Below are 55,854 nucleotides of genomic sequence, written 5' to 3' on the forward strand. Positions count from 1 at the left end.
TTGCGGTCGAGCACTTGTTCCTCCTGATTGCCGTTGAATCAGGCCTTAGGGTACTCAAGCGTTCGCCAGTCATCCACGGAATTCAGCGATGAACCAAAAAAATACCGCCGGAAGGCGGTATGAAGGGGAAGAGGGGGGCTTTTTCCGTCAAGCCATCAGAAGTGCCGTGCGTAGCGCAGCTGCACAAAGTTCTCGCCAGGGTTGGGGCGCTTGATCGAGGCGTTGGAGACATGCTCCAGGCGCACGGACCATTCGTTCTCGCGGCGCATGCCGGTGAAGTAGCCCACGCCGATATGGGTGCCAAAGTTGAAGGCGGTCGAGAAGCGCTTGTCGCGGCTTTCGTAGAGCTTGCTGGAGACATAGCCGCCAAGACCTGCTTCTACAAACCAGGGGTACTGGCTCTTGCTGTGAAAGCGCAGGGTGGGCACCAGGCCGACGACGGCAATGGTGCGGCTACCTTCTTGGCCCATGCGGTCCGAGTTCCAGCCGGATACGCTCAAGTCCCAATGAGCGGTCACGGGATGGCCCCACCAGAAAGTCTTCCAGTCCATTGGGATGGTCGAGCCAACGGTGAGCGTTCGCGCATCGCGCTCGGCAACACCGGCTTGCAGGTACAAAGTGGGGCTGTTGCGCTTGTCGGCAAACTGCGCGTGGGCAGATGCGGTCCAGACGGTCAGCGCGCACAGGCTGAGAGCGGAGAGGAGGGGGCGGTGTTGCATTAAATAATGTTACACCTGCACGACAGGCGCTTTTGTCAGCAAAAGCTGGATGTTGCCTGTATGCAACCGCTTACGACTTGCGGGGCATAAAAAAGCGCAGCTTTTGAGGGCTGCGCAGGAGGGGATTGAGAGAGAGATCCGAGGCGGGAGGAGGGCTCCTGCCTTATTTGCTGTCCATTGGCGGAACAGACTGTTTCGGATTGGGGCCTTGATGGCGCGGGCCATGTGAGCCCTTGCCGTCCGGGCCGTGTCCACGGCGTTCATGCATCTTCAAGGTTTCCGCATCAAAGGTCTTTTGCTGCTCTGGCGTCAAGGTGGCATAGAAGGCCTTGGTCGCCTGGTTGCGCTGGTCCATTGCGGCCTGGTGCTTGGCATGCATGGCTTGCATCGCGTCAATGCGTTCCGGCGTGGTCATCTTGGCAAAGTCGGGGCGTTCAGGGCGCTCACCCGGCGCTGGGCGCTGGGGTTTGACCGCTGCCATGTAGCTGGTCCAGCCGGCTTCCTGGCTGGCATTGAGCTTGAGCGAGGCCTTGAATGCCTGCATGCGTTTGGCCATGCGGGCCTCGCGTGCTTCAGGGCCATGGGCCTTCTTGGCAGGGGCGGGGGCGCTTTGGGCGGTGGGGGCTGCTGCAGGCGTGCTGGGGGTTTGGGCGAAGCTGGAAACCGACAGGCTGGCCAGCATGGCGGTCACAATGGCGCTGCGTTGCAAGAGAGACATGGTGTTTCCTTTCCGGGTTGTGATGTCTTATGCGATGTCTGCAGTGTCCGCCTGCCATGTAAGAGCCCCGTCACTGGCCGGTATGGCTGTGTAAAGAATTACCAATTTTGGTTGTTTGGCTTTGGGGCTGTGTGCGCTGCTGGCAGCCGGTCAACAAGTCCAAACCCCGGCTTTTTTGCCCGGCCCATCGCTCTGGGGCGGGCCGGATTCGCGGCACAATGGACAGCAGATCAGTGCGGCACACCAGGGCCGCTTGTGTTTTTTAAAGGGCTGACGCAGCAAGCCGGCAGCCTCCCAAAACAAAGGAATGGCATGTTCAAGAACATGATTTTTTACCGCATCTCCGAAGCCTGGCAGCCGGATTTGGTGGCGTTGGACACGGCCTTGGCCAAGCAGCAGTTTGAGCAGTGCGGTGCCACCCAGGAAAAATCCACCGGTTGGGTGCCTCCGCGCGGCGAAGAGCATGGCGCCATGGTCGAATCGGTGGGCGGCCACTGGATTCTGCGGCTGATGAGCGAGAGCAAGATGCTGCCCGCCAGCGTGCTCAACCGCAAGGTCGATGAGAAGCTTGCCCATATCGAAGCCCAGGAAGGCCGCAAGCCTGGCAAGAAGGAAAAGCAGGAGCTCAAGGACGAGTGCAAGCTGGATCTGCTGCCGATGGCCTTCACCAAGCAGGGCGGGCTCTGGATCTGGATCGATCCGCAGGCGCGCCTCTTGGTGCTGGACACCAGCAGCCAGGGCCGTGCCGACGAAGTGATCACCATGCTGGTCGAGGCATCGCCCGGTTTTGCCGTGGCGCTGATCGACACCCAGAACAGCCCCCAGGGCGCCATGTCCGCCTGGTTGCACAGCTACGATGCGCCGGCCGGCTTCAGCATTGACCAGGAATGCGAACTCAAGAGTGCCGACGAATCCAAGGCCGTGGTGCGCTATGCCCGCCACCCGCTGGGCATTGATGAGATCCGCGAGCATATCGACCAGGGCAAGCTGCCCACCAAGCTGGCGCTGACCTGGGACGACCGGGTCAGCTTTGTGCTGACCGAGGGCCTGCAGCTCAAGAAGGTGGCCTTGCTGGATGTGGTGATGGAAGGCGCCAGTGAAGATGGCGGCTTTGACGCCGATGTGGCCATTGCCACCGGTGAGTTCAGCCAGCTGATTCCCGACCTGATCCAGGCACTGGGCGGTGAAGGCCGCACCGAGCTGGGCCAGCTGCCCGACCGGGGCGACAAACCCGCCGCAGCGGCCCGGGAAGGGGCTGCAGCGGCCGTCAAGCCGATTAGCCTGGGCACAGGGGTGGGCAAGCCTTTCGATGCGTCCGGCAAGCCTGGAGGCATGCAGACCGGCCCCAAGTCGGCGCCGGTGGACCAGGATCCGGATTCCAGCCCCTTCTGATTGCGTCCCCGCTCAGAAACAACAACGCAACGCGCTCCCAGGAGCGCGTTTTTTATGGCGAAGGCGGTGGTCTGTCCAGGCCTTCAATGCTTGCAGCAGCTGGCTGCATCGGGATCAGCGTTGGGGTCGGACAGGCTGTCGAGAATAGGGCAGTCCGGGCGCTGGTCGCCATGGCAGCTGTGGACCAGCGCCTGCAGCGAGCGTTCCATGTCCTTCATCGCGGCGATGCGCTCGCGCAAGGTCTCAATATGCTTTTGCGCAATCTCCTTGACCGAGCTACTCGCGCGCTGCTTGTCGTGCCAGAGATTGAGCAGGTTCTCGATCTCCTCCATCGAGAAGCCCAGATCGCGGCTGCGGCGGATGAAGGACAGGGTATGCACATCGGACTGGGTATACAGGCGGTAGCCGCTGTCGGTGCGGTTGACATGGGGCAGCAGGTTCAGCGACTCGTAATGGCGCGCCATGCGCGCAGAGATACCCGCCAGCTGGGCCGCTTTGCTGATGGACACCGGCCAGGCGATGGACCGCTCAGCCGCAGGCTTGCGTGACGGGCTGGCCATGCTTACTGGACCTGGTAGCCTTCGGCCGCGATGGCCGCTGCGATCTTGTCTGCCGGCTGGCTGGACTCGACCACGACCTTGCCTTGGGCGCGGTCAATCGCTACCTTGGCCTGGGCGTCGAGCTGCTGCACAGCCTGGGTGACGGCACGCTCGCAGTGGCCGCAGGTCATGCCTTGGACTTGGAAGGTGTTTTGCATCAGAGTTTCCTTTTCCTTTGGTTGATGGCCTGATCTTGAAAGCTGACACGGTGTGAAGGTCAAGAGCAGGGTCTTTCACCAGGAACAAGCGATCAGAGCTGCATCGGCCCGGATGTGTTTCACGTGAAACAGCATCCCTGGGCCGAGGCTGCGCTTACTGCTTTTCGTCCGCGATGGCCTTTTGCACCGATGGACGGGCGCCCACGCGTTGCAGGAAACCAGCCAGGTTTTGCAGGCCGCTGATATCAACGCCGACAAACTTGCTCCAGCCGCTGACGGTGAACAGGTAGGCATCGGCCACGGTGAAATCCGTGCCCATCAGGAATTCCTTGCCGGCCAGCTGCGAATCCACCCAGGTCAGGCGCTTGAGCACTTGCACGCGGGCCATGTCCTTGACGGTGTCGGGCATGTTGGGGTTGAACAGTGGCGAGAAGCCCTTGTGGATCTCGGTGCCGATAAAGCCCAGCCACTCTTGCAGCTGGTAGCGCTCGAAGGTGCCGTTGGCGGGTGCCAGCTTGGAGGCGGGCGCCTGGTCGGCGATGTACTGCACGATGGCCGGGCCTTCACGCAGGCGCTGGCCATTGTCCAGCTCCAGCACGGGCACATAGCCCAGCGGGTTGATGGTGTAGAAGTCGGTGCCGTCCTTGAGCTGGTGGGTCTTGGTGCTGGCCATCTCCAGGGTGAAGGGCAGGCCGGCTTCCAGCAGAGCGATATGGGGCGACAGCGAACAGGCGCCGGGAGAGAAATACAGCTTCATCAACAAATCTCCAGTCAGGGTTAAAGAACATCGGGCAACGGACATAAGCCATACCATGTTCTGGGCCAAACCATGCTATCGCTTTTGACAAAGCTTTGCAGCGCAGGTGGCTGCGGCGCAATAACAGCGCTGACCGCCTGTAAACCCCCAAGTCATTAAAATAGCGGGCAAAACCGACTATTCGCCACTTTTGCCCAAGGGCTGCAGAAGGGCTGACTGACTGCAAGGCGCCTGCCTTGCGAGCCCTGGAATGAGGCCGTATGAGCCAAACCCCCTATACCTATCCGCAAGAATTTGATGTCATCGTTGTGGGTGGCGGCCATGCCGGCACCGAAGCAGCGCTGGCCGCTGCACGCATGGGCAGCAAGACGCTGCTGCTGACCCACAATATCGAAACCCTGGGCCAGATGAGCTGCAACCCCAGCATTGGCGGCATTGGCAAAGGCCATCTCGTCAAGGAAGTGGACGCGCTGGGCGGCGCCATGGCGCTGGCCACCGACAAGGGTGGTATCCAGTTCCGCATCCTCAACAGCTCCAAGGGCCCGGCCGTGCGTGCCACCCGCGCCCAGGCCGACCGCATCCTGTACAAGGCAGCAATCCGCGAGACGCTGGAGAACCAGCCCAACCTCTGGCTGTTCCAGCAAGCGGTCGATGACCTGATGGTGGAGGGCGACCGCGTGGTGGGCGCCGTGACCCAGGTGGGCATCCGTTTTCGCAGCCGCACCGTGGTGCTGACGGCCGGTACTTTCCTGGACGGTAAGATCCATGTGGGCCTGAACCACTATGCCGCTGGCCGTGCCGGCGATCCGCCAGCGGTCAGCCTGTCCGCGCGCCTGAAGGAATTGAAGCTGCCCCAGGGGCGCCTGAAGACCGGTACCCCGCCGCGCATCGATGGCCGCTCGATCGACTTCAGCCAATGCGAAACCCAGCCTGGTGATGGCATGCCCGGTGGCGTGAACGAAGGCCAGCTGCCGGTGTTCAGCTTCATGGGCAATGCGGAGATGCACCCGGCGCAGATGCCTTGCTACATCACCCACACCAATGCGCGCACGCACGAGATCATCCGCAGCGGCTTTGACCGCAGCCCGATGTTCACCGGCAAGATCGAAGGGGTAGGGCCGCGCTACTGCCCCAGCGTGGAAGACAAGATCAACCGCTTTGCCGACAAGGAAAGCCACCAGATCTTTCTGGAGCCCGAAGGCCTGACCACCCACGAGTACTACCCCAACGGCATCTCGACCAGCCTGCCGTTCGATGTGCAGTACGAATTGGTGCGCAGCATGAAGGGCCTGGAGAACGCGCACATCCTGCGCCCGGGCTATGCGATCGAGTACGACTACTTTGACCCGCGCTCCCTGAAGAACAGCTTTGAGACCAAGCAGATCCAGGGCCTGTTTTTTGCTGGCCAGATCAATGGCACTACCGGTTATGAAGAGGCGGCAGCCCAAGGCCTGTTTGCCGGCCTGAACGCGGCACTGCAATGCCGGGGGGAAGGCCCCTGGACGCCGCGCCGCGATGAAGCCTACCTGGGTGTGCTGGTCGACGACCTGATCACCAAGGGTGTGACCGAGCCCTACCGCATGTTTACCAGCCGGGCAGAGTTCCGCCTGCAGCTGCGTGAAGACAATGCCGACATGCGCCTGACGGAAGAGGGCCGCAAGATGGGCCTGGTCGACGATGCGCGCTGGGATGCCTTCAGCCGCAAGCGTGATGCTGTTTCACGTGAAACAGAACGCCTCAAGGCCACCTGGGTGAACCCACGCATCGTCGCTGCGCAAGAAGCCGAACGTGTGTTGGGCAAGGCGATGGAGCGGGAGTACAACCTGTTCGATCTGCTGCGCCGCCCTGGTGTGGACTACGCCACCTTGATGAGTATGAACGAAGGCGCTTACCAGACCAGCGACGTTTCACGTGAAACACTGGGCGGTTTGAGCGAGTCCGTGGTCGAGCAGGTGGAGATCGGTGCCAAGTACTCCGGCTATATCGATCGCCAAAAGGACGAGGTGGAACGCGCTGCCCATTATGAGAAGCTGCGCCTGCCCGCCGAGCTGGACTATATGCAGGTGACGGCCCTGTCGTTTGAAGTGCGCCAGAAGCTGCAAACCCACCGCCCCGAAACCCTGGGCCAGGCATCGCGTATTTCCGGTGTCACGCCCGCTGCCATTTCCCTGCTGATGGTGCACCTGAAAAAAGGTGGCTTCAAAGGCTTCAGCACTGCACAAGAGGTAACGACTGCATGAGCGCACTTTTGGAAGTTCCACTGCGTGACGGCGTACAACAACTGGGCCTGTCGCTGAGCGATGAGCAAATTGCGCAGTTGATGGCTTTTCTGGATCTGCTGCAGAAGTGGAACAAGGTCTACAACCTGACCTCGGTGCGCGACCCGCAAGAGATGCTGACCCACCATCTGCTCGACAGCCTGGCGGCGGTGACGCCGCTGGTGCGGCATCTGGAGGGCACGGGCCTGCCAGCCCCTAAGCTGCTCGACGTCGGATCGGGCGGCGGACTGCCCGCCGTGGTGTTTGCCATCTGCCTGCCCCAGCTGGATGTGAGCTGCGTGGACACCGTGGGCAAGAAGGTCGCCTTTATCCAGCAAGCCGCTGCCGCGCTGCGCCTGCGCAACCTGCATGGCATCCAGTCGCGGGTAGAGCAGCTGAGCCAGCAGTACGACGTGGTCAGCTGCCGTGCTTTTGCCGCCTTGCAGGATTTCACCGCCTGGTCGGCCCAGACCCTGAAGGCCGATGGCATCTGGCTGGCGATGAAGGCCAAGCGCCCGGACGATGAGCTGGCCTTGTTGCCCGCTACGGTGCAGGTGCTGAGCATCGAGCCCTTGCAAGTTCCCGGCCTGGATGCCGAGCGCTGCATTGTCTGGATGCGCCACCAGACCTCCTGATCGACGCTTGCAGCAGCTCCACAGCTGCTGCCATTTGAATCCATTCAGAGCCCCGATTTTTCGGGGCTTTTTGCTGACGCTTGGGCCGGTAACAACGCGCTTTTGCTGGCTTGCAAGCGGGGGCGTCGTTTACACTCAAAGCTTTACCGCAGCAGGCAGCATATGTTTGGCATTTCTGACTATGGTGCATTTGTCTTCGCCATACTCCTTTTCCTGATGATTCCCGGGCCAGGCAATCTGGCGCTGATCACCTCGACCGGAAAGGGCGGCATACGGGCCGGATTGGCCGTCTGCGCCGGCTGCATGGCGGCTGACCAGGTGTTGATGTGGCTGGCGGTGGCTGGTGTGGCGGCGGTGCTCACGGCCTACCCAGCAGCCTTCCATGCGGTGCAATGGATCGGCGCAATTTACCTGGGCTGGATCGGCTACAAGCTGATCACCGCCAAGCCAGGGGACCAGCCAGTCATCCAGATTGCACCGCGGCATTATTTCAAGCAGGGCTTTCTCATCACCTTGATGAACCCCAAGGCCATTGTTTTCTACATGGCGTTCTTCCCGCTGTTTGTCGATCCAGCTACCCACCGGGGCATCCCCACCTTCGCCGTGATGGCGGCCACGGTGGCAGTGATCAGCCTGGCCTACTGCACGGTGGTGGTGCTGATCACCAAGACCCTGGCCGAGCGCCTGCGCGCCAACCCGGCCCTGGTCAAGTGGATGGAAAAGACAGCGGGTGTGTTTTTGATTGGTTTTGGCCTCAAGCTGGCCCTGACCAAATAAGTTAGTGGACGAAGCGAGTTCTCATGGCAAAAATCTTCTGTATCGCCAACCAAAAAGGCGGCGTCGGCAAGACCACCACGGCAGTCAATCTGGCTGCGGGTCTGGCCAAGATCAAGCAGCGTGTGCTGCTGGTCGACCTGGATCCGCAAGGCAATGCCACCATGGGCTCGGGCATCGACAAGCGCGCGCTGGAGACCTCGGTCTACGATGTGCTGCTCGAATCGAACACCATCAAGGAGGCGGCCGTCCATTCCGAGCGCTGCGGCTACTGGGTGCTGGGCGCCAACCGCGAGCTCTCCGGTGCCGAGGTTGAGCTGGTCGAGCTGGAGCGCCGTGAAAAGCGGCTCAAGGCCGCGCTGGAGGCGAGCGACGCCGACTTTGACTTCGTGCTCATCGACTGCCCGCCAAGCCTGTCCATGCTCACCCTGAACGGCCTGTGCTCGGCCCATGGCGTGATCGTGCCGATGCAGTGCGAGTACTTTGCGCTTGAAGGCCTGACCGACCTGGTCAACACCATCAAGCAGGTGCATGCCAACCTGAACCGCGACCTCGAAATCATCGGCCTGCTGCGCGTGATGTTCGACCCGCGCATCACCTTGCAGCAGCAGGTGAGCGACCAGCTGCGCGAGCATTTTGGCGACAAGGTGTTCGACACGGTGATCCCCCGCAACGTGCGCCTGGCCGAGGCGCCCAGCTATGGCCTGCCGGGCGTGGTGTTCGACCCGGCCGCCAAGGGCAGCAAGGCCTTTGTCGAGTTTGCCAAAGAGATGGTCAAGCGCATCAAACGCATGAAGTGACAGCCGGCCTTGGCCGCTGCCCGACAGACCTCCGGTGCCTGGCATGCGGAGGTCTTTTTCATGGCCGCTGCGATGCCGCTGGCGCCCGCATTGCGTGTGAGAGACATTCGGGCACAATAAGGGTTTGCATTTCTTTGAAACAGCGCAGTACGGTGGCGCTTTTTTGCTATTAAAAAATGAGCATTGAATCCTCGTCCATCAAGCTGCTGCCGGGATGGCAAAACAGCGGACCGGGCCATTGGCAAACGGTATGGGAACAGCAACTGGGCTATGAGCGCGTGCAGCAGCACGACTGGATGCACCCCAAACGTGGTGACTGGACGGCACGTCTGCAGGATGTGGTGCTGGATGCGCCGCAGCCGGTGGTGCTGGTCGCCCATAGCCTGGGCTGCATCCTGACGGCCTGGTGGGCCGCCCATTCGCCCCAGGCAGCCTGCAAGGTGCGTGGCGCGCTGCTGGTGGCACCGGGCGATGTGGAGCGCCCCGACCTGGCCGAACACATCCCTGGCTGGTCACCGATTGCGCTGCAGAAACTGCCCTTTCCCGCCATTCTGGTGGGCAGCCAAAACGACCCCTATTGCAGCGCCGAGCGCGCGCAGTGGCTGGCCAGCAACTGGGGTGCCCGCTGGGTGGACCAGGGCGCCTGCGGCCATATCAATGCCGAATCCGGGCTGGGCGATTGGCCACTGGGCCAGGCGCTGCTGGCCGAGTTGATGGCCGAACCAACAAAGGTGAACTGAAAACCATGGCAACCAAAAAACCCAAGGGCCTGGGACGCGGCCTTGAAGCACTGCTGGGCCCCAAGGTCGAAGACGCGGCGCCTGCCAGCGATGACAAGGGCCAGCTGCCGCACCAGTTGCTGCTCGATGACATGGTGCCCGGTGTCTACCAGCCGCGCACGCGCATGGACGAGGGCGCGCTGTATGAACTGGCCGAAAGCATCAAGGCCCAGGGCATCATGCAGCCCATCCTGGTGCGCAAGCTGGCCGCGGGCGACAACGCCGGCAAGTACGAAATCATCGCCGGTGAGCGGCGCTTCCGCGCTGCGCGCATCGCCGGCCTGGCCGAGGTGCCGGTGCTGGTGCGCGATGTGCCGGACGAGTCCGCCGCCGCGATGGCGCTGATCGAAAACATCCAGCGCGAAGACCTCAACCCGCTGGAAGAGGCCCAGGGCCTGTCGCGCCTGGTGGGCGAGTTCCAGATGACGCATGAACAGGCTGCGCAGGCCGTGGGCCGTTCGCGCTCGGCCGCCTCCAACCTGCTGCGCCTGCTGAACCTGGCCGAGCCGGTGCAAACCATGCTGATGGCAGGGGATCTGGACATGGGCCACGCCCGCGCCTTGCTGGCGCTGGACCGTGCTGCGCAGATCACCGCCGCCAACCAGATCAATGCCCGCAAACTGAGCGTGCGCGAGGCCGAGAGCCTGGTCAAAAAGGTCAGCGCCGAGTTCTCCGGCGAAACCCCGGTCAAGGCCAAAGCGGCGAAATCACGCGATTTGAAGCGGGTGGAAGAAGAGCTCTCGGACCTGTTGATGGCCGAGGTCGAAGTGCGCGTGAAAAAGCGCGTCAAGCGCGCTGGCAAACTCGAAGAGATGGGTGAATTGGTAATCCAGTTTGGTTCTCTGGATGCCCTGAATGGATTGATTGATAAATTACGTGGATAATGCACCGGCCATGTGCTGCACGTCGTGATTCTGGTGACATTTACTAACAACTTCGCTTAAGAGCGGACAACGCTCCGCCGAGGTTCCTGGAAGCAGATGGTTTCCGTGTCAGCAGCGCAAAGCAAAAATTCGAAATCGAAGTAATCGAGCCTGGAAGGAATTCCGGGCTCGCTTTGAATGAACAACTGATTTACTTGCGGGAGAAGAGCGACATGAAAAAAGCAGCATTGGTGGCGGCAATGGCCGTCTTGGCATTGGCAGGCTGCGAAAGCACCGGTATGAAGCTGGGCGGCGGCACCAACAACATGGTGACCGGCGGTGCAGCAGGTGGCAGCAGCCAAGGTGAAAACAGCCAACTCGAAAAGTGCGATTCGCCCGTAGGTACCGTGTCCCTGGTCGAGAACCAGCAAGCCGGTTGGTACACCATTCTGCGCAACGAATACCGCCTGCCTCCGACCGCCAATCTGCTGCGCGTGCTGATCCAGCAATCGAACTGCTTCGTGGTGGTGGAACGCAGCGCTGCCGGCATGAACGCGATGAACCGCGAGCGCGCGATGATGGACAACGGTGAAATGCGCAAGGGCAGCAACTTCGGCAAGGGCCAGGTGGTCGCATCGGACTACGGCCTGACGCCTGAAGTGACCTTCAGCGAAGACAATGCCGGTGGCTTTGGTGCTGCCTTGGGCGGCATCCTGGGCGGCCGTGGCGGCGGCGCGCTGGCCGGTGTGGCTGCCAACAGCAAGACCCGTGAAGCCTCGGCCATGCTGACCCTGGTGGACAACCGCTCGGGCGTGCAAGTGTCCTCGTCGACCGGTAACGCCAGCAACACCGACTGGGGCGGCTTTGGCACCCTGTTCGGTGGTGCGGCAGGTGCCAGCATGGGTGGCTACTCCAACACCTCGCAAGGCAAGGTCGTGTCGGCCGCTTTCGTCGATGCCTACAACCAGATGGTGCAGGCACTGCGCAACTACAGCGCGCAATCCGTCAAGGGCCAAGGCCTGGGCGGTGGCGGTCGCCTGGGTGTGGATGGCGCCGCAGCGCCTAGCCAGACCTCGGCACCGGGCGCCAAGAGCGCCAATGTGCGCATGACCATGAAGCAAGCGCAGCAGCGCCTCAACGAACTGGGCTACGACGTGGGCACGCCCGATGGCGCCTCCGGCCCCCGCACCCAGAACGCACTGCGCTCCTTCCAGCAAGACCAGGGCCTGACGGTCAGTGGTCGTCTGGACCAGGCCACGATGCGCCAGTTGTCGGAATAAGCTTTCCGCACAGCGCTCAGCCTTGCAGCTCGCCGCTTACCCCGGCGGGTTTTTTCATGCCCTGTCGATGGCCTCGTCGATATCGGCAGGTGGCTGGGTCTCCATGAACTCCTCGATATCGCAGCGCAGCTGCAGCTCGCGGGCCAGCAGCTTGTGCAGCTGGCGCGGGTCGATGGGCTTGTGCATCAAGGTGGCCCCCAGGCTGTTGGCCATCTGCAGCCGTTTGGGGGCCGTGTCGCCGGTCAGGATCACATAGTGGGGCAGCATCTGCTGCCAGGGCAGATGCTCGGCCGTGGCATCGCGCACGGCCCGCACCACCATGCTGCCGTCTTCGGTGGCCGACAGGCGCAGGTCGGTCAGCACCACATCAAAGGGCTTGCTGTTGCTCTCCTGCATATGGCCGATGAGGCGGCGCACCTGGTCCACCGTGGCAGCGCTCATCACCTGGCAGTGCCACTGCTCCAGCATGCTGGCCAGACCCACGCGCACCAGCGGCTCATCGTCCACCACCAGCACCTTGAGGCCATGCAGCGAGGAGTAGTCGCCGTCGTCCGGCTGCTCCCACAGCCCGGCGACCAGGCCATAGCCGCCGGCGGGCACGGCCTCGGCCATCAGGCTCACCCGGAACACGCTGCCGCGCCCCGGTACCGATGACAGCGCGACCTGCACATTCAAAATATCGGCCAGCTCGCGCACGATGGCCAGGCCCAGCCCCAGGCCCTTGCTGCCCATGTGGTGGTCCTCGCCCACCTGGCGGAACTTCTGGAAGATCAAATCGTGGTGTTCGTCATCGATGCCCACGCCGGTATCCCAGACCTCGATCACGCGCTGCATGCCGCGTTTGCGCACCCCCAGCAGCACACCGCCCTGGTCGGTATAGCGCAGCGCGTTGGACACCAGATTGCGCAGCAGCATGAACAGCAGCGACTGGTCGGTGTAGATCCAGTCCTCGCTGTCGCGCACGCGGAAGACCAGGTTCTTGGCATCGGCCTGCGGGCCGAACTCTTTCTCCAGCCGGCGCAGAAAGCCGGCAATGGCCACCGGCTGGAACTTGGGGTCCAGCACCCCGGCCTCGATGCGCGAATAGTCCATCAAGGTGTCGAGCATCTCGCGGCTGGCCGACAGCGCTGCGCGCGCATGCTCCAGCACCACCGCCTGCTGGCTGTTGAGGCCCGAGCCGCGCAAGGTCTCCAGAAACAGATTGAGCGCCTGCACCGGCTGGCGCAGGTCATGGCTGGCGCCGGCCAGAAAGCGGTTCTTGGCGCGTACCGCGTTCTGGGCTGAGCGGGTGTGGTCGTTCAGGTGCTGTTTGTAGGAGGCAATGGCGCGGCCCAGCTGGTCGATCTCGTCGCCCCATTGCTGGGGCACGGCATAGATGCCGCCAAACTCGTCATTGCTGACCTCGCGGCGCAAGGCCACCAGGCGGCGCGACACCGAGGCATGCATGTAGATGCCCGCCATCACCACGCAGAGGATCAGCACGGCCACCAGCCAGTTCAGGTTGCTCTGCTGCGCGGCCACGTCGCGCGACAGCTGCACGCTGCGCTCATTGAGCTGGCGCCGCAAATCGGCTGCAGCGCGGCTGGCCAGTAGGGACATGTCGGTGGCCAGCATCTGGTTCTCGGCCACCAGATGGAAGACGGCGCGGTCATCCAGGCCATGCTGGGCTGGCTGAAAAATCGCCTGGCTCAGCTGCTGCACATTGGCATTGAGCGCATTGCGCTTGGACTGCATCAGCGGGTCGATCGCGCCATCCAGCCGGGTCTGCGTCATCTCTCCGAGCAGCTTGTCGAGCCAGCCCATGCGGTCGGTCAGCTCCACCATGTTCAGGCGCCGCTCGCCCATGTCATTGGTGATGGCCACCAGGCGCGCATAGCTGCCGATCATCTCGCTTTGCTGCATCACCCGGGTGCTGGCGATGAGCTGCTCCATCTCCACGCTGGACAGCTGCTGCAAGGCCTGGTTGGTGCGGCGCAGGCCCTGCAAGGTCAAGGCAAACACCACCGCAATGCCCACGGCCAGAATCACCAGCATCAGCAGAATGCGCGAGGTCACCGACATCGGAAAGCTGCGCTTGTCCGGTGCGGCCTGCGCGGCAAGCGCTAGAGAGGGGAGCGGTCTGTCTGCCATGGTTCTCAGTTCTGCCAGCGCAGGTCTTCCAGCGCAAAGGTCGGGATGGGGCACTTGGACCACATGCCCACCAGGCCCTTGCGCATGAAGTTGCGCTCCGGCCGCACAACGATGAAGGCGTTGACCGCATCCTCGGCCAACTGCCTTTGCGCCTGGCCTAGCCACTCGTCCAGCTCCTGCGGCGATGCCGAGGCGCGTAGCTTTTCCCAGATCTTCTTGAACACGCGGTTGTTGTAGTTGAAGTAGTAGTCATCGCGCGCATAGATGCCGATGTCCATCGGCTCCACATGCATGATCAGGCTCAGGTCATAGTCCTTGCGCTTCATCACCTGGTCCAGCCAGGTGGGCCAGTCCATGCGGATGATCTCGACCTGCAGGCCAATGGCTTCCAGCTGCGCGGCCACGATCAGGCTGCCATAGCGCCCGTAATCGGTAGGCGGTACCGCCAGGCGCAGGCTGGTGCCCGGCGCCACCTGGGCCTGGGCCAGCAAGGCCTTGGCCTGTGCCAGGTCGTAGGGGTAGCGCGGCACCAGGTCGACATAGGCCGGGTGGTGCGGCGAGAAGTGGCTGCCAATGGGCAGCACCTCGATGGAGCCGCCATAGATGTCCTGGTAGCGGCTGCGGTCCAGCGCATGGTTGATGGCGCGCCGCACCCGGATGTCGTTCAAGGGCGCGCGGGCATTGTTCATCGCGATCAGCAGCTTGCCTTCGACACCGCGCTGGCCCATCACATAGTCGGTACGCGCCATGAAGGAGGCCGTCAGCCGCGTCACCGAGCTGAGCGCATCGATACGGCCTTCGGCCAGCATGTTCTCGGTCTCGGCCGCGCTGGACATGAAGAGGAAATCCGCCAGGCGGATGGCGGGCTTGCGGCTGTCCCACCACTGCTCATTGCGCACCAGGGTGATGGACTTGCCCTTGGTCCATTTCTCGACCTGGTAGGGGCCGGTGCCCACGGGCGTGCTGGCATTGTTGGCCGCGCTGTCGGGGTGCACCATCACCGCGCCGGGCATGGCCAGCGCATAGCTGAGCAGCGCATCAGGCTCGCTCAGGCGGATGCGCAAAAGGTACTCGTCCTTGGCCTCGACGGATTCAAGCTTGTCGAACCATTCCAGGTAGGCATTGGTGTTCTTCATCTGCAGCAGGCGCTGCAGGCTGAAGACGGCCGTCGCGGCATTGAAGGTCTTGCCATCGTGGTAGCGCACATTGCGGCGCAGCACCATATCGACCTGCTTGCCGTCCTGGCTCACCGTCCAGCTCTGCGCCAGGCGCGGCTTGATCTGGCCCTGCCCATCGATGATGGTCAGGCCCTCGAACACATTGGCATAGGTGATCTCGCTGGCCGTGGCGGCCGCGGTGCTGGTGATGTCGAACGAGGAGGGCTCCAGCGGTATACCGATGCGCAGGCGCTCCGACGCGGCCTTGGCGGGCGCAAGGCCTACCAGGCAGCAGAGCAGCAAAACAGCCAGCGCCCAGCGCATCCACTGGGGCTTGTCTTTGAGGCCTATGTCCATCATGGCTTCCTGGTTGTACACCTGCCTGGCATCGGGCCGGCAAGTGGCATGGCGCTGGCGCTTGGGCGGCGACAGCAGCAGCTTTATTTGATGGCCGTGGCGGGCAGGATTCCGTTGCGCTGTGCCACCAGCACCGCCTGGGTTCGGGTATCGGCGCCCAGGTGCTTGAGGATGGACGCCACCTGGTTGCGGATCGTATGTTCGCTCAGCCCGAAATGCTTGGCAATGGCCTTGTTGCTGAAGCCCTTGGCCAGCATCTTGAGCACCTCGTACTGGCGCAGCGGCAGCACCTCGGCATGGGGCTTGGCGTCTGGCGTCAGGCTGCGGCCGCTGGCCTTGTGGATGTTCTGTTCCATGCCCAGGCTGCGCAGCAGCCAGTGCTGCACCTGGGCGCAGATGGCCTCGGGCTCCAGCGCCTTGGAGATAAAGCCGGAGGCGCCCTGGCGCACGGCATCGCGCATCAGCTCGGGGTGGTCATGGCCGGAGAGCATCACCACATAGGCACCGGGCCAGCGCTTGCGGATCTGGCCGATGCCTTCGAGCCCGTCGCAGCCGGGCATGCTGATGTCCAGCATCACCAAGTTGACCCAGTGCTCCTGCGCCACCGCATCGGTGACGGAGCCGGCCTCGTGGATATCGGCCTGCAGCATGTTGCTGCTCATCAGCATCATGCGCAGGCCCTGGCGGAAGAGGGGATGGTCATCCACCAGCATGACCGATGGCAGTGGCAGTGTCATATCCGCAGGCTCCTTCTTGCGGCATGGTGGGCGCATGTCTTCATGGCCCGTACCTTACATCTATTTACTAAAGCAACCAATAGTCCATATGAACTAGTGCGCATTTCGGCGACATCGATAGATTCCTAGTATTCGCTGAAATAGAAAAAAGTCCAATGATTTTTATAGATTTATTGATGATGTATGCCTGCCTCTGGTGGAGGTTTTGCACCGCAAAGTGGCCTCTAAGCTAGTACATCTGGTCTATTTACAATTACTTACGGCCAGCCGACCATGCATCCCATGCGATGGCTGGCCGCCATGGGATGCCTGTCGTCGCTCCATCTGTTTTGCCCATGAACAGCACAACACCCAACTGTGAGGACGACATGAAACACAGCTCCCTCTACCTCGCCGCTGCCTTGCTGACGGCGGCCGCTTCCAGCCACGCACAAGGCTGGCTCGGCGAATCGGTGCCCTGGCAGTTCCAGACCAGCGCCGACCGGGCCAACCGGGCCCTCACCAACGACCTGATCGAGAAGAAAAAGGGCGGCTACTACGACGCCTTCAAGAGCACCTACATCACCAACATCGAGCGCCAGGTGAACTGCAACTTCCAGCCCACCGCCGCCGGTAACAGCAGCTCGGCCGACCAGGCCAACCAGGTCGCATCGCCACAGACCAATGCATCGGCCGGCAACAGCGCATCGAGCACCGGCAGCGCCAGCGAAAGCAGCGACAACCTGGGCCGTGGTGGCGTGGCCAACAACAACCAAAGCAACAGCGGCGCCATCAGCAGCGGCGTGCAGGGCAGCCCATCGAGCACCACGATGGCGCCCATCAACAGCGAAAACGCCCATGGCCAGCAGGACATGCAGGTCGCGCAAAACAACAGCGGCAACCAAAGCACCAACGTGAGCGGCAGTTCGGCCTGCCAGTTTGGCGCCAGCGGTGCCATCAACTAAAGCGCGGACGGAGGACACCATGCACGCTTTGAACCTTTCCCCCCTGTCCGCGCGCGGCCCGCTGCCCCGCCGCACGATGACCCTGTCAGCCCTGGCCGCCACCCTGCTGCTGAGCGGTTGCGCCCTGCCCACCTACCAGCAGGTGCGCATGGCCGATGACGAAGCGCCCGTGATGCAAGGCCCTGGCCCGCGCCACAACGGCACACCGCTGGACAACAGCTTTGCCTGCCTGTCGCACCGCATCGTCGAGCAAGGCAAGGGCCGGCCACCGCTGTCGATTGCCGTCGGCGATATCAAGGACTACACCGGCAAGTACTCGCAGGGCGATGGCAATGTCGTCACCCAAGGCGGGTCCTTGATGGTCTATTCGGCGCTGGGCAAGCTCGGCGGCGCCATCGATGTGCGCGAGCGCTTCGACACCCGCGTGGCCGAGCTGGAGCTGGCCTATACCGACCGGCGCCAGCTGGGCGATGGCAACCAGCACGCACTGGCCGATGAAAAGGGCCAGCGCGCCGTGCCTTGGCTGCCGTACTACGGCGGCTCCATCCTGCGCTCCGACTACTACATCATCGGTGGCCTCACCGAGGTGAACTACAACATCCAGTCGGGCGGCATCGAAGCCCAGGTCAACCAGATCGGCCCGCGTTACCGCGTCTTCACGATGAACGTGGGCGCCGACCTGCGTATCGTCGAGACCAAGACCTTGCGCGTGGTGCGTGCCGTCAGCCTGCAAAAGCAGATCGTGGGCCGCGAGATTGGTGCGGGTGTCTTCCGCTTCTTCGGCAGCAACCTGTTCGACATCAACGCCGGCAGCAAGGACCTGGAGCCTGTGCAACTGGGCGTGCGCACCACTCTGGAGCAGGGCGTGCTGGAGCTGATCAGCACCGTGACGCAAACCCCGGCAGGCCCTTGCATGGAAGGCGCCAAGACAGCGGCCGGCGAGCCCGCTGCACCAGCGGGCGAGGTACCAGTTACACCGGCCGTTGTGCCCGCGCCGGCACCTGCGCCAGCCGTTGCCCCGGTGGCTGCGGCCACCGAGCCAATGCCCGAGAAAACCAAGGCCGCGATGACCTCGCTGGACGTGGTTTTTGAAGAGAACAACACCCGCATTGCCCAGCAATCTGCGACCGCCGCAGAGACCGTGGCCACCCGCCTGCGTGCCGGCCAGGGCGTGCGCATGGCGCTGCTGGCGCGTGAGAACGAAAACGACCAGAACCCCGCCCGGCGCGATGCGCTGACCGAGGAGCGCCTGCAAGCGCTGCGCGCCGAGCTGGCCCAGCACGGCATTCCACCCAGCCAGGTGCAGGTGCAGTGGCGGCCGACGCCCGGCGACACCACCGTGCACCGCTACGGCGCCGGCTACCGCCTGCTGGCCCGCCTGCAGGTCAAGCCCTGAGCAGCATCGTTTTTGTAGCTACCAATTTCATAGCTTATAGCGCTTTATAGACGGGCACTAAGAGCATAAAACACCCAAATCACGTCTAGTTTTCCTCCCTGTACCACTAGGAGACAGTCATGTCCCACAAGCACCCAACCTTTCTTCGCCGGGCACGCCTGGCTCCACTGGCCGCTGCGGCCGCATTGATCGCTGCCACCTCGGGCGTGGCGCTGGCGCAGAGCAACCAAAGCGGCCCTGTCAGCGTGCTGCCATTGGAAAACCAGACCAGTACTGGCACGGTGAATGCATCGAACGCCAGCACCGTGCAGTACACCAACTTCCCCAGCAATGGCGCGGTGACCGGCAACGGCGTGGATGCGCTGGCCATTGGCAACCAGCACCGGCTTGCCACCGGTGCGACTGCCGCCCTGACCATCAACAACCAGCCGCTGACGCAGCCCACGGTGGATATTGCCCAGCAGGTCAGTGGCACCGTCAGCAGCACCACCACGGGCATGGTCGGCGTCAATGCCGCCAATGTGATCGGTAACCACGATGGTGATACCGCCAGCGTGAGCAACAACGAAGCCACCTCCACCGCGATCGGCAGCACGGCGGTCGGCACCATGCGGATCACCGGCACAGCGGTGGACATGAGCACCCCGGCGACGGCTGCGGTTAGCCAGACGGCAACGGGCGCGGTGTTTGGCACCACCTCCCTGACCCAAGTGGGTATTCGCCTGAACCAGACCGGCGGTGCCAACCCCGCCAATGCCATGGACAACCTGGGGCTGAGTGTCTCGGGCAACCAGGTCGATGCCAGCGCCCAGGCCAACACCACCCAGGCGGGTATCCAGGTGCAGGGCAGCAGCGTCAATGTGGGAGCCGATGCCAGCAGTACCGTTGACCAAGTGGCCACGGGCCCTGTTTTTGGCATCAGCTCGGTCGGTGGTTTGCTGGGTATCCGGGTTCAGGGTACCCCCAACCAGCCCATGACGGATAGCACCCTGAGCGTGAGCGGCAACCAGGTGCAAGCCTCCGCTGGCGGCAACCAGCAGACGAGCGCGCTGCAGATCACGGCATCGGGTGATGTGGTGCAGGCGCCCGGTACGGTTTTGGCCACCACGGCGACCCAGGGCAATGGCGGTCTTGTCCTCGCCTCAGGCTCGGCCACCACCCTGGGCATCGACAACCAAAAGCCTGGCTCGGCCAACAACAGCTACAGCGTCGCCGGCAACAGCGTCACTGCCCAAGCCGATGGCAACAGCGGCAGCAACCGCACGGCCGTGACTGCTGCAGGCAGCATCGACGGTGCCGTGTTGGAGACCACGAATTCCCAGACCCTGGTCTCGCCCGTCGTCACTGCGGGTGCAAATGTGTTGTCGCTGGGCGTGCAGACCCTGGACAGCAGCAATGACACCATGAGCGTCAGCGGCAACCTGGTACAAGCCCAGGCCCAGGGCTCCAGCGCCAGCAACCAGACCCGTGCAGGCGCCAGCAACATTGCGGGCAGCCTGGCCACCACGGCCAATACCCAGGTGAATGCTGGCGGTGCCGTTTCGGCCGGTGCTGGCGCAACGCGCATCGGCAGCAGCTCGACCAGCCTGTCTGGCAGCAGCCTGACGGTGAGCGGCAACCAGGTCAGCGCTGACGCTACGGCCGCCTCCGCCACCAACGATGCCCAACTGGGTGCCGACAATACGGTGACGCAATCGGCCGCCGTGGTGATGAACACGCAGGGCCATGCCTTCGGCGAAGTGGAAGCCAGCGCCAGCTCCAACCTGGTGGGCGTAGCGACTACCAGCGCCACCAATTCCACCCTGGTGGTCAGTGGCAACCAGTTCAGCGCCAGCGCTGCCAGCCAGAAGGCCGACAACCTGGCCCGCATCAATGCGACCAATGGTGTGGTTGATTCTGGCGCCATCGTGGTCAATGTGCAGGACCACCAGGCCGGCAATGTCGGTGCCACGGTCGCAGACTTCATCAACGTCAGCCCTGCGCCCCAGCCAGCCCCGATGCTGATCGGACTGCGTGCCGACACGGCCTCGGGCGGCAGCCTCACTGTCACCGGCAACCAGGGCGCTTCGGATGCCATCGTCAACCAGGCGAACAACCAGGTCTCGATGGCCGGCAGCCGCATCGATGGCAGCTCCGGGGCCGTTCTCTACAACGCACAAAACGTGTCGTCGGGCAATGCGCAATCGCTCACCTGGGTCAACCTGGGGGCAGATGGCAATACCGTGGCAGACACCACGCGTGCCGGTGGCCATGAGCTGGTGGTGAGCAACAACCAGTTCAGCGCCAATGCCAGCCAGAACCAGGCCGTCAACAGCCTGGAGATGAACGCCGTCAGCACCCTGGGAACGGGCGGCCTGCAGCCGGCACTGCTGGGCAGCGTGCAGACCTCGGCAGGCGAGACCTCGGCAACCACGCAGATGGACATCCTCAGTGGCAACAGTGTGGCTACCGATGCCAGCGGCAATACCACCATCACCGGCAACCAGGCCAGCAGCATGGCGCGTGCCAACGTCGCCAACAACCAGCTGACCCTGGCTGCCGGCACGCAGGCCAGCGACCAGTTGGCCGTTCTGGCCAATACCCAGGGCAACACCGGTGCAGTGAGCGCGACCACCCGCCTGCAGGCAGGCGGCACTGCTGCCAACCGTCTTGACGGCAACATCACCACCACCGGCAACCAGGCCTCGGCCGTAGCGGCAGGCAATACCTCGCTCAACAACGTGCAAGTGGGTGTGGGCACAGCGCTCAACAGCGGCTCGGGTGTGGGCTTGCTCAACTCGCAGTCCAATAGCGGCACTGTGGTGGCCACCGCAAGCCTGAACGCTGATGGCTTCACCCGTGGCAGCTCGCTCAACTTGAGCGGCAACATTGCCAGCGCCACGGCCGTGGGCAACAACGCGGAGAACGTGGTGAACGTGTCTGCGCTGCCGGGCCAGCAAATGGCCAGTGCGGCACTCACCTCCAACCAGGTCAACAGCGGCAACGTGTCGGCCGTGGTCAATGGCAGCTACAGCGCCTCCGGTGTACCGGGCACCAGCGGCATCAATGTGTCGGGTAACCGCTCGTCTGCAGTGGCAATTGGCAACCGCTCTACCTCATCGATGACATTGGGTGTGCAATAAGCCGCAAGGCCTTGCACTTTGACAGCCCGCCTGGGTAACCAGGCGGGCTTTTTTGCGGGCCTGTGAGGCGGTCGCATATCGCACCCTTTGCGTGCGAAATGGTGCCGGGGCTAACCTGCCGGGTTTTCAACTGCAGGAGTTTTGGCATGAACCTCGCGATACCGCCCTTCTGGGCATCCTGGCTGTACCGACCGGTGGAGTTGCGCATCGATGTGAGCCCGATTCCACCCCATCAACTCGAAGGCGAATGCGCCTCCATCCACGATCGCATCCACACCCCCGGCGACAGGCTCCATGGCCTGCCCGAGATCCCTTTGTCCGACCCCCGTTTTGCCATCCGCTACCGCAGCGCCGATGGCGAGTTCTATGTCTATGTCGAAGACCAGCTGGAGCACCGCATTGCCGGCTTCACCGTCTTCAACCGCCTGATCGAGCTGGACAAGCGCGCCGACCGCTACATACGCGGCCCGCACAGCCGCTATGACCCCGCCTACCAGCGCAGGGGCCTGGCCTCTTGCATCTACCGCTGGGCGCTCGATGCAGGCCTGTGCCTGGTCACAGGCGCGCGCCAGTCACCCGGCGCGCATGCGCTCTGGCACAAACTCGCTGCCAGCCACCGGCTGGGCTATGTCGATATCAACAACAAGAAAATGCACTACCTGGGCGACCGCGTGGCGCCCGAGCGGCTCGATCCGCTAAGCACCCGCATGTTTCTGCTCGGCCAGGGCTGGTCGCTGGGCAGCTTTGCGGCTGCTACCGGCATGCGCTGCGACTGAGGCCTGCCTGCCGCATCACTTGGGCCGGTGCATCACGAACTTGCCCGCCTCGCTGATGGTGAAATAGTCGCCCGGCCCACCGCCGCGCAGCAGCGGTTGGCCCGCTGCCGTCTGGTAGATGCCGTCCTGCAGCAGCTGCTCGTCGATATGCACCATCACCACCTCGCCCAGCACCAGCCAGGTGGGCACCTGCGTGCCTTGCGCGGTCTGCAGCTGGACGATCTGGGTGCAGCGGCATTCCATGGTCACCAGGCTGGCCTGCACGCGGGGTGGGCGCACCAAGTGCGATGGCTCGGTGGCCAGGCCTGCCAGTGCAAATTCATCGACCTCGGGGCCGACGGCTGCACAGCTCTGGTTCATGGCCTCGGCCAGCGATTCGCTCGCCAGGTTCCACACAAACTCGCCCGTGGCCTCGATGTTGTTCAGGCTGTCTTTGCGCCCGACGCTGGCAAAGCCGACGATGGGCGGCACATAGTTGAAGGCGTTGAAGAAGCTGTAGGGCGCCAGGTTCCGCACACCGCTGCTGCTGATGCTGGAGATCCAGCCGATCGGGCGCGGTCCGACGATGGCGTTGAAGGGGTCATGGGGCAGGCGATGGCCTTGGCCGGGTTCGTAGCTGTGCAGGGGCATGGTGGGGGAATGACAGTGTGGGAAAGCGATAAACGGCTGCAGATGGCACAGATGCCTAGCGGGTCTGCATGCCCAGAAAACGCACCGGGGAGAGCCCGCAGGCACGCTGCACCATGGCACTGAAGGCGCTGGGCGTATAGCCCAGCTCGGCGGCGATCTGGCCAATGGCCAGGCCGCTGGCACCCAGCTCCACCGCCTTGGCCAGAATGACCTGCTGGCGCCACTGCAGGTAGGTGCAGCCCAGCTCCTGGCGGAACAGGCGCGCAATGGTGCGTGGGCTGGCGCCGCTGTTGTGCGCAAAGGCCTGCAGGCTGTCATGCGCCAGCGGGTCGTCCATGACGGCCTGGCAGAGGCTGTGCAGGCGCTTGTCGCGCGGCATGTCCACCCGCAGATCGAGCTGGGTCGCCTGGCGCAGCTCATCGAGCAGCAGCGCGCTGACATGGCGCTCGCGCGCCAGCTGCTCGGCGCTGGGTGCCGGCCCATCATCGGGCTCGGTGGACAGGTCGCAGACCAGGGCGCGCATCAGCTCGGAGACCTCCAGCACACGGCAGCGGCGCCAGAGGTTGGGGGCGCTGTCGCCCGGGCCGGGGCCGCACTGGCCTTCGGCCTGGTAGATGTAGAGGGTGCGCAGCTCGGCCGTCTCCACCAGGGTCACCGCATGCTCGACGCCAGGCGGAATCCAGAGCGCGCGCCGGGGCGGCACCACAAAGGTGGCCGAGGGCACGCGCAGGTGCACCGTGCCGGTGACCGAGATGGCCAGCTGCGCCCAGGCATGCTGGTGGGGCAGCACCTGGGTGTCGCCGCTGAGCTCGCGCAGCTTGGCGCGCACGGGGCGATCGGCGGTGGGCACAAACAGATGCGGTGTGAGCGAATCCACATACAGCCAGGCACGGCGGGCACTGGCAGCGTCGCCACCGGCGGCAGCGCGTGCCGGTGGGGGCAAGGGGGAAGTCACGGCAGAAGTCATGGCGGCAGCGCGCAAGGCGGTTGACGGTGGTGATGGTGGCGCAAGAAGGGGCCAGGCATTGCAGCTTGGCACATTGGCGATAGTAATCGTCCCTCTGTCGCATACATGCCGACAGGGCTTTGGATAACATCGCTGCCATGACAACAAACACAACAACATCGAACGCCGCACCGGACCCCAGCGCACTGGGTAGCCTGCGGCAGGATTCGCGCACCATCGGCCTGGTGGGCCTGGCCCATGGCTCCTCGCATTTCTTCCATCTGCTGCTGCCGCCGCTGTTTCCCTGGCTGATTGCGGACTTCGGCTTCAGCTACTCCGAGCTCAGCGTGCTGGTGTCGGCCTTCTTCATCGTCTCGGGCGTAGGCCAGGCGCTGGCCGGCTTTGTGGTGGACCGCTTTGGCGCCCGCCCCATCATGTTTGCCGCGCTCAGCAGCTTTGCCGTGGCCGGTGTCATTGCTGGCACCGCCAACAGCTATGCGCAGCTGATGCTGGCCGCCATCTTTGCCGGCCTGGGCAATGCGCCCTTCCACCCGGTGGATTTCACCATCCTCAACAAGCGCCTCTCGCCCCAGCGCCTGGGCCATGGCTTCTCGGTGCATGGGCTCTCGGGCAACCTGGGCTGGGCCGCAGCGCCGGTGTTCATGGCCGGCATCACCTCGGCCACCGGCTCCTGGCGCATGGCCTGCCTCTGCGGTGCAGCGCTGGCGGCCATCATCCTGACCATCATGGTCATCAATCGCGATGCGCTCGATGACCGCGTCAGCCTGGCCAGCGCCGCGCCCAAGGCCGCCGGTGCTGCCGCTGGCCCGCAGGAGCACCCGATGGCCTTCCTGAAGCTGCCATCGGTCTGGCTGTGCTTCTCCTTCTTTTTCTGGACCACCTGCGCGATGAGCGCCATCCAGTCCTTCTCCAGCCCCGCGCTGCAGCAGCTCTATGGGCTGCCCGCCAGCATCACCGCCTATGTGGTGACGGGCTACATGCTGTTTGGCGCTGCCGGCATGGTGCTGGGCGGTTTTCTGGTGGGCCGGGTGGAGCGGCTGGAGAAAGTCATCTCCGCCTGCCTGCTGTTCTCCGGCATCTTGCTGGCGCTTGTCGGCACCGGCTGGCTGCCCGGCTATGTGGCGCTGGGCGTGGCGGCGCTGGCCGGTATCGGCACCGGCCTGGCCGGCCCTTCGCGGGACATGCTGGTCAAGCGCGCTGCGCCGCCGGGCGCCACCGGCCGGGTCTATGGCACCGTGTACTCGGGCCTGGATCTGGGCTTTTGCCTGGCCGCCCCGGTGTTTGGCTACATGCTGGACCACCACATGAACGCCGGCGTGTTCTTTGGCGCAGCCGTGGGCATGGTGCTGAGCGTGGTCTCCGCCGGCTTTGTCGGCGCAGGAGTCGCCGCACGCAAGCAGAAGGCGGCTGTGGTGCCTGCATAAGGACGACGCTCCCACCCCTGGGTAGCAGCAAAAAAACCGCCAGAAGGCGTTAAAAGGCCCGCGCAACCGCTTGGTTGCGCGGGCCTTTGGCTTCGTGGAGGGTGACGATCAGCCCAGCTGGAAGATCTTGCCCGGGTTGAGGATGTTCTTCGGGTCCAGCGCCTGCTTGATGGCGCGCATCATCGCCACGGCGCCTTCGCCGGCCTCTTCCAGCAAAAAGCCCTGCTTGTGCACGCCAATGCCGTGCTCGCCGGTGCAGGTGCCGCCCAGCGCAATGGCGCGCTGCACCAGCTGGTGGTTGAGCTGCTCGGCCTGTGCGCGCTGGCTGTCGTTGTCCGGGTCGATGAGGTAGCCGAAGTGGAAGTTTCCGTCACCCACGTGGCCCACGAGGAAGTAGGGGATGCCGCTGGCATCGGCCTCGGTCACGCACTGCAGCAGTGCATCGGCCAGGCGGCTGATGGGCACACAGGTATCGGTGGTGATGCAGCGGCAGCCCGGCACGCTGGAGACGGCCGCAAAGTAGGCATTGTGGCGGGCGGTGAAGAGGCGCGTGCGGTCTTCTGGGCGCTCGGCCCACTCAAAGGCATTGCCGCCATGTTCGCTGGCCAGGTCCTGCACCATCTCGGCCTGCTCCTTGACGCCGGTGGGCGAGCCATGGAACTCCATCAGCAGCATCGGTTCCTCGCGCAGATCGAGCTTGCTGTAGGCATTGACCATGCGCACCGCATTCACATCGATCAGCTCCACACGCGCAATCGGGATGCCCATCTGGATGGTCTCGATCACAGTGCGCACGGCCGCTTCAATGGTCGGGAACGAGCAGATGGCGGCGCTCACCGCCTCGGGCAGTGGGTAGATGCGCAGGCTGATCTCGGTAAAGATGCCCAGGGTGCCTTCGCTACCCACCATCAGGCGCGTCAGGTCGTAGCCGGCCGCACTTTTCTTGGCGCGGTTGCCGGTGCGGATCAGCTGGCCGCTGGCGGTCACCACCTCCAGCGCCAGCACGTTCTCGCGCATGGTGCCGTAGCGCACGGCATTGGTGCCGCTGGCGCGGGTCGATGCCATGCCGCCGATGGAGGCGTCAGCGCCCGGGTCGATCGGGAAGAAAAAGCCCGTGTCCTTGATCGCCTCGTTGAGCTGCTTGCGGGTGATGCCCGGCTGCACGGTGATGGTCAGGTCCTCGGTGTCGATGGACAGCACTTGGTTCATGCGGTTCACATCGATGCTGATGCCGCCTTGCACGGCCAGCAGATGGCCTTCCAGCGAGGAGCCGGCGCCGTAGGCAATGACGGGCACTTCGTACTGGTGGCACAGGGCCACGGCATCTTGCACATCCTGGCTGGATTCGGCATAGACCACGGCGGCCGGTGGCGGTGCGGTGATCGAGCCTTCGTCGCGGCCATGCTGCTCGCGCACGGCCTGCGAGGTCACGCACTGGCTGCCAAAACGGGCACTCAGCGCGGCCATGAAGGCATCGGGAATGGGGCGCTGCGCAGCAGCCAGGATGTGGGGGGAGGTGGGCGCGTTCATCAGGTTCTCCAGGGCGGGAGCCAAGAATAGCACCGCCCGCTTTTCAGCGCTGTCCGCTGCGCTGCAGCCGGGCATGAAAAAACCCCGCCGTAGCGGGGAGAGGGAGAGTTCGGGAGAACCGGCGAGGGCGCCGGTCAGAGAGACTTTTTGACCGGCTGGCGCGCCTGGTGGCGGCGCGGGTCATTGGGGCCCAGTTGGCGGTCCACCTGGATAATGCGGCTACCGCTGGCGGCCTGTCCGATGCGCTGCTGGCTGCTGCTCAGCGGCTGGGCACTGGCCATTGCCGATGTGACCGCAATCGATGCAAACAGCATCACGCTGCGGGCGTCAAAGGAATGGGCGAAAAACTTGCCAGACATCTGTAGATCCTTTCGTCATTCAGACATGGCTCTATTGAACCCGGAATCGGCGCTGTTTGCTATCATTTTTGCTTAGTGTTGCCTCGGCTACATATTTACCGCGCCGGTAACAGAAAATAGGCGGAGATTCACAGCCGCTTTACAAGGATTACCCATGGGCAACCGTCTCTCCCAAATTGCGACCAGAACCGGTGACGATGGCAGCACCGGCCTGGGCGACAACAGCCGCGTCTCCAAGGCCAGCGGCCGCCCCCAGGCGATGGGCGATGTCGATGAGCTCAACTCCCATATCGGCCTGCTGCTGTGCGAGCCGCTGCCCGCCGATGTGCGCGAGCTGCTGATCGACATCCAGCACCAGCTCTTCAACCTGGGCGGTGAGCTGTCCATGCCGGGCTACGAGCTGCTCAAGGACGATGCGCTGCTGCAGCTCGATACCGCGCTGGCGCACTACAACGCACAGCTGCCGCGCCTGGCCGAATTCATCCTGCCCGCAGGCACGCGCGCTGCGGCGCAATCCCATGTCTGCCGCACCGTGGCGCGCCGTGCCGAGCGCATGGTGGTGGCGCTGGAGCAGGACGAGGCCATGCGCCCCGCGCCGCGCCAGTACCTCAACCGCCTGTCCGATCTGCTGTTTGTGCTGGCCCGGGTGCTCAACCGCGTCGATGGCGGTGACGACGTGTACTGGAAGAGCGCGCGGCTGGCGCGCATGCAGGCCGAGGATGGGCCTGGCGGCAGCAACATCGGCGCTGGCCGCTGACCCGCGAGGCACCGCCCATGCGCCTGCGCCATATCGAAGTCTTCAACGCGGTGATGCACACCGGCAGCGTCAGCGCTGCGGCGCGCCTCATCAATATCTCGCAGCCAGCCGTCAGCCGCACCTTGCAGCATGCCGAGCTGCAGCTGGGCTTTGCGCTGTTCCAGCGCAGCAAGGGCCGGCTGGCGCCGACCAGCGAGGCGCTGGCCTTGCTGCCGCACATGGAAAAGCTGTTTGCCCAGCTCGAAGAGGTACAGCGCCTGGCCGACAGCCTGCGCAAGGGCCGCGACGGCGATGAGCTGCGCATTGCCAGCGTGCTGGCGCTGAGCCATGAGGTGCTGCCCCGGGCGCTGGCGCAGTTCAAGCAAAAACACCCCAATGTCCGGGTCAGCCTGCAGTCGCTGCACTCGCCGCAGATCGTCTCGGCGCTGATGATGCAGGAGGCCGATGTCGGCTTTGTGCTGAGCAATGTGCAGCAGGCCAGCCTGCAGCAGGAGAGCCTGGCGCGCGTGCCCATGGTCTGCGTGGTGCCCAAGGGCATGCTGCCGCCCTTCAAGCTGCGCGCGGGCAGCCTCTCGCTCGATGACCTGACCGGCGTGCCCACCATCAGCCTGGATGCGCAGGACCCCGTCGGCATGCTGCTGAGTCAGCTGACCCGCGAATCCAATGCCGGGCTGGACCACTTTGTCACCGTGCAGACCTACCACACGGCCTTGGCGATGGCCCACCACGGCTTGGGCGTGGCCATGGTCGATGGCTGCACCGCCTTGTCGGCCGATACGAGCAAGGTCGATGTGCTGCCCTTGGCGCCCGGTCTGCAGGTGCCGGTCAATGCGATCCGCGCGGTTTCGCAGCCGCAGTCCTTGCTGGTCAAGGCGATCACGCGCGAGATGCAGAAGGTGCTGGCAGCGCAGCTTTGATTCAGGCGGTCTGGCCGATGTCGTAGGCCAGCTGTGCCGCGGTGCCAAAGGCCAAAGTAAAGCCCAGCGCGCCATGGCCGGTGTTGATCCAGAGATTGCTGGCGCCCGCCGATTGCGCAATCGGCACGGCAGTCGGTGTGGCAGGGCGCAGGCCGGCCCAGGGCTGGACCTGGACGTAATCGCTGCAACCGGGAAACACTGCTTCGGTGGAGGCGCAGAGGCTCTGGATCTTGTCCTGCGGAATGCGCAGGTCGTGGCCCACCAGCTCCACCATGCCGGCCACGCGCAGGCGCTGGCCAATGCGCGCAAACACCACCTTGCGCGCGCTGTCGGTGATGCTCACTGTCGGCGCCTTGTGGCCTGCGGCCGCCACGTCCAGGGTGATGCTGTAGCCCTTGAGCGGGTAGACCGGCAGATCCACCCCCAGCGGCTTGCACAGCGCCACGCTGTCCACGCCCAGCGCGACGATGAAGTGCTCGGCCTCGATATCGCCCTGCGCCGTCTCCAGCGCGGCGATCTTGCCGCCTTCGCGGCGCAGGCGCTGGATGGGCGTGTCCATGATGAACTTCACCCCCTTTTGGCGCAACCAGTCTTCGAGCTGGCGGCAGACCTGGTAGCAATCAGCGGCGCATTCGCTGGGCGTGTGCACGGCGCCAGCAAACTGGCTGCGGTAGGCTGCCAGCGCGGGCTCCAGCGCGACGGCTTCATCGGGGCTGACGATGCGCTGCGGCGCGCTGCCCAGCTGGCTTTGCACATCAAGCTGCTGGCGCGCCGACTGCACGGCGGCATCGCTGGGGTAGAGCACCAGCTTGCCGGTGCTGCTGTAGTCCCAGTCACCACCCACCTGGGTCTGCATGGCCTCAAAACGCTGGCGGCTGACGGCGGCCAACTGCAGCAAGCTGCGGGTGCTGGCAGCAGAACGGTCGGCATTGCAGGCACCCAAAAAAGCCAGGCCCCATTTCCATTGCTGGGGATCGGCCTGCAGGCGGAACTTGAGCGGCGAATCGCTGCTGAACAGCAGCTTGGGCAGCTGCTTCCAGATGCCAGGGTCGGCCAGCGGCTGCACATAGCTGTAGCTCAGCTGCGCACCATTGCCCATGCTGGTGCCACTGCCGGCGTGGGATGCCTTGTCAACCACGGTCACTTGGTGCCCAGCTTGGTGCAGCTCATAGGCGGCAGCCAAACCCACAATTCCCGCACCCAGAATGCAAACCTGCATGGAACACCCCCTGAAAACCCTTAAATATAGGCGCTTGAAAACCGCCTGTCGCATAGCAAAATGGGCAACAGGCATGCCATTTGCTTATAGGTACAGCGGTTCCGCCTCTGTGCGGTATGCCATGCACCATAACCAAGCGTTATAGGGCTGTCCCAAAAAGGCATTGTTGAAACAAAGTGCTGGTTTCTACACTGTTCATATTGTTCGATTCAAGGAGGTTCACCATGAAGTTTGTTAAGTCGCTGGTCTGTGCTGCCGCTGCTGTTGCCTGCCTGCCCTCGGCCTTTGCCGATGTGCTGGCCAAGGCCAAGGATTCGGGCGAAATCACGTTCGCCTACCGCGAATCCTCGGTGCCGTTCAGCTACCTCTCCGGTGGCCAAAACGCCATCGGCTTCTCGGTGGACATCTCCAACGCCGTGGCCGATGCCGTGCGCAAGGAAATCGGCAAGCCTGACCTGAAGGTCAAGTGGCAGTCGGTCACCTCGGCCAACCGCATTCCGCTGATCCAGAACGGCACCATCGTGCTCGAATGCGGCTCCACCACCAACAACAGCGCCCGCAACAAGGATGTGGATTTCGCGATCAACTACTTCTACACCGGCACCCGCGTGGCAGTGAAGAAGAGCGCCGGCATCAAGAACTGGGCTGATCTGAAGGGCAAGACCCTGGCCATCACCACCGGCACCACCAACCTGCCTGTGGTGCGCAAGTACAGCGCCGACCAGAAGCTGGACATCAACATCACCCTGGCCAAGGACCATTCCGACGGCTTCCTGCTGATGGAGAACGACCGCGCAGCCGGCTTTGCGATGGACGACATCCTGCTGTACGGCCTGAAGGCCAACTCCAAGGACCCAGCGGCCTACGAAGTGGTGGCCGATGCACTGCAAGTCGAGCCCTATGCCTGCATGCTGCCCAAGGATGACCCTGCCTTCAAGAAGATCGTCGATGGCGTCATCGGCGGCATGATGAAGTCGGGCGAATTCACCAAGCTGTACGACAAGTGGTTCATGCAGCCCATCCCACCGAAGAACCAGGCACTGGGCCTGCCCATGAACAAGGAACTGCAGGACAATCTGACCGCGCAAAGCGACAAGCCTGCGATCTGATGGACAATCCCGTGTCGTGCACGGCACGCACTGCAATGGCCCGGCAACGGGCCATTTTTCATTTTCTCTGGAGTTGGGTATGAAGCTTCACACCGTAGGCATTCTGGGCGGCATGGGCCCAGCAGCAGGCGCTGATTTTGTGCGCCTGTTTGTACAGGCCTGCGCAGACCATTTGCGGGCCAGCGGCGCCCCCGTGACCGACCAGGGCTACCCCGAGCACTGGCTGGCCCAGTTGCCGATACCGGACCGCAGCGCCGCGCTGCTGGCGCCCGAGACCGCAGAAGACCCCTTCGCGATGATGTGCCAGGGCCTGGACAAGCTCCAGGCCGTGGGGGCCCAGGCGGTGGCCGTGGCCTGCAATACCGCCCATGCCTGGCATGGCCGCCTGCAGCAGGCCTACCCGCAGCTGCAGCTGCTGCACATTGCGCGTGTGGTGGCCAAAGGGCTGCAGCAGCAAGGCCAGGCGTCTTGCATGCTGCTGGCTACGCAAGGCACCTACCGCATTGGCCTGTATGACCAGGCGCTGGCCGCCTGCGGTATCACCGTATACCTGCCGCAAGAGGCGGAGCGTGAGCTGCTGATGCGCGGCATCTACCAGGGTGTGAAGGCCGACCGCATGGACCAGGCACGCGCCGATTTCGCCGCCGTGGCCCAGGCCATGCGTGCCCGCCATGGCGATGTGCCCCTGATCATGGGCTGCACCGAAATACCGCTGGCCTTGCCAGGCGCGGACAGCGTGCAAGGCTTGCCACTGATCGACCCGGCCTGGGAGCTGGCACGGGCATTGGCGCGCGTGGCCTACGGCGCCTAATCAGTCTGCGTTTTCCAGCATCGCCATGGTGATGCGCGAAACGCAGGTCAGCTTGCCCTCGTCGTTGACCATGTCGATCTGCCAGACCTGGGTCATGCGGCCGATATGCACCGGCTTGGCGGTGCCGGTGACCCAGCCGCTTTGCACGCCCCGGATATGGTTGGCATTGATATCGAGGCCGACACAACGCCAGCCCTCGGGCGCGGAAAACATGGCGCCCACGGAGCCCAGCGTCTCCGCCAGCACCACGCTGATCCCCCCATGCAGCAGCCCATAGGGCTGGTGCGTGCGGTGGTCCACCGGCACACGGCCCACCAGGTAATCGTCGCCGATCTCCACATATTCGATGCCCAGGTGTTCAATCGCCGTATTGCGCGCCTTGTCGCGCAGCACGTCCAGCGAGATGGGCTTTTTCCAGATAGCAGTCATGGGGTGTCCAGGCTCAACAAAAGTGATGCCACAGCATAGCGCTGTGCAAGCCGGCTGCCTACCGCCTGCCTACCGCCTGCATGACGCGGTGGCTGAGGCTGGGCGCTGGGGTGAGCTTTGTGGCAGCTTTTGACGCAGCGGCGCGCCCTTTGAGCCGATTCTCAAGCAGGTGCGCTCAATTGCTGGTCGGTACCTGCTCGCTATCGCCGTCCGTCTCACCCGGCCCTTCATCGCCGCTGGCGCCGTCTTCGACCAGCAGCTCCACCAGCTCGCGGGCGAAGGAGGGCAGGGATTCGAGGTTGCGTACGACGATCTGCATCTCGCGGTTGGACCATTCGTCCGAGATGCTGATGATGCGGATGTCCATGCTGCGCGCGTGGCGGCGGGCGGCGGATTCGGGCAGGATGCCGATGCCCACGCCGGCCTCGATCATGCGGCAGGCGGCTTCGAAATTGCCCACCTGGATGCGCTGCTTGATTGGACGGTGCAGCAGGTCGCTGTGCTGGCGCAGAAAGGCGTGGATGGCGCTGGATTCATGCAGGCCGATGTAGTCGTATTCCAGGGTATCGCCAAAGGCCACGGACTTGCGGCGGGCCAGGGCATGGTCGGCATAGACGACGAGGACCAGGCGGTCGCTGCGGTAGGGCATCGCCACCAGGCTTTCTGTGCGCACCTGGCCGGCGACGATGCCGATGTCGGTCTGGCCTTCGCCAACGGCGCGGATGATGTCGTTGGACAGGCGCTCGCGCAGGTCGATATCCACATCCGGGTGCTTGCGCAGATAGGCACGCAGAACAGGCGGCAGAAACTCGCCCAGCGCCGTGGTGTTGGCAAACACGCGCACATGGCCTTTGATGCCGCGCGCGTACTCCTGCATGTCGCCGCGCAGGTGCTCGATCTGGCCCAGCACCGTGCGGGCATGCTGCACAAAGGCCTGGCCCGGCAAGGTCAAGGTGACGCCCTGGCTGGTGCGGTAGAGCAGCTTGACGCCCATGCTCTCTTCCAGGTTCTTGATGCGGGTGCTGGCCGCTGGCAGCGAGATGAACGACAGCTCGGCCCCCCGCGTCATGCTGTTCGCGTCTGCCACATGCACCATCAGGCGCAGATCTACCAAGTCAAAATGCATAGCCATGGCGCGATTGTAGGCGCTGATAGCAACCACACCCGGGGCGGGCGACCCCGCCTGTCACCCAGGTTGGCTGCCATCACTGGCCCTCAGCATTCAACGATGTGCACCGCCAGACCGCCCAGCGAGGTTTCCTTGTACTTGCTCATCATGTCGGCACCAGTGGCGCGCATCGTGGCGATCACCTTGTCCAGGCTGACGATGTGCGAGCCATCGCCGCGCAGGGCCATGCGCGCTGCATTGATGGCCTTGACGGCGGCCAGCGCATTGCGCTCGATGCAGGGCACCTGCACCAGTCCGGCGACCGGGTCGCAGGTGAGGCCCAGGTGGTGCTCCATGCCGATTTCGGCGGCGTTCTCCACTTGCGCCGGTGTGCCGCCCAGCACGGCGCAGAGGCCGGCGGCCGCCATCGAGCAGGCCACGCCCACCTCGCCCTGGCAACCCACTTCGGCACCGGATATCGAGGCGTTCTCTTTGTACAGAATGCCGATGGCGCCGGCGGTCAGCAAAAAGTCCACCACCCCGGCCTCGGTGGCGCCGGGCACAAAGCGCCAGTAGTAGTGCAGCACGGCCGGCACAATGCCGGCGGCGCCATTGGTGGGCGCGGTCACCACGCGGCCACCGGCGGCGTTTTCCTCGTTCACCGCCAGCGCAAACAGGTTCACCCAGTCAATCACCTCCAGCGGATCGGTGTTGGCATGCTGGGTCAGGCCTTCGTAAAAGCCTGCTGCGCGGCGCTTCACATTCAGCCCACCGGGCAGGCGGCCTTGGGTGCTGCAGCCGCGCTGCACGCAGTCCTGCATCGCCTGCCAGATCTTGAGCAGGCCGCTGTCGATGTCGGCATCGCTGCGCCAGTGGCGCTCATTGGTGCGCATGATCTGCGCAATGGGCTGCTGGTGGTCATGCGCCAGTTGCAGCAGCTGCGCGGCGCTGTGAAAGGGCAGGGGCAGCACATCGGTGTCCGGTGCAATCGCCTGCTGGCGCTCGGTATCGTGGGCCGCTTCTTCGCTGACGATAAAGCCGCCACCCACCGAGTAGTAGGCCTGCGCATCGACCAGTTCATGCCGGGCATCCCAGGCCTCAAAGCGCATGCCGTTGGGGTGGAAGGGCAGGCTCACCTCGCCAATCAAGAGCAGATCGGTGGTGGGATCAAACACGATGCGCTGCTCGCCATTGAGCAGCAGCTGATGGCTGCTGTTGACCTCGGCAATGATGGCATCGACGGCATTCACATCCACCGTATCGGGTGCGTGGCCTGCCAGGCCCAGGATCACCGCACGGTCGCTGGCGTGGCCGATGCCGGTAGCGCCCAGCGAGCCAAACAGCTGGCAGCGCAGGCGTGCCACCTGGGCCAGCACCCCTTGGCGCTGCAAGCGCTGCACAAAGGCATGCGCGGCGCGCATGGGGCCCACGGTGTGCGAGCTGCTGGGCCCGATACCGATCTTGAACAAATCAAACACGCTGACTGCCATGGCTAGCTTCCGATCATTTTTGCAACTGCAGACTGGCGCTGAGGATAGCGCTGATTTGCGCCTTGGCAAGCGGAGAAGCACCGAGCACACCCAAACAGGCATGCGGCCCCAGGCGGCTGGCCACAAAGGCATCGGCATGCGCAGGCGCCGCATGCTGCCGCATCAGGCCGGCCTGCACCACCAGCACCAGCTGCTGCACCCATTGGCGGGCTTGCGCCTGCTGCGCCCAGGCATCCTGCGCCATCGCCTGCCACTGGCTGTGCAGGCGCTGCAGCGCTTGCGCAATCGCCAGGTCATCCGCTGCCATGCGCTGCAAGTCCTGCCACAGCGCATCACGCAACGCGGGCTCGCGCTGCAGCGCCTTCAGTACATCCAGGCACATCACATTGCCCGAGCCCTCCCAGATCGAATTCACTGGTGCTTCACGGTAGATGCGGGCGAGCGCAGAACTTTCGATATAGCCATTGCCGCCCAGCATTTCCATGGCCTCGGCGCTGCAGGCAATGGCACGTTTGCAGACCCAGAACTTGGCCGCCGGTGTCATGATGCGCTGCCAGGCCAACGCCGTGGTCTGGGCCGGGGTGCTGCTGTCTTCAAAGGCCTGTGCCAGTTGCATGGCCAGCAGCAGTGCCGCTTCGCTCTCCAGCGCCAGGTCGGCCAGCACCGATTGCATCAGCGGTTGCTCCGCCAAGGCCGCACCAAAGGCCTGGCGGTGCCGGGCAGACCACAGCGCCTGCACGCTGGCTTGGCGCAGCAGTGCGCTGCTGCCCAGCACGCAGCACAGCCTGGTGATGGTCGCCATCTCCATGATGGTGGCAATGCCCCGGCCTTCCTCGCCCACCAGCAGGCCATAGGCATCGTCAAACAGCACCTCGCTGCTGGCATTGCTGCGGTTGCCGACCTTGTCTTTGAGGCGCTGCACCAGCACGCTGTTGCGCCTGCCATCGGGCCGCCAGCGCGGCACCCAAAAACAGGCCAGTGGTGCCTGCAGCGCCTGGGCGTCTTGTGCGCTGCTGGCCATGCGCGCCACCACCAGGTGGGCATCGGCCATCGGCACCGAGTAAAACCATTTATGGCCTTGCAGCCGGTAGGCGGCGCCGCGCCCGCCGCCTGCGGCATCCAGCGGGTAGGCCACCGTGGTGTTGCTGCGCACATCCGATCCGCCTTGTTTTTCGGTCATACCCATGCCCACCCACAAGGCCGTCTTGTCTGTCACTGGCGCATCACGTGCGTCATGCTGGGCGCTGCTGATGCCGCGCGCGATCTGTGCCCACAGCGCGGGTTCCTTGCGCAGCACCGGGATGGCTGCCGTCGTCATTGTTGCGGGGCAGAGGCTGCCGGCCTCTGCCTGGCCATGCAGGTAAAAGCCGGCGGCCCAGGCTGTCCAGCGGCCGCTGGCTGCATCTTCCGGTGCGCCAGCAAACGGCATGTCGATCAGTTGCTGCGCGCGGTAGTGCGCCAGCACCTGGTGCCATGCGGGGTGAAACTCCACTTGGTCGATGCGCCGGCCCCGTGCATCCCACTGCTGCAATTGCGGTGGGTGGCGGTTGGCCTGGTCGGCCCACTGCGCAAAGGCCGCGCTGCCGACGGTGCGCGCATGCTGTTGCAGGCCCGGCAGCCAGGCCTGGGCCTGTGCACGCGCCAGGGCCGCCTGCAAGGCCGGATCGCTGCCCAGCGGGTCGTAGTCGACCAGCTCATCCACCAGGTTGTCCTTGTTGCGCTCTGCCATGGCTGCTCTCCCAGATGTGCTTGCCCATTCTATGAATGGAGCCAGCCCATGGCAAAGCCGATCAGCGCGTGGTGTTCAGCCGGTCCAGCCGCAGGCGCTGGCGCTCGTCGCCCAGCGCACGGGCGGCCAGCAGTACGCTGCCGCCAGCGGCCAGCGCGCCGGCAAAGGTCAGCAGCAGCAATAACAGGATCTGGTACTTGGCGGCTTCCAGCGGATCCATGCCACCCAGGATCTGGCCGGTCATGATGCCTGGCAGGGTGATCAGCCCGGCGGCAGACATCTGGTTGATGATGGGGATCAGCCCCCGGCGGATGGCGGCACGGGTGTGCGGCGCCATCGCGCGGCGGAAGGACACACCCAATGCCAGCTGGGCCTCAATGGCAGCCCGGCCCGTGCGCACGCCGTCAAAAAAACTGTCCAGCCCCAGGCTGGCGGCATTGAGCACGCTGCCCAGCACAATGCCCATCAGCGGTATCGCATAGCGCGCATCAAACCAGGGCTCGGGCCGCACGGCGGTCATCAGTGCCAGCACCACGGTCGACAAACTGGCCAGCGCCACCACCAGCCCCGCAATGCGGTAGTTGCCCCCGCCGGACAGCCGCTGGTGCGGTCGCACCGCTACCTCGCGCGCGGCAGCGGCAATCATCACCAGCACCACCACCAAGGTGGTGCCCGGGTGCGCCTGCTGGAACACCAGCCGCAGCACATAGCCCACCAGCAGCAGCTGCACGGCCATGCGCAGCGATGCCCAGAGCACCTGGCGCTGCAGCTGCAGGCGCATGGCCCAGGATGCGGCAGCGGCGGCCAGCACCAGCGCCGCGCCCACCAGCAAGTCGCTGGGCTGCAGATGGATCGCCGGGTTCATTGCGTGGCCTCCATCGGCATCAGCTGGTGGTCTACCAGCTGCATGCAGCGCTGGCCCACGCGCGCTGCCTGCGCATGCGAATGCGTCACCCACAGCAGACTCAAGCCCTGCTGCTGGCAGCGCTGCAGCAACTGCTCCACCGCAGCCACCGATGTTTCATCAAGCGCTGCCGTGGGCTCATCGAGCAGCAGCACCTGGGGTTGGCGCAGCAGCCCGCGCAACAAGGCCAGGCGCTGGCGCTCTCCGGTCGACAGCTGGGTCAGCGGAACATCGATGAAGCCCTGGCGCAGCCCCAGCTCGCTGGCCATCTCCAACAGCGCCGATTGGGAGCCCGGCGGGAAATGCTCCATCACCGTCGGCCCCCACCAGGCGGGCTCTGCCGCCAGGTACATCACCTGCTGGCGCCAGGCCGGGCCGCTGAACGCACTGCGCGGCTGGCCGTTGAGCAGCACCTCGCCGCTGCCCGGGTCCAGGTCGGCAATCAGCCGCAACAGCACCGATTTGCCCGCCCCCGATGCGCCCATCACCGCGACACATTCGCCTGCACCCAGCTCCAGCGAGCAGGGCCCACTGATGGGGCTTTGCAGGGCGCGGATGGACAGGCGGGGAGGGGTGGTGGCGGGCATGGTGGCTGAGTGTAGCGCTGGGCTGACGGGAGCGATTTCCCTGCACGCGATGGATGAGCGTTTTGCTCGCCAGCAAAAAAGCCAGCAGCTCCCGGTCAGGGAGCTGCTGGCTCTCGGTGGTGGAGAAGTGCCGGGGCTTATTGCTCGACAGGCTGGGCGGCCGCGTCTGCCAATGCCTGGCGGAGTGCTTCTGGATCGGCAGGCGTTTCAGGTAGTAGACCTGTTCGCTGCGATCGGCGGCGTTGAGCTTGAGGCAAAGCCGGTGCCGTAACCGCTTCCCGTCGCCAGCTTCTCCAGCCTGACGAAATCGCTCAGCGCTGTGCTGGCTTTCAGATCAGTCGGCGCTGCATACCTTCAACACCGCCTCCCCATAAGCCTCCAGCTTCTTCACCCCAATCCCGCTCACGCCCTGCAGCTCATCCAGGCTCTGCGGGTTGCGCTGGGCGATGGCCGCCAAGGTCGCGTCGGCGAAGACCACGTAGGCGGGCACGTTGTGTTCCTTGGCCACTTCGGTGCGCCAGGCCTTGAGGTTGATGAAGCGGACCTGCTCGTCGGGGCCCAGGTTTTGCGCGGCGACGGCGGGTTTGGTGCTGCGCTGGCGTTTGCTGGGGCTGCGCTCGGCGGTGCTTTCGCGCAGCTCCACGGTTTGCTCGCCGCGCAGCACGGCGCGTGAGCCGTCGCACAGGGTGAGGGTCTCGAAGCTGTAGCCGGCCTCGGTCTGCACCTTGTGGGTGGCCAGGGCGCCAATGGCCAGCAACTGGCGCAGCACGCCGCGCAGCTGGGGCTCGGTGTAGTCCTGGCAGAGGCCAAAGGTGCTCAGCTGCTGGTGGCCGAACTGGCGCACCTTGTCGGTTTCCTTGCCGCGCACAATGTCGAGGATATGGCTCGCGCCAAAGGTGATCTGGCTGGCCGAATGGGCGCGGTAGATGGTGGACAGCAGCTTGCGCGCGGCATCGGTGCCGTCCCAGGTTTTGGGCGGGCTCAGGCAGTTGTCGCAGTTGCCGCAGCGGTAACGCGGGGCCTTCTCGGCGGATGCGGCGGAGGCCTCGGGGTGGGCCGAGTCGTAGTCGCCGCCCTGGCCGTAGACCTCGTCAAAATAGGCTAGCAGGCGCACGCGCCGGCAGTCGGTGGCCTCGGCCAGGCCCAGCAGCGCATCGAGCTTGCCGCGCATCACCTGCTTGAAGGCATCGCCCGCCGGGCTTTCGTCGATCATGCTGCGCTGGCTGACCACGTCGCGGTAGCCATAGGCCATCCAGGCATCGGCGGGCAGGCCGTCGCGTCCGCCCCGGCCGGTTTCCTGGTAGTAGCTCTCGATGTTCTTGGGCATGTCCACATGGGCGACAAAGCGCACATCGGGCTTGTTGATGCCCATGCCGAACGCGATGGTGGCGACCATCACAATGCCTTCTTCGCGCAGAAAGCGGCTTTGGTTTTGCTGGCGCAGCTCGGCACCCAGGCCGGCGTGGTAGGGCAGGGCGTTGATGCCGGCATCGCACAGCGATTGCGCGACCTCTTCCACCTTCTTGCGCGACAGGCAATAGACCACGCCGGCCTCGCCATCATGCTCGCGCTCGATAAAGCGCAGCAGCTGGGCGGTGGCGTCTTTTTTCTCGACGATGGTGTAGCGGATGTTGGCGCGGTCAAAGCTGCTGATGAAGACGCGCGCCGATTCGAGCTGCATGCGCTCGACGATGTCGGCGCGGGTCAGCGCATCGGCCGTGGCGGTGAGCGCGATACGCGGCACGCCGGCATAGCGCTGGTGCAGCACGGTCAGCTCGCGGTACTCGGGCCGAAAGTCGTGCCCCCACTGGCTGACGCAATGGGCCTCGTCGATGGCGAACAGCGCCAGCTTGCCCATGGCATGCAGCTCATCGAGCAGGCCCAGAAAACGCGGCGTGTTGAGCCGCTCGGGCGCCACATACAGCAAGGTGATGCCGCCCGACAGCAGCTGCAGTTCCACATCGCGGGTCTGGTCGTAGTCGAGGGTGGAGTTGAGGAAGGCGGCATCCACACCGATCTCGTGCATGGCGCTGACCTGGTCGTGCATCAGCGCGATGAGGGGCGAGATGACGATGGTGGTGCCGTGGCCCTGCTGCTGGCGCACGATGGCCGGGATCTGGTAGCACAGGCTTTTGCCGCCGCCGGTGGGCATCAGCACCAGCGCATCGTCGCCGCCGATCACATGGTCAACAATGGCCTGCTGCGAGCCGCGAAAATGCGCATAGCCAAAGGCATCCTGCAAAACGGTGTGGGCGAGGGAAGTCACAAATTGCTAGAGAAGGCAGCTGTGCCAGCCCCCTGAAAGGGCCGCGCAAGCAGGGTATCGTCAACAGGCCGGAGGGGCCGCCTGGGTGGCGCCGCCCAGACGGTGGCCGGGGCAGGCGCAAAGCGCTATTGTGCGCGTTTTGGGGCGCTGCAACGGCTGGGCGGGGTTTGTGGGGCGGTAACGGGCTGTTTTGTGGTGCGGATGCACGCTGACCACCATGGCGCCATACAACCAGCGCCGGTATGGCAAATAACGCCCGGCCGCCACGCTCCAGTGGGCGGCGACCTACAATGGCCGCCATGTCACTGCCCCGCTACACCCGAGCCCAAGAACTGCCCGCCACCCTGGCCAAGCGCCTCGTCATCCTCGACGGCGCAATGGGCACCATGATCCAACGCTTCAAGCTGGGCGAGGCCCAGTACCGGGGCGAAGGCTACAGCGGCCCGGGCAGCGTGGGTGAGCGTTTCAAGGACTTTGGCTATGACGTCAAGGGCAACAACGAGCTGCTGTCGCTCACCCGCCCGGATGTGATCCGCGACATCCACGAGAAATACCTGGCCGCTGGCGCCGATCTGATCGAAACCAATACCTTTGGTGCGACCACGATTGCCCAGGAGGACTACCACATGGCCGATCTGGCCTATGAGATGAACCTCAAGAGCGCCCAGCTGGCGCGTGCGGCCTGCGACAAGTACAGCACGCCCGAGCACAAGCGCTATGTGGCCGGCGCGCTGGGCCCTACGCCCAAGACCGCCTCCATCAGCCCCGATGTGAACGACCCCGGCGCGCGCAACGTGACCTTTGAGGCACTGCGCCAGGCCTACCTGGAGCAGACCTTGGCCTTGATCGAAGGCGGCGCCGATGTGATCCTGGTCGAGACGATTTTTGACACGCTGAACGCCAAGGCCGCGCTGTTTGCGGTGGATGAGGCCTTTGAGCAGACCGGCGAGGTGCTGCCGATCATGATCAGCGGCACCGTCACCGATGCCTCGGGTCGCATTCTGTCGGGCCAGACGGTAACGGCCTTCTGGCACAGCGTGCGCCATGCCAACCCGCTGTCGATCGGGCTGAACTGCGCGCTGGGTGCGACCTTGATGCGCCCCTATGTGCAGGAGCTGGCCAAGGCCGCGCCGGACACCTTCATCAGCTGCTACCCCAATGCCGGCCTGCCCAACCCGATGAGCGATACCGGCTTTGACGAGACGCCCGACATCACCAGCCGCCTGGTGCATGAGTTTGCCGACGAAGGCCTGGTCAACATCGTGGGCGGCTGCTGCGGCACCACGCCCGACCACATTGGCGCGATTGCCCAGGCAGTGCAAAGCGCCACGGCGCGCAAGCTGTTCTACCCCGCTGCGGCCTAAGACGTCATACCGGTTGCGGCCCGTTCTGAACCCTTTTAGAACGGGTACTGGCGCTCGGTGGTTTGCATGGTGATCCAGCGGGTGTCGGTGAAGGCATCGATACCCTGGCGCCCGCCAAAATGGCCATAGCCTGAATCCTTCACGCCGCCAAACGGCATTTGTGCCTCATCGTGCACGGTGGGGCCGTTGATATGGCAGATACCGGCCTCGATGCGAGCCGCCACGCGCCAGCCGCGTGCGGTGTCGCGGGTGAATACCGCAGATGACAGGCCGAACGCATTGTCGTTGGCGCAGGCAATGGCTTCGTCTTCGCCGTTCACGCGCACGATGCCCTTGACGGGACCAAAACTCTCTTCATGGTAGATGCGCATCGCAGGCGTCACGCCGTCCAGCAAGGTAGCAGGCATCAGCGTGCTGTCCGCCTTGCCGCCGCAGACGATGCTGGCGCCGTGTGCCACAGCGTCATCGATCAGCGCGTTGCAGCGCTCCACGGTCGCCATGCCCACCACCGAACCCAGCACCACCGGCCCCTGGCGGGGATCACCCAAAGGCAGCGCTGCAGCCCGAGCCGCCAGCTTGGCGACAAAGGCGTCGGCCACGCGCTGGTCGACTACCAAACGCTCGGTGGACATACAGATTTGCCCCGAGTTGGCAAAGGAGCTGAAGCTGGCGGCGCGGGCCGCAGCGTCCAGGTCGGCATCGTCCAGCACGATGAAGGGCGCTTTGCCACCCAGCTCCAGCAGCGCGGGTTTGAGGTGGCGGGCGCAGGTTTGCGCAATGAGGCGGCCCACACGCGTTGAGCCGGTGAAGCTGACGCGGCGCACCGCCGGGTGGGCAACGATGGCCTCGACGATGCTGGCAGCATCCTCTGGCGCATTGGTCACAAAGTTCAGCACTCCGGGCGGTAAGCCGGCATCCTGCAGCGCCTCCATGACCAGACCGTGCGTGGCCGGACACCACTCCGAGCCTTTGAGGATGACGGTGTTGCCGCAGGCCAGTGCGGTGGAGATGGCGCGCACGGCCAGGATCACCGGCGCGTTCCAGGGCGCGATACCCAGCACCACCCCGGCGGGCTGGCGCACCGCCATGGCCAGGCTGCCCGGCACATCAGAGGGGATGACTTCGCCGCTGATCTGTGTGGTCAGGGACGCTGCCTCCAGCAGCATGCTGCTGGCCAGGTGGACATTGAAGCCCGCCCAGTGGCCCGAGGCCCCGGTCTCGGATGCCATGGCTGCGGCAATGGCATCGCCCTTGGCGTGCAGGGTGTCAGAAGCCTTCATCAGCAGCGCGCGCCGCGCGCCTGGCCCCAGCTGTGCCCAGGCGGGGAAAGCCGCTGCTGCCGCCTCGCAGGCCAGTACGGCATCGGCCACGGTGGCTGCCGGGGCGCGGGATGCTACCGTGCCATCGAGCGGATTCTTGCGCTCCACCGTCGCCGCATTGCCGGCATCGCAAGCCTGGCCACCAATCAGCATTTTTTGTTCAATCATTGCAGGGTCTCCTGTTCACTGCCATTCATCCAGTGTCAGGCGCACATCCTCAACCAGGCTGGCAAACCTTGTTTGCTCTCGGGCATGGTGGCTGATGAAAGCCTGCCGATCTATCAGGGTGGGTGTGGCGCCGAGGCTGTAGATGCTATCGATCAGACGCTGTTGCTGCAACGCGCTGGCAAAGCGGCGACTTGGCAGGCTTGGCTGCAAGGACTTCAACGGCAGTTGGCAGATGCCCAAGAGCCTAGGTGGAAGGCAGCTATCAGAGCACCATGCCCGCATCGCTCATGCGACGGGCATAGACGCTGAGCAAGACGCGCTCGGAATGGGTCAGGTAGTCATGCATCAGCTTGGCGGCCTGCTCCATGTCCCCGGCCTCGAAGCGCTCCAGGATGTTGGCGTTCAGGTCGATGTAGGGCGCGTGCATGAACTCGGCATCGCCCAGCATGCCAAAGGCCAGGCGCAGCTCCACCAGCAGGTGCGAGAACATGGTGTTGAGCCGCTCGCTGTCGGCCAGCGCCACAACGCCTTTGTGAAAGCGCATATTGCCGGTGCCCACCTCCACCCAGCGGCCGGCCTCGCGCAGCTGCTTTTGCGCGGCGACGGCTTCGCGCATCTCCTTGCGTGCCGGGTGCTGCGGAATGGCCTGCTGCAGCGCCTGGCACTCGATCATGCGGCGCACGCGGTAGATATCCATGATGGAGGCCATCGAGGGGATGGCGACAAACACGCCCCGGTTGGGCAGATGGCGCAGCAGCCCTTCCTTGGTCAGCAGGCGGAACACCTCGCGCAAGGTGTTGCGCGAGATCTCCAGGCTTTCGCTCAGGGCCACCTCGGACAGGCGCGATCCGGGCTGGAATTCGCCACGCACGATGCGGTCGCGGATCTGCTCGGCCACGCGGTCGTTGAGCGAGAGAGTAGGCAGTGCAACATTCATGGCGATCGCAGGTAGTCAGAGATTGATACACATGATAGCCGTGGCCTGTAGCCAGGCCCAGCGCATTGCCCCCAGCCCCTTGAATCGGTCAATCTGGCGATTTTCTTCGCCACAAAGACGAGAATTTCGCCTACATGGCCATTTGAAAGCAGATGTATACGGGTTTTCCCGATGATCAAGGGTTTTTTGTTTGGCTAAACTTTTGTATTGTTCAACAAACTCAAATTTACCATTGGTGAAATTGATGAGTTGTTGAACAAAAACTATGCGGTACCCAGTTCTTGGGAACCGTGCCTATAACAAACCTTGTATTGTCATGGACAGCTCAATCGTCAACCTCTGGCCCCTCCTCGGGGTGGCCGTAATCATCGTGGGATTCGTCCTGCGTTTCAATCCCTTTGTGGTGGTGGTGGTGACGGCGATCGTCACCGCTGCGCTGGCGGGCTTCCCGGTCCAGAAAGTGCTGGCCGAGCTGGGCACGGGTTTTGTCAAAACCCGTAATCTGCCGCTCATCCTGGTGCTGCCGCTGGCCGTGATCGGTCTGCTCGAGCGCCATGGCCTGCGCCAACATGCGCAAAACTGGATCGGCCACATCAAGTCGGCCACCACGGGCCGTCTGCTGATCGTCTACCTGGGCGCGCGTCAATTGACCGCCGCCATCGGCCTGACCAGCCTGGGTGGCCACCCCCAGATGGTGCGTCCGCTGCTGGCTCCTATGGCTGAAGGCGCGACCGAGACCCGCTACGGCAAGCTGCCCGAAGCACTGCGTTACCGCCTGCGCGCTTTCAGCGCCGCGACCGACAACGTCGGCCTGTTCTTCGGCGAAGATATTTTTGTGGCCTTCGGCGCGATTGTGCTGATGACCACCTTCCTGCATGAAGCCGGTGTTGACGTCGAGCCGATCCATGTGGCCGTATGGGGCATCCCGACCGCCATCTGCGCGTTCCTGATCCATGCCTACCGCCTGCGCCGTCTGGACCAGTACATCGCCAAGGAAATGGCTAACGCGCCATCTGCCGCTTCTACCACCCGCGAAGGAGGTGCAGCATGATTTTCAGCATCACCCAAGTCTATTGGCTGGCCGGTCTGGTCATGGCGGCTGTGGCCGTCTTCAATCTGCTCGATGCCAGCAACCCCAAGCGCTGGACCACCGGCCTGTTCTGGGGCCTGTATGCGGTCATGTTCCTGCTGGGCGACAAGATGCCGCCTGAAGTGGTGGGTGCTGGCGTGATCGTGCTGGCGCTGATCGTGCTGGTCAAGGGCGTAGGCGGCGGCAAGCCGCAAGTGCGCAGCGATGCCGAGAACAAGGAAAGCGCTCTGCGCCTGAAGAACAAGCTGTTTGTGCCGGCGCTGGCGATCCCTGTGGTCACCGTGATCGGCAGCGTGCTGCTCAAGGACTTCAAGATCGGCGGCAACTTCCTGATCGACCCCAAGAACGCCACGCTGGTGAGCCTGGCACTGGGCTGCATCATCGGTGCGGCCATGGCCTGCAAGATGACCCGCGAATCGCCGGTGCAATCGCTGCGCGAATCGCGCCGCCTGGTCGATGCGATGGGCTGGGCCATGGTGCTGCCGCAGATGCTGGGCATGCTGGGTCTGGTGTTCTCCGATGCTGGCGTTGGCAAGGCCGTGGCCCATGTGACCACCACCTACATCAACATGGACCTGCGCTTTGTGGCTGTGGTGGTCTACGTGGTCGGTATGGCGCTGTTCACCGTCATCATGGGCAATGGCTTTGCGGCTTTCCCGGTGATGACGGGCGGCGTGGGCGTGCCCGTGCTGATCAATGTGTACCACGGTGATCCAGCCATCATGGCAGCGGTGGGCATGCTCTCGGGCTATTGCGGCACCTTGCTGACCCCGATGGCGGCCAACTTCAACATCGTGCCGGCGGCGCTTCTTGAGCTACCGGACCGCAATGCGGTGATCAAGGCGCAGATTCCGACCGCGCTGGGCATCCTGGTCTGCAATGTGTTCTTGCTGTACTTCTTGATGAACCACTGATCGCCGCAATAACAGGACTTCTGCATGACTGACTCAACCGTACTGGTGCTGGGCTTTGAGCCCTTTGACAAAGCCCCCCTCAACCCCGCGTGGGAAGTGGCCCGCAGGCTCGATGGCAAGACCATCGACGGTGCGCGCATTGTTGGCGTGCAGCTGCCCTGTGTGTTTGGCAAAGCGCTGGAGGCGCTGGAGGCAGCCCTGCAGCAGCACCAGCCCAGCCTGGTGATTGCGCTGGGCCTGGCCGGCGGCCGCACGGCCTTGTCGATCGAGCGCGTGGCCATCAATGTCGATGATGCCCGCATCGCCGACAACGCCGGCCAGCAACCCATCGATGTGGCGGTGGCCACCGATGGTCCAGCGGCCTATTTTGCGCGCCTGCCCATCAAGCAGGCCGTGGCTGCGATGCGCGCAGCCGGTGTGCCCGCCGAGGTGAGCAACACCGCCGGCACCTTTGTCTGCAACCATGTCTTCTACGGCCTGATGCACCGCCTGAACACCGTGCCCGCTTGGGCCCAGACGCGTGGCGGCTTTGTGCATGTGCCCTACCTGCCCGAGATGGCAGCGGCGCTGCCAGGCGCCCCGAGCATGGCGGTGGAGACGCAGTGCAAGGGTATTGAAGCGCTGATTGCGGCCGTGCTGCGGCATGATCCAGAACAGCAGGATCTGCAGCTGAGCGCAGGCCAACTCCACTGAAATTCATAAGAAAGGTAGCACCATGTCCCTCACCATGGATTTGAACAGCGATCTGGGCGAGAGCCTGGGTGCATGGACCATGGGCGACGATGCGTCCATGCTGTCCATCGTCAGCAGCGCCAATGTGGCCTGCGGTTTTCATGCAGGCGATCCGGCAGGCATTCTCGATACCTTGAAAAAAGCCAAAGCCAACAACGTCGTGGTCGGTGCCCATGTGGCCTACCGCGACCTGGTCGGTTTTGGCCGCCGCAACATGGATGTGGCCCATGCCGACCTGGTGAGCGATGTGATCTACCAGATTGGCGCGCTGCAAGGCCTGGCCGCTGCGGCAGGCACCACGGTGCGCTATGTCAAACCCCATGGCGCGCTGTACAACACCATTGCGCAGGACCGCCGCCAGGCCGCAGCCGTGATCGAGGCCATGCAGGCCGTGGGCGGCCAGCTGGCGCTGGTGGTGCTGGCCGGCTCGCCGCTGATGCAGTGGGCGCGTGAAGCGGGCCTGACGGTGATCGCCGAGGCCTTTGCCGACCGTGGCTACACCCCGCAAGGCACCTTGGTATCGCGCCGCGAGCCAGGCGCTGTGCTGCACGACCCTGAGATGGTTGCCAAGCGCATGCTGCAGCTGGTGCAGCAAGGCACGGTGCAGGCCAATGATGGCTCCGTGGTCGAGGTGCAGGCCGATTCCATCTGCGTGCATGGCGACAGCCCCGGTGCGGTGGCCATGGCCAAGGCGGTGCGCGAGCACCTGCAGGCGGCCGGCGTGCAGATCCGCTCCTTCATGGACAAGGCTGGCGCATGAGTGACGAACGCACGATGCGCTTTCTGCCCGTGAGCGACCAGAGCATGCTGGTGGAACTGCAGGACCTGGAGCACACCTTGGACCTGCTGGCTGCACTGCAGGCCGAGCTGCCCGCTGGCGTGCAGGAGCTGGTGCCCGCTGCGCGCACCATCCTGATCTCCTTCGACCGCTGGCAGACCAGCGCTGCCGACCTGCAGCGCCATATGGCCGCACTGCGCCTGGGCCGCCAGGCCCGCAGCGCCGGCCAGCGCGTCGAGATTGCCGTGCATTACGACGGCGAGGACCTGGCCGATGTGGCGCAGATCCTGGGCATTGATGTGCCCGAGCTGATTCGCCGCCACAGCGGTAGCGATTACAGCGTGGCCTTTTGCGGCTTTGCGCCCGGCTTTGCCTACCTGACCGGTGGCGACCCGAGCCTGAACGTGCCGCGCCGCAGCACGCCGCGCACCAAGGTGCCTGCGGGCTCGGTCGCCATTGCCGGCACCTTCAGTGCCGTCTACCCCAATGACACCCCCGGCGGCTGGCAGCTGCTGGGCCGCACCGAGGTGCCCATGTGGGACCTGCTGCGCAACCCGCCTGCCTTGCTGCAGCCGGGCATGCTGGTGCGTTTTGTCGATGCCAGCACTGCGGCTGGCCAGGCCTTGCTGAAGCAGCAATCTGCCGCGCAAGCCCAGGCCCCCGCAGCAGCCGAACATACGGGTGCAGGCATGCGTGTGCGTGCCACCGGCTTGCAAACCCTGGTGCAGGATGCTGGCCGTGCCGGCCAGGCGGGCCAGGGCGTATCGGCTGCCGGTGCGCTGGACCAGGGTGCCATGCGCCGTGCCAACCGCCTGGTGGGCAACGACGCGCGCCAATCGGTGCTGGAATCGGTTGCCGCAGGCCTGCAACTGCAAAGCCTGGGCGCCACCGTGGTGGCCGTCACTGGCGCCACCGGCCCCCTGACTGTGCGCAGCGCCAGCGGCGCTGCCTGGCAGGCTGAACGCAATGCGGCCATTGCCTTGAACGATCGCGATGTCATCCAGCTGGGCGAGCCCGACAGCGGCGTGCGCAGCTATGTGGCGGTGCGCGGCGGCTGGTTGGTGGAGCCCGTGCTGGGCAGCACCAGCACCGACACCTTGGCCCGCATCGGCCCTGCCGCATTGACCACCGGCCAGACCCTGGCCGTGGGCGATGCGCGCGATGCCGCTGCGGTGGAAGCCCCCGATCACACCCCACCTGCACTGCCCAAGGCCGGTGAGACGGTCGTGCTCGATGTCGTCATGGGCCCGCGCACCGACTGGTTCACCCCCGAGGCCGTGGCCCTGTTTGCCGCACAGCGCTGGCAGGTCACCCCCCAGTCCAACCGCGTGGGCTTGCGCCTGGCCGGTGAAGAGGCCCTGGTGCGCAGCCAAACCCAGGAGCTGCCCAGCGAAGGCACGGCCCTGGGCGCCATCCAGGTGCCCGCCAGCGGCCAGCCCGTGCTGTTCCTGGCCGACCACCCCTTGACCGGCGGTTACCCGGTCATCGCCTGCATTGCCTCCTACCACCTCGACCTGGCCGCGCAAGTGCCCGTCGGTGGCTGGCTGCAATTCCGCCCCCTGGCGCCCTTTGCGGACCTGGTGGGCTGAGTGTTGAACAGGGCGTGCGCGCCCCGTTCTTGAATGGATATAGCTATGAGCGAAGTGTTGATTGCAAAAGGCCGTGAAACACGCTGCGGCAATCTCACTTCTCTGTCGTGTTTTGGTTGTCTGGAGTCTTCTCAGCCATGAAAAAAGTATTGATTGCAAACCGTGGCGAGATCGCCGTCCGAATCATCCGTGCCTGCACGGACCACGGTCTGAAGAGCGTGGCGGTGTATGCCGATGCCGATATTGACGCCCTGCATGTGCGCATGGCCGATGAGGCCTATGCGCTCGAAGGCCAGCGCCCGGCAGAGACCTATCTGGACATCGCCAAGCTGATTGCAGTGGCGCAAAAGAGCGGCGCAGATGCGGTGCACCCAGGCTACGGTTTCCTGTCCGAAAACGCCGCCTTTGCCCGCGCTGTGATCGGTGCCGGCCTGACCTGGGTGGGCCCACCGCCTTCGGCCATCGAGCAACTGGGCGACAAGGTGCAGGCGCGTAAGCTGGCGCTGAGCGTGGGTGCCCCGCTGGTGGCAGGCACGCCCGAGCCGGTCAAGGATGTCTCCGAGGTGCATGCCTTTGCACGTGACCATGGTTTGCCGATTGCGGTCAAGGCCGCGTTCGGCGGTGGTGGCCGTGGCATCAAGGTGATCTGGAAGGCCGAGGACATCGACGAGCTGTATGGCGCAGCGGTGCGCGAGGCGGTGACCGCCTTTGGCCGTGGCGAGTGCTTTGTCGAGCAGTTCCTGGACAAGCCCCGCCACATCGAAGCCCAGGTGATGGCCGACCAGCACGGCAATGTGCGGGTGCTGGGCACGCGTGACTGCTCCTTGCAGCGCCGCAACCAGAAGCTGGTTGAAGAGGCACCAGCGCCTTTCCTGACCGATGCGCAGCGCGAGCGCATCCACCAATCGGCCCGCGAGATCTGCCAGGCCGCTGGCTATGTGGGCGCCGGCACGGTGGAATACCTGCTGAGCCAAGGCGGCGCCATCTCGTTCCTGGAAGTCAACACCCGCTTGCAGGTGGAGCACCCTGTGACCGAAGAGACCACCGGTACCGACCTGGTGCGCCTGCAGTTCCGCGTGGCCGAAGGCGAAGTGCTGGCCGACACCACGGTGCCAGCACCCCACGGCCATGCCTTTGAGTTCCGCATCAACGCCGAAGACGTGGGCCGTGGCTTCCTGCCCGCCCCCGGTCTGGTGACCCGCTTCGAGGCCCCATCGGGCCCTGGCGTGCGCGTCGACAGCGGTGTGGAATCCGGATCGCAAGTGGCGGGCCAGTTCGATTCCATGCTGGCCAAGCTGATCGTCTGGGGCCCCACCCGCGAAGTGGCCGTGCAACGCGCACGCCGCGCGCTCAAGGAGTTCAAGATCGAAGGCGTGCCGACCGTGCTGCCTTTCCATGAAGCCGTGATGGCGCATGCCGACTTCATCAACGGCCAGCACTTTGGCGTGCACACCCGCTGGATCGAAACCGAGCTGATGCCCCAATGGGATGCCCAGCCCGAAACCCGCCCCCAGCCTGCCGCCACCGCTGGCCTGCAACGCGTCGCCATCGAGCTCGACGGCCGCCGCGTGATGCTCGGCCTGCCCGCCTCTCTGCTGTCCGGCCTGTCGGCCCCCGGCGCTGCCCCAGCGCCCGTGGAAGCAGCCGTGGACGAGAAGGCCGTGACCGCCGCCTCCGCCGGCACCCTCACGACCTGGAAGGTCGCTGACGGCGCCACCGTGCAAGAGGGCGAGCTGATCGCCGTGATGGAAGCCATGAAGATGGAAATGCAGATCAACGCCCCGCGCGCTGGCCGCATCAGCCTGAAGGTGGAAGCCGGCAGCTACCAGGCTGCCGGTGCAGTGATTGCGCGTATCGACTAAGCCGTCTTTTTGACGGTGGCCAAGAGCCGCACAGCCTTTGGGTTGTGCGGCTTTTTTGTTGGGCTAGGGGTTCCGGGATGGGCTGTCCGCATCACCCACCCCTGGAGCAGAAATCTCCGTCACATCCCCCTGGCTGCCCGTCGCCAGCTCATGGTAGATATCGTAGAGGTACTGACCCAAATCGCTGGCAGGCAGGTCGGCAGGCACCGCCAGTTGGACGGGAGCGCGTTTGCCATCCTGCCCGACGGCATAGCAGCGCCAGCCGCTAGGGCAGGGCTCCAGATCGAGGATGCGGCCAAAGACATTAAAGCGGTGTCGGGGCATGGGCAAGCAACGCGATAGGGTGGTAGTGGCACCAGCCTAACCGAGGTCGCGCAGGCGCTGGTCACTACGGGGGTTCTTGCAGCCCATGCCCAGGTGCCGCATGGCGTGGTGCAAGGGCCTAGCGCTGCTCGCCTTCCTGCCTGGCAAACACCCGGCTGAGCTGCTGGCGCTGGATGCGGCGGTGGATGGTCGAGCGGTTTACGCCCAGCAGGCGGGCGGCTTCGGAGACATTGCCCTGGCATTGGGCGAGTACCTGTTCCAGCGTGGCGGCATGCATGGCATTGCCGTCGCATGTGGCGCCTGCCAAGGCTGCATCGCCAACCGCGTCCTGCCCCTGCGCCACAGCCGGGCTGCGCTGCAGCGCATCGGGCAGGTGTTCCAGGTCGATCTGTTGCTCGGCCAGCGCGGCGGCATAGCGCAGCGCATTGTGCAGCTCGCGCAGATTGCCGGGCCAGTGGTGGGCGCGCAGGGCGGCCTGTGCGGGCCCGCTCATGCGCAGGCTGCAGCCCATGGCGGCGAGCATGTGCTCGGCCAGGGCCAGCAGGTCGTTGCGCTCGCTCAAGGCGGGCAGCTGCAGCTCGGCGGCGTTCAGGCGGTAGAGCAGGTCGGCGCGGAACTGGCCGCTGTGCACCAGCTCGGCCAGCGGCCGGTGCGATGCGGAGATGACCCGGATATCGACCTTTTGCGGCGCACGCGCGCCCAAGGGTGTGATCTCCGATTCGGACAGCACGCGCAGCAGCTTGGCCTGCAGGGCCAGCGGCATGTCGCCGATTTCATCGAGGAAGAGGCTGCCCTGGTGTGCGGCCTCGACCAGGCCGGCGCGGCCTTTGTGCGCGCCGCCTGTCCAGGTGCCGGGCAGGTAGCCAAACAGTTCGCTCTCCAGCAGTGCCTCGGGGATGGCGGCGCAGTTGATGGCGACAAAGGCACCGCTGCGGCCGCTGGCGGCATGCAGCGCGCGGGCCAGAAACTCCTTGCCGCTGCCGGTCTCGCCCTGCAGCAGCACGGGCAGGTCTTGCGGCGCCAGCCGGGCGGCCTTGTGCAGCACCTGGCCCATGGCGGCATCGCCGGTGTTGAGCGCCTGCAGCGGCGCGGGCAGGCTGGGGCGTGGGCTGGACTGCGCGCTGCTGCGCGGCTGGGGCGGCAGCGCATGGGCAAACCAGATGCTGCCATCGCGGGCGCGCAGGATGCGCTCTTGCGCGGGGCGGTTGCGCATCAGCTGCGGCAGGGCCTGCAGGTCGGTGTCAAAAAAACGGCTCAGCGGCTGACCGGTCAGCAGCGGTTGCTGGCGCCAGTTCAGCCCGGCGATGGAGGCCAGCATGCGGCTGGCGGCATGGGTCATTGCGCGGATGCGGCCGCGCGCATCGATGCTGAGGGCCGCATCGGCATCGACATCCAGAAAATCCGGCGACTGCGCCAGGCGCAGCACCCAGTCGCTGCCCGATTGGGCCATCAGGTTGGCCAGCTCCACCCGGCGCACGGCAGCGGTGACCAGGTGCAGCGCCATCTGCTGGCTGGCGCGGGCGGCGGGCGAGCGCAGCAGGGACAGATCCAGCACCGCTGCGAGCTGGCCTTGCAGATCGTAGATGGGCGCGGCGGTGCAAGAGAGGCGCGTATGGGTGAAGTCGAAATGGTCGCTCTGGTGCACCGTCAGCGCCTCGCCGGTGGCGAGGCACGTGCCAACGGCCGAGGTGCCGGCGACATCCTCGCGCCACTGCGCGCCCAGGTAGAGGCCCGCGCTGCGCAGGTCGCTGGCATCGCTGTCATGGCCCAGAAAATCCACCGCAACGCCATGGCGGTCGGCCAGCAGCAATACATAGTCCAGCCCCTTGAGCTGTTGGTAGAGGCGCTCCAGCCCGCTGCGGGCAATGCGGATCAGCGATTCGGACTCTTCGCGGTGCGCGCGCAACTGGCCGGCGGGCACGATATGGGCTTCGCTGGTGCGGCTCGGGTCCAGCCGGTGCTGGTCGATGCAGCGGCGCCAGCTGCCCAGCACGGCCCGGTCGCGTGCCTCCCCTTGCAGCGGGTAGCCCATGCCAAAGGCTTCGAGCTCCTGGACGTGGGCGGTATAGCTGTGGATGGGCATGGCGGGTCTCCTGCAATCACCGGGCTGATTCTGTGCCCGCACCCCGGCGCTGCCAATCAGGCTTACCCGCAACAGATGCTGCAGTGCAAAAGGGCGCATGCAACAGGTGTTGCATCGACTGCGGCAGTGCGCGCGCCAGCCCGCTGCTGGCAAACCCGCAGCGCGCCGCCCTGCTCCAAGGAGGTTGCAGTGCAGCATGGCCGCTTGGCATGGGGCTTGCAAAAACGCTGACGCTGCGGCCGCAGAGCCGCTGCGATATCGCCGATAAAAGGAGACAAGCCATGACCACCGCTACTGCCACCCCGATGGCCACACCCACGGCTGCGGGCACACCCGCCGCCCGCGCTCAGGCCCTGCTGGACCAGCTCAACCAGGCGCTGGCCGCCCGCGATTTTGCGGCGGCCAGCCAGCTGTTTGCCCAAGACTGCTTCTGGCGCGACCTGGTGCTGCTGACCTGGAACCTCAAGACCTGCGAAGGCCCGGCGCAGGTGGCTGACATGCTGGCCGCGCAGCTGGATGCCGCTGCGCCCTTGCTGCTGCAGCTGGATCCGAAGGAAGAGGTGACGGAGACCGATGGCGTGCTGAGCGCCTGGCTGGTGGTGGATGCGCGCCATGCGCGGGGCCTGGGCCATCTGCGCATCCGCGATGGCCGCATCTGGACCTTGCTGACCACCATCCAGGAGCTCAAAGGCTTTGAAGAGGCGCAAGGCCTGCGCCGCCCGATGGGCGCCGAGCACGGCATACGCCGGGGCCGCAAGACCTGGCTGGACCGGCAGCAGGAAGAGGCCGAGACCCTGGGCGAGAGCCGCCAGCCCTATGTGCTGGTGATTGGCGGTGGCCAGGGCGGTATTGCGCTGGGCGCGCGGCTGCGCCAGCTGGGCGTGTCGCATATCGTTATCGACCGGCAACCGCGCCCCGGCGACCAATGGCGCAACCGCTACAAATCGCTGTGCCTGCACGACCCGGTCTGGTACGACCACCTGCCCTACATTCCCTTCCCCGAGCACTGGCCGGTGTTCGCACCCAAGGACAAGATTGGCGATTGGCTGGAGATGTACACCCGGGTGATGGAGCTGAACTACTGGTCGTCCACCCAATGCCTGGGCGCACGCTACGACGAGGCTGCGCAGGAATGGGAGGTGACGGTGGAGCGCGAGGGCCGCAAGATGGTGCTGCGCCCCAAGCAGCTGGTGTTTGCCACCGGCATGTCGGGCAAGGCCAACATCCCTCGCATCGAGGGCCAGGAGCGCTTCCGGGGCGAGCAGCAGCACTCGTCGCAGCATTCGGGGCCCGAGGCCTATGCCGGCAAGAAGGTGGTGGTGATCGGGGCCAACAACTCGGCCCACGACATCTGCGCTGCGCTCTGGGAGCATGGTGCCGATGTGACCATGGTGCAGCGCTCGTCCACGCACATCGTGCGCTCTGATTCGCTGATGGACATTGGCCTGGGTGATCTGTACTCGGAGCGCGCCGTGGCCAGCGGCGTGACCACCAAAAAGGCAGACCTGATCTTTGCCTCGCTGCCCTACCGCATCATGGCCGACTTCCAGGTGCCGCTGTATGACCGCATCCGCGAGCGCGATGCCGAGTTCTACCGCCAGCTCGAAGAGGCGGGTTTCATGCTGGACTTTGGCGATGACGAATCGGGCCTGTTCATGAAGTACCTGCGCCGCGCCTCGGGCTACTACATCGATGTGGGTGCCTGCGACCTGGTGATCGACGGCAGCATCAAGCTGCAGGCGGGCAAGAACAAGGGCATCAGCCACCTCACTGACAACGCCGTGGTTCTGAGCGATGGCACCGAGCTGCCGGCCGACCTGGTGGTCTATGCCACCGGCTATGGCTCGATGAATGGCTGGGTGGCCGACCTCATCAGCCAGGAGGTGGCCGACAGGGTGGGCAAGGTCTGGGGCCTGGGATCGGACACCACCAAGGACCCCGGCCCCTGGGAGGGCGAGCAGCGCAATATGTGGAAGCCCACCCAGCAGCCGCAGCTGTGGTTCCATGGCGGCAACCTGCACCAGTCGCGCCACTATTCGCTGTACCTGGCGCTGCAGCTCAAGGCGCGGCAAGAGGGGCTGGCGACACCGGTCTACGGCCTGCAGCA

Annotated in this window: 51 protein-coding genes (1 of these 51 only partly in view); 26 read left to right on the forward strand and 25 right to left on the reverse strand. The window is 64.6% G+C overall.

What is annotated here, in order from left to right:
• Positions 1 to 155 precede the first annotated feature (155 nt).
• Together EDF71_RS11040 and EDF71_RS11045 are read right to left on the reverse strand one after the other, a co-directional pair.
• Positions 156 to 719, reverse strand: a complete 564-nt coding sequence (locus EDF71_RS11040) for an acyloxyacyl hydrolase (protein WP_133856647.1) — start codon at positions 717 to 719, stop codon at positions 156 to 158.
• Between the two features lie 163 nt (positions 720 to 882).
• The gene (locus tag EDF71_RS11045) at positions 883 to 1,437 is read right to left on the reverse strand and encodes a Spy/CpxP family protein refolding chaperone (protein ID WP_133856648.1); all 555 of its coding nucleotides are present in this window, start codon (positions 1,435 to 1,437) and stop codon (positions 883 to 885) included.
• Positions 1,438 to 1,749: 312 nt separating this feature from the next.
• Between EDF71_RS11045 and EDF71_RS11050 the strand changes: the two genes are divergently transcribed.
• The gene (locus tag EDF71_RS11050) at positions 1,750 to 2,829 is read left to right on the forward strand and encodes a recombination-associated protein RdgC (RefSeq protein ID WP_133856649.1); all 1,080 of its coding nucleotides are present in this window, start codon (positions 1,750 to 1,752) and stop codon (positions 2,827 to 2,829) included.
• 83 nt (positions 2,830 to 2,912) lie between these two features.
• Here EDF71_RS11050 and cueR read toward each other — a convergent pair whose 3' ends face one another.
• The 3 genes from cueR to gstA all read right to left on the reverse strand — a co-directional run bounded on the left by cueR (position 2,913) and on the right by gstA (position 4,343).
• Positions 2,913 to 3,389 carry a Cu(I)-responsive transcriptional regulator gene (gene cueR / locus EDF71_RS11055; RefSeq protein WP_133856650.1) on the reverse strand — a complete coding sequence of 159 codons (477 nt, stop codon included), beginning with the start codon at positions 3,387 to 3,389 and terminating at the stop codon, positions 2,913 to 2,915.
• Between the two features lie 2 nt (positions 3,390 to 3,391).
• On the reverse strand, positions 3,392 to 3,586 hold the full coding sequence (locus EDF71_RS11060) for a cation transporter (protein ID WP_021027169.1): 195 nt from the start codon (positions 3,584 to 3,586) through the stop codon (positions 3,392 to 3,394).
• Positions 3,587 to 3,740: 154 nt separating this feature from the next.
• A complete protein-coding gene (gene gstA, locus EDF71_RS11065; RefSeq protein ID WP_133856651.1) occupies positions 3,741 to 4,343 on the reverse strand; it encodes a glutathione transferase GstA in 603 nt (200 codons plus the stop codon).
• A gap of 260 nt (positions 4,344 to 4,603) precedes the next feature.
• On the opposite strand from gstA, the gene mnmG reads away from it, so the two are divergent.
• The 7 genes from mnmG (at position 4,604) to EDF71_RS11100 (ending at position 11,732) form a co-directional block, all read left to right on the forward strand.
• Complete coding sequence (mnmG, locus tag EDF71_RS11070; protein ID WP_133856652.1) at positions 4,604 to 6,583, forward strand: tRNA uridine-5-carboxymethylaminomethyl(34) synthesis enzyme MnmG; 1,980 nt, start codon at positions 4,604 to 4,606, stop codon at positions 6,581 to 6,583.
• Entirely contained in the window at positions 6,580 to 7,236 is a 657-nt protein-coding gene (gene rsmG, locus EDF71_RS11075; protein WP_133856653.1) for a 16S rRNA (guanine(527)-N(7))-methyltransferase RsmG, read from the forward strand. Before mnmG ends, rsmG begins: the two co-directional genes overlap by 4 nt.
• A gap of 162 nt (positions 7,237 to 7,398) precedes the next feature.
• Positions 7,399 to 8,013 (forward strand): LysE family translocator, encoded by a 615-nt coding sequence (locus tag EDF71_RS11080; RefSeq protein WP_133856654.1) that lies wholly within the window; start codon positions 7,399 to 7,401, stop codon positions 8,011 to 8,013.
• A 23-nt stretch (positions 8,014 to 8,036) separates the two neighbouring features.
• Complete coding sequence (locus tag EDF71_RS11085) at positions 8,037 to 8,810, forward strand: AAA family ATPase (RefSeq protein WP_133856655.1); 774 nt, start codon at positions 8,037 to 8,039, stop codon at positions 8,808 to 8,810.
• A gap of 182 nt (positions 8,811 to 8,992) precedes the next feature.
• Entirely contained in the window at positions 8,993 to 9,550 is a 558-nt protein-coding gene (locus tag EDF71_RS11090) for an alpha/beta fold hydrolase (RefSeq protein ID WP_133856816.1), read from the forward strand.
• Positions 9,551 to 9,555: 5 nt separating this feature from the next.
• Positions 9,556 to 10,473: a ParB/RepB/Spo0J family partition protein gene (locus tag EDF71_RS11095; RefSeq protein WP_133856656.1), complete on the forward strand. Its 918-nt coding sequence runs from the start codon at positions 9,556 to 9,558 to the stop codon at positions 10,471 to 10,473.
• A gap of 212 nt (positions 10,474 to 10,685) precedes the next feature.
• On the forward strand, positions 10,686 to 11,732 hold the full coding sequence (locus EDF71_RS11100; protein ID WP_133856657.1) for a peptidoglycan-binding protein: 1,047 nt from the start codon (positions 10,686 to 10,688) through the stop codon (positions 11,730 to 11,732).
• A 54-nt stretch (positions 11,733 to 11,786) separates the two neighbouring features.
• On the opposite strand, the gene EDF71_RS11105 is transcribed toward EDF71_RS11100, so the two are convergent.
• The 3 genes from EDF71_RS11105 to EDF71_RS11115 form a co-directional block, all read right to left on the reverse strand.
• Positions 11,787 to 13,862 (reverse strand): hybrid sensor histidine kinase/response regulator, encoded by a 2,076-nt coding sequence (locus tag EDF71_RS11105; RefSeq protein ID WP_133856658.1) that lies wholly within the window; start codon positions 13,860 to 13,862, stop codon positions 11,787 to 11,789.
• 5 nt (positions 13,863 to 13,867) lie between these two features.
• The gene (locus tag EDF71_RS11110; RefSeq protein WP_166656516.1) at positions 13,868 to 15,376 is read right to left on the reverse strand and encodes an ABC transporter substrate-binding protein; all 1,509 of its coding nucleotides are present in this window, start codon (positions 15,374 to 15,376) and stop codon (positions 13,868 to 13,870) included.
• An 83-nt stretch (positions 15,377 to 15,459) separates the two neighbouring features.
• Positions 15,460 to 16,113, reverse strand: coding sequence for a response regulator transcription factor (locus tag EDF71_RS11115; protein ID WP_166656517.1), 654 nt, complete (start codon positions 16,111 to 16,113; stop codon positions 15,460 to 15,462).
• 368 nt (positions 16,114 to 16,481) lie between these two features.
• On the opposite strand from EDF71_RS11115, the gene EDF71_RS11120 reads away from it, so the two are divergent.
• The 4 genes from EDF71_RS11120 to EDF71_RS11135 all read left to right on the forward strand — a co-directional run bounded on the left by EDF71_RS11120 (position 16,482) and on the right by EDF71_RS11135 (position 22,351).
• Positions 16,482 to 17,057: a hypothetical protein gene (locus tag EDF71_RS11120; protein ID WP_133856661.1), complete on the forward strand. Its 576-nt coding sequence runs from the start codon at positions 16,482 to 16,484 to the stop codon at positions 17,055 to 17,057.
• Between the two features lie 19 nt (positions 17,058 to 17,076).
• The gene (locus tag EDF71_RS11125) at positions 17,077 to 18,453 is read left to right on the forward strand and encodes a CsgG/HfaB family protein (RefSeq protein ID WP_133856662.1); all 1,377 of its coding nucleotides are present in this window, start codon (positions 17,077 to 17,079) and stop codon (positions 18,451 to 18,453) included.
• Between the two features lie 119 nt (positions 18,454 to 18,572).
• Complete coding sequence (locus EDF71_RS11130; protein ID WP_133856663.1) at positions 18,573 to 21,575, forward strand: S-layer family protein; 3,003 nt, start codon at positions 18,573 to 18,575, stop codon at positions 21,573 to 21,575.
• Between the two features lie 146 nt (positions 21,576 to 21,721).
• A complete protein-coding gene (locus EDF71_RS11135) occupies positions 21,722 to 22,351 on the forward strand; it encodes an N-acetyltransferase (protein ID WP_133856664.1) in 630 nt (209 codons plus the stop codon).
• Positions 22,352 to 22,366: 15 nt separating this feature from the next.
• On the opposite strand, the gene EDF71_RS11140 is transcribed toward EDF71_RS11135, so the two are convergent.
• Together EDF71_RS11140 and EDF71_RS11145 are read right to left on the reverse strand one after the other, a co-directional pair.
• The gene (locus tag EDF71_RS11140; RefSeq protein ID WP_133856665.1) at positions 22,367 to 22,981 is read right to left on the reverse strand and encodes a flavin reductase family protein; all 615 of its coding nucleotides are present in this window, start codon (positions 22,979 to 22,981) and stop codon (positions 22,367 to 22,369) included.
• 55 nt (positions 22,982 to 23,036) lie between these two features.
• A complete protein-coding gene (locus tag EDF71_RS11145) occupies positions 23,037 to 23,936 on the reverse strand; it encodes a helix-turn-helix transcriptional regulator (RefSeq protein ID WP_243854264.1) in 900 nt (299 codons plus the stop codon).
• Positions 23,937 to 24,085: 149 nt separating this feature from the next.
• Here EDF71_RS11145 and EDF71_RS11150 point away from each other — a divergent pair, with 149 nt between their 5' ends.
• Positions 24,086 to 25,372 carry an MFS transporter gene (locus EDF71_RS11150; protein ID WP_133856667.1) on the forward strand — a complete coding sequence of 429 codons (1,287 nt, stop codon included), beginning with the start codon at positions 24,086 to 24,088 and terminating at the stop codon, positions 25,370 to 25,372.
• A gap of 108 nt (positions 25,373 to 25,480) precedes the next feature.
• Here EDF71_RS11150 and EDF71_RS11155 read toward each other — a convergent pair whose 3' ends face one another.
• Positions 25,481 to 26,902, reverse strand: coding sequence for an FAD-linked oxidase C-terminal domain-containing protein (locus EDF71_RS11155; protein WP_133856668.1), 1,422 nt, complete (start codon positions 26,900 to 26,902; stop codon positions 25,481 to 25,483).
• A gap of 134 nt (positions 26,903 to 27,036) precedes the next feature.
• Positions 27,037 to 27,261, reverse strand: coding sequence for a hypothetical protein (locus EDF71_RS11160; RefSeq protein WP_133856669.1), 225 nt, complete (start codon positions 27,259 to 27,261; stop codon positions 27,037 to 27,039).
• Between the two features lie 154 nt (positions 27,262 to 27,415).
• Between EDF71_RS11160 and EDF71_RS11165 the strand changes: the two genes are divergently transcribed.
• Both EDF71_RS11165 and EDF71_RS11170 read left to right on the forward strand, forming a co-directional pair.
• Positions 27,416 to 28,018 (forward strand): cob(I)yrinic acid a,c-diamide adenosyltransferase, encoded by a 603-nt coding sequence (locus tag EDF71_RS11165; protein WP_133856670.1) that lies wholly within the window; start codon positions 27,416 to 27,418, stop codon positions 28,016 to 28,018.
• A 17-nt stretch (positions 28,019 to 28,035) separates the two neighbouring features.
• On the forward strand, positions 28,036 to 28,935 hold the full coding sequence (locus tag EDF71_RS11170) for a LysR substrate-binding domain-containing protein (RefSeq protein WP_133856671.1): 900 nt from the start codon (positions 28,036 to 28,038) through the stop codon (positions 28,933 to 28,935).
• Between the two features lies 1 nt (position 28,936).
• On the opposite strand, the gene EDF71_RS11175 is transcribed toward EDF71_RS11170, so the two are convergent.
• A complete protein-coding gene (locus EDF71_RS11175) occupies positions 28,937 to 30,154 on the reverse strand; it encodes a D-amino acid dehydrogenase (protein WP_133856672.1) in 1,218 nt (405 codons plus the stop codon).
• A 224-nt stretch (positions 30,155 to 30,378) separates the two neighbouring features.
• Between EDF71_RS11175 and EDF71_RS11180 the strand changes: the two genes are divergently transcribed.
• Together EDF71_RS11180 and EDF71_RS11185 are read left to right on the forward strand one after the other, a co-directional pair.
• Positions 30,379 to 31,263 (forward strand): amino acid ABC transporter substrate-binding protein, encoded by an 885-nt coding sequence (locus EDF71_RS11180; RefSeq protein WP_133856673.1) that lies wholly within the window; start codon positions 30,379 to 30,381, stop codon positions 31,261 to 31,263.
• Between the two features lie 79 nt (positions 31,264 to 31,342).
• Positions 31,343 to 32,074 carry an amino acid racemase gene (locus EDF71_RS11185; protein WP_133856674.1) on the forward strand — a complete coding sequence of 244 codons (732 nt, stop codon included), beginning with the start codon at positions 31,343 to 31,345 and terminating at the stop codon, positions 32,072 to 32,074.
• On the opposite strand, the gene EDF71_RS11190 is transcribed toward EDF71_RS11185, so the two are convergent.
• The 6 genes from EDF71_RS11190 to EDF71_RS11215 all read right to left on the reverse strand — a co-directional run bounded on the left by EDF71_RS11190 (position 32,075) and on the right by EDF71_RS11215 (position 38,321).
• Positions 32,075 to 32,503, reverse strand: a complete 429-nt coding sequence (locus EDF71_RS11190; RefSeq protein WP_133856675.1) for a hotdog fold thioesterase — start codon at positions 32,501 to 32,503, stop codon at positions 32,075 to 32,077.
• Positions 32,504 to 32,678: 175 nt separating this feature from the next.
• Positions 32,679 to 33,635, reverse strand: coding sequence for a LysR family transcriptional regulator (locus EDF71_RS11195; protein WP_133856676.1), 957 nt, complete (start codon positions 33,633 to 33,635; stop codon positions 32,679 to 32,681).
• A gap of 83 nt (positions 33,636 to 33,718) precedes the next feature.
• The gene (locus tag EDF71_RS11200; RefSeq protein WP_133856677.1) at positions 33,719 to 35,101 is read right to left on the reverse strand and encodes an L-serine ammonia-lyase; all 1,383 of its coding nucleotides are present in this window, start codon (positions 35,099 to 35,101) and stop codon (positions 33,719 to 33,721) included.
• A gap of 13 nt (positions 35,102 to 35,114) precedes the next feature.
• Positions 35,115 to 36,830: an acyl-CoA dehydrogenase family protein gene (locus EDF71_RS11205; RefSeq protein ID WP_133856678.1), complete on the reverse strand. Its 1,716-nt coding sequence runs from the start codon at positions 36,828 to 36,830 to the stop codon at positions 35,115 to 35,117.
• A gap of 61 nt (positions 36,831 to 36,891) precedes the next feature.
• The gene (gene fetB / locus EDF71_RS11210; protein ID WP_133856679.1) at positions 36,892 to 37,695 is read right to left on the reverse strand and encodes an iron export ABC transporter permease subunit FetB; all 804 of its coding nucleotides are present in this window, start codon (positions 37,693 to 37,695) and stop codon (positions 36,892 to 36,894) included.
• Complete coding sequence (locus EDF71_RS11215) at positions 37,692 to 38,321, reverse strand: ATP-binding cassette domain-containing protein (protein WP_133856680.1); 630 nt, start codon at positions 38,319 to 38,321, stop codon at positions 37,692 to 37,694. The genes fetB and EDF71_RS11215 overlap by 4 nt, the downstream gene beginning before the upstream one ends.
• Positions 38,322 to 38,370: 49 nt before the next feature.
• Here EDF71_RS11215 and EDF71_RS11220 point away from each other — a divergent pair, with 49 nt between their 5' ends.
• Complete coding sequence (locus EDF71_RS11220) at positions 38,371 to 38,592, forward strand: hypothetical protein (protein ID WP_133856681.1); 222 nt, start codon at positions 38,371 to 38,373, stop codon at positions 38,590 to 38,592.
• Positions 38,593 to 38,655: 63 nt separating this feature from the next.
• On the opposite strand, the gene recQ is transcribed toward EDF71_RS11220, so the two are convergent.
• Positions 38,656 to 40,587: a DNA helicase RecQ gene (gene recQ, locus EDF71_RS11225; protein ID WP_133856682.1), complete on the reverse strand. Its 1,932-nt coding sequence runs from the start codon at positions 40,585 to 40,587 to the stop codon at positions 38,656 to 38,658.
• A 299-nt stretch (positions 40,588 to 40,886) separates the two neighbouring features.
• Here recQ and EDF71_RS11230 point away from each other — a divergent pair, with 299 nt between their 5' ends.
• A complete protein-coding gene (locus tag EDF71_RS11230) occupies positions 40,887 to 41,951 on the forward strand; it encodes a homocysteine S-methyltransferase family protein (RefSeq protein WP_133856683.1) in 1,065 nt (354 codons plus the stop codon).
• 35 nt (positions 41,952 to 41,986) lie between these two features.
• Here EDF71_RS11230 and EDF71_RS11235 read toward each other — a convergent pair whose 3' ends face one another.
• From EDF71_RS11235 to EDF71_RS11245, 3 genes are read right to left on the reverse strand one after another with little or no spacing between them, the layout of a single operon-like run.
• Positions 41,987 to 43,438: an aldehyde dehydrogenase gene (locus tag EDF71_RS11235; RefSeq protein ID WP_133856684.1), complete on the reverse strand. Its 1,452-nt coding sequence runs from the start codon at positions 43,436 to 43,438 to the stop codon at positions 41,987 to 41,989.
• Between the two features lie 15 nt (positions 43,439 to 43,453).
• Positions 43,454 to 43,648, reverse strand: coding sequence for a hypothetical protein (locus EDF71_RS11240; protein ID WP_133856685.1), 195 nt, complete (start codon positions 43,646 to 43,648; stop codon positions 43,454 to 43,456).
• A gap of 52 nt (positions 43,649 to 43,700) precedes the next feature.
• Positions 43,701 to 44,375, reverse strand: a complete 675-nt coding sequence (locus EDF71_RS11245; RefSeq protein WP_133856686.1) for a GntR family transcriptional regulator — start codon at positions 44,373 to 44,375, stop codon at positions 43,701 to 43,703.
• 316 nt (positions 44,376 to 44,691) lie between these two features.
• Here EDF71_RS11245 and EDF71_RS11250 point away from each other — a divergent pair, with 316 nt between their 5' ends.
• The 6 genes from EDF71_RS11250 to EDF71_RS11275 all read left to right on the forward strand — a co-directional run bounded on the left by EDF71_RS11250 (position 44,692) and on the right by EDF71_RS11275 (position 51,340).
• On the forward strand, positions 44,692 to 45,426 hold the full coding sequence (locus EDF71_RS11250) for a DUF969 domain-containing protein (protein WP_133856687.1): 735 nt from the start codon (positions 44,692 to 44,694) through the stop codon (positions 45,424 to 45,426).
• Positions 45,423 to 46,379, forward strand: coding sequence for a DUF979 domain-containing protein (locus EDF71_RS11255; protein ID WP_133856688.1), 957 nt, complete (start codon positions 45,423 to 45,425; stop codon positions 46,377 to 46,379). Before EDF71_RS11250 ends, EDF71_RS11255 begins: the two co-directional genes overlap by 4 nt.
• 24 nt (positions 46,380 to 46,403) lie before the next feature.
• Complete coding sequence (gene pcp, locus EDF71_RS11260) at positions 46,404 to 47,072, forward strand: pyroglutamyl-peptidase I (RefSeq protein WP_133856689.1); 669 nt, start codon at positions 46,404 to 46,406, stop codon at positions 47,070 to 47,072.
• A gap of 22 nt (positions 47,073 to 47,094) precedes the next feature.
• On the forward strand, positions 47,095 to 47,871 hold the full coding sequence (locus EDF71_RS11265) for a 5-oxoprolinase subunit PxpA (protein WP_133856690.1): 777 nt from the start codon (positions 47,095 to 47,097) through the stop codon (positions 47,869 to 47,871).
• Between the two features lie 14 nt (positions 47,872 to 47,885).
• Complete coding sequence (locus tag EDF71_RS11270; RefSeq protein WP_133856817.1) at positions 47,886 to 49,478, forward strand: carboxyltransferase domain-containing protein; 1,593 nt, start codon at positions 47,886 to 47,888, stop codon at positions 49,476 to 49,478.
• Positions 49,479 to 49,615: 137 nt separating this feature from the next.
• A complete protein-coding gene (locus tag EDF71_RS11275) occupies positions 49,616 to 51,340 on the forward strand; it encodes a biotin carboxylase N-terminal domain-containing protein (protein WP_133856691.1) in 1,725 nt (574 codons plus the stop codon).
• A gap of 63 nt (positions 51,341 to 51,403) precedes the next feature.
• Here EDF71_RS11275 and EDF71_RS11280 read toward each other — a convergent pair whose 3' ends face one another.
• Together EDF71_RS11280 and EDF71_RS11285 are read right to left on the reverse strand one after the other, a co-directional pair.
• Positions 51,404 to 51,664: a hypothetical protein gene (locus tag EDF71_RS11280; protein WP_133856692.1), complete on the reverse strand. Its 261-nt coding sequence runs from the start codon at positions 51,662 to 51,664 to the stop codon at positions 51,404 to 51,406.
• Between the two features lie 118 nt (positions 51,665 to 51,782).
• A complete protein-coding gene (locus tag EDF71_RS11285) occupies positions 51,783 to 53,747 on the reverse strand; it encodes a sigma-54-dependent Fis family transcriptional regulator (protein WP_133856693.1) in 1,965 nt (654 codons plus the stop codon).
• Between the two features lie 305 nt (positions 53,748 to 54,052).
• Between EDF71_RS11285 and EDF71_RS11290 the strand changes: the two genes are divergently transcribed.
• A protein-coding gene (locus tag EDF71_RS11290) for an NAD(P)/FAD-dependent oxidoreductase (protein ID WP_133856818.1) crosses the window boundary here: on the forward strand, positions 54,053 to 55,854 show its 5' portion. Its footprint extends 19 nt past the window's final position; 1,802 of the gene's 1,821 nt are visible here — the first part of the coding sequence; it begins with the start codon at positions 54,053 to 54,055; its stop codon lies beyond the right edge, outside the window.

Source organism: Comamonas sp. JUb58, from assembly GCF_004364775.1.
Classification (GTDB): Bacteria; Pseudomonadota; Gammaproteobacteria; order Burkholderiales; family Burkholderiaceae_C; genus Comamonas.

Excerpts from the sequence above, each read along its gene's own strand:
- EDF71_RS11100 (WP_133856657.1), top strand. The coding sequence starts at position 10,686 with ATGAAAAAAGCAGCATTGGTGGCGGCAATGGCCGTCTTGGCATTGGCA.
- EDF71_RS11110 (WP_166656516.1), bottom strand. The coding sequence starts at position 15,376 with ATGGACATAGGCCTCAAAGACAAGCCCCAGTGGATGCGCTGGGCGCTG.
- EDF71_RS11050 (WP_133856649.1), top strand. The coding sequence starts at position 1,750 with ATGTTCAAGAACATGATTTTTTACCGCATCTCCGAAGCCTGGCAGCCG.
- EDF71_RS11190 (WP_133856675.1), bottom strand. The coding sequence starts at position 32,503 with ATGACTGCTATCTGGAAAAAGCCCATCTCGCTGGACGTGCTGCGCGAC.
- EDF71_RS11105 (WP_133856658.1), bottom strand. The coding sequence starts at position 13,862 with ATGGCAGACAGACCGCTCCCCTCTCTAGCGCTTGCCGCGCAGGCCGCA.
- pcp (WP_133856689.1), top strand. The coding sequence starts at position 46,404 with ATGACTGACTCAACCGTACTGGTGCTGGGCTTTGAGCCCTTTGACAAA.
- EDF71_RS11270 (WP_133856817.1), top strand. The coding sequence starts at position 47,886 with ATGCGCTTTCTGCCCGTGAGCGACCAGAGCATGCTGGTGGAACTGCAG.
- EDF71_RS11150 (WP_133856667.1), top strand. The coding sequence starts at position 24,086 with ATGACAACAAACACAACAACATCGAACGCCGCACCGGACCCCAGCGCA.
- EDF71_RS11085 (WP_133856655.1), top strand. The coding sequence starts at position 8,037 with ATGGCAAAAATCTTCTGTATCGCCAACCAAAAAGGCGGCGTCGGCAAG.
- EDF71_RS11170 (WP_133856671.1), top strand. The coding sequence starts at position 28,036 with ATGCGCCTGCGCCATATCGAAGTCTTCAACGCGGTGATGCACACCGGC.
- EDF71_RS11155 (WP_133856668.1), bottom strand. The coding sequence starts at position 26,902 with ATGAACGCGCCCACCTCCCCCCACATCCTGGCTGCTGCGCAGCGCCCC.
- EDF71_RS11235 (WP_133856684.1), bottom strand. The coding sequence starts at position 43,438 with ATGATTGAACAAAAAATGCTGATTGGTGGCCAGGCTTGCGATGCCGGC.
- EDF71_RS11180 (WP_133856673.1), top strand. The coding sequence starts at position 30,379 with ATGAAGTTTGTTAAGTCGCTGGTCTGTGCTGCCGCTGCTGTTGCCTGC.
- EDF71_RS11140 (WP_133856665.1), bottom strand. The coding sequence starts at position 22,981 with ATGCCCCTGCACAGCTACGAACCCGGCCAAGGCCATCGCCTGCCCCAT.
- EDF71_RS11080 (WP_133856654.1), top strand. The coding sequence starts at position 7,399 with ATGTTTGGCATTTCTGACTATGGTGCATTTGTCTTCGCCATACTCCTT.
- EDF71_RS11205 (WP_133856678.1), bottom strand. The coding sequence starts at position 36,830 with ATGGCAGAGCGCAACAAGGACAACCTGGTGGATGAGCTGGTCGACTAC.
- EDF71_RS11230 (WP_133856683.1), top strand. The coding sequence starts at position 40,887 with ATGTCACTGCCCCGCTACACCCGAGCCCAAGAACTGCCCGCCACCCTG.
- EDF71_RS11165 (WP_133856670.1), top strand. The coding sequence starts at position 27,416 with ATGGGCAACCGTCTCTCCCAAATTGCGACCAGAACCGGTGACGATGGC.
- rsmG (WP_133856653.1), top strand. The coding sequence starts at position 6,580 with ATGAGCGCACTTTTGGAAGTTCCACTGCGTGACGGCGTACAACAACTG.
- EDF71_RS11095 (WP_133856656.1), top strand. The coding sequence starts at position 9,556 with ATGGCAACCAAAAAACCCAAGGGCCTGGGACGCGGCCTTGAAGCACTG.
- EDF71_RS11130 (WP_133856663.1), top strand. The coding sequence starts at position 18,573 with ATGTCCCACAAGCACCCAACCTTTCTTCGCCGGGCACGCCTGGCTCCA.
- EDF71_RS11265 (WP_133856690.1), top strand. The coding sequence starts at position 47,095 with ATGTCCCTCACCATGGATTTGAACAGCGATCTGGGCGAGAGCCTGGGT.
- mnmG (WP_133856652.1), top strand. The coding sequence starts at position 4,604 with ATGAGCCAAACCCCCTATACCTATCCGCAAGAATTTGATGTCATCGTT.
- cueR (WP_133856650.1), bottom strand. The coding sequence starts at position 3,389 with ATGGCCAGCCCGTCACGCAAGCCTGCGGCTGAGCGGTCCATCGCCTGG.
- EDF71_RS11285 (WP_133856693.1), bottom strand. The coding sequence starts at position 53,747 with ATGCCCATCCACAGCTATACCGCCCACGTCCAGGAGCTCGAAGCCTTT.
- EDF71_RS11125 (WP_133856662.1), top strand. The coding sequence starts at position 17,077 with ATGCACGCTTTGAACCTTTCCCCCCTGTCCGCGCGCGGCCCGCTGCCC.
- EDF71_RS11200 (WP_133856677.1), bottom strand. The coding sequence starts at position 35,101 with ATGGCAGTCAGCGTGTTTGATTTGTTCAAGATCGGTATCGGGCCCAGC.
- EDF71_RS11245 (WP_133856686.1), bottom strand. The coding sequence starts at position 44,375 with ATGAATGTTGCACTGCCTACTCTCTCGCTCAACGACCGCGTGGCCGAG.
- EDF71_RS11040 (WP_133856647.1), bottom strand. The coding sequence starts at position 719 with ATGCAACACCGCCCCCTCCTCTCCGCTCTCAGCCTGTGCGCGCTGACC.
- EDF71_RS11115 (WP_166656517.1), bottom strand. The coding sequence starts at position 16,113 with ATGACACTGCCACTGCCATCGGTCATGCTGGTGGATGACCATCCCCTC.
- EDF71_RS11185 (WP_133856674.1), top strand. The coding sequence starts at position 31,343 with ATGAAGCTTCACACCGTAGGCATTCTGGGCGGCATGGGCCCAGCAGCA.
- EDF71_RS11215 (WP_133856680.1), bottom strand. The coding sequence starts at position 38,321 with ATGCCCGCCACCACCCCTCCCCGCCTGTCCATCCGCGCCCTGCAAAGC.
- EDF71_RS11160 (WP_133856669.1), bottom strand. The coding sequence starts at position 27,261 with ATGTCTGGCAAGTTTTTCGCCCATTCCTTTGACGCCCGCAGCGTGATG.
- gstA (WP_133856651.1), bottom strand. The coding sequence starts at position 4,343 with ATGAAGCTGTATTTCTCTCCCGGCGCCTGTTCGCTGTCGCCCCATATC.
- EDF71_RS11195 (WP_133856676.1), bottom strand. The coding sequence starts at position 33,635 with ATGGCTATGCATTTTGACTTGGTAGATCTGCGCCTGATGGTGCATGTG.
- EDF71_RS11220 (WP_133856681.1), top strand. The coding sequence starts at position 38,371 with ATGGATGAGCGTTTTGCTCGCCAGCAAAAAAGCCAGCAGCTCCCGGTC.
- EDF71_RS11135 (WP_133856664.1), top strand. The coding sequence starts at position 21,722 with ATGAACCTCGCGATACCGCCCTTCTGGGCATCCTGGCTGTACCGACCG.
- fetB (WP_133856679.1), bottom strand. The coding sequence starts at position 37,695 with ATGAACCCGGCGATCCATCTGCAGCCCAGCGACTTGCTGGTGGGCGCG.
- EDF71_RS11280 (WP_133856692.1), bottom strand. The coding sequence starts at position 51,664 with ATGCCCCGACACCGCTTTAATGTCTTTGGCCGCATCCTCGATCTGGAG.
- EDF71_RS11275 (WP_133856691.1), top strand. The coding sequence starts at position 49,616 with ATGAAAAAAGTATTGATTGCAAACCGTGGCGAGATCGCCGTCCGAATC.
- EDF71_RS11120 (WP_133856661.1), top strand. The coding sequence starts at position 16,482 with ATGAAACACAGCTCCCTCTACCTCGCCGCTGCCTTGCTGACGGCGGCC.
- EDF71_RS11045 (WP_133856648.1), bottom strand. The coding sequence starts at position 1,437 with ATGTCTCTCTTGCAACGCAGCGCCATTGTGACCGCCATGCTGGCCAGC.
- EDF71_RS11060 (WP_021027169.1), bottom strand. The coding sequence starts at position 3,586 with ATGCAAAACACCTTCCAAGTCCAAGGCATGACCTGCGGCCACTGCGAG.
- EDF71_RS11255 (WP_133856688.1), top strand. The coding sequence starts at position 45,423 with ATGATTTTCAGCATCACCCAAGTCTATTGGCTGGCCGGTCTGGTCATG.
- EDF71_RS11250 (WP_133856687.1), top strand. The coding sequence starts at position 44,692 with ATGGACAGCTCAATCGTCAACCTCTGGCCCCTCCTCGGGGTGGCCGTA.
- EDF71_RS11175 (WP_133856672.1), bottom strand. The coding sequence starts at position 30,154 with ATGCAGGTTTGCATTCTGGGTGCGGGAATTGTGGGTTTGGCTGCCGCC.